General features: G+C 63.8%; 50 protein-coding genes, 1 tRNA gene and 1 pseudogene (2 of these 52 running past the window's edge). 33 read left to right on the plus strand and 19 right to left on the minus strand.

The window, feature by feature from the left end; all coding sequences use genetic code 11:
• The 3 genes from LB519_RS01075 to LB519_RS01085 form a co-directional block, all read left to right on the plus strand.
• Positions 1–169, plus strand: the final stretch of a protein-coding gene (locus LB519_RS01075) for a TetR family transcriptional regulator C-terminal domain-containing protein (RefSeq protein ID WP_032809890.1). It extends 479 nt beyond the left edge of the window; the window shows 169 of its 648 coding nt (coding positions 480–648); its start codon lies off the left edge, out of view; the stop codon is at positions 167–169.
• A complete protein-coding gene (locus LB519_RS01080; RefSeq protein ID WP_224618380.1) occupies positions 166–1,743 on the plus strand; it encodes a 5-guanidino-2-oxopentanoate decarboxylase in 1,578 nt (525 codons plus the stop codon). The genes LB519_RS01075 and LB519_RS01080 overlap by 4 nt, the downstream gene beginning before the upstream one ends.
• Before the next feature lie 169 nt (positions 1,744–1,912).
• Positions 1,913–2,620 carry an SDR family NAD(P)-dependent oxidoreductase gene (locus LB519_RS01085; RefSeq protein WP_063171055.1) on the plus strand — a complete coding sequence of 236 codons (708 nt, stop codon included), beginning with the start codon at positions 1,913–1,915 and terminating at the stop codon, positions 2,618–2,620.
• Between the two features lie 97 nt (positions 2,621–2,717).
• Here LB519_RS01085 and rpsA read toward each other — a convergent pair whose 3' ends face one another.
• The 3 genes from rpsA to aroA form a co-directional block, all read right to left on the minus strand.
• Positions 2,718–4,415 carry a 30S ribosomal protein S1 gene (gene rpsA, locus LB519_RS01090; protein WP_013528183.1) on the minus strand — a complete coding sequence of 566 codons (1,698 nt, stop codon included), beginning with the start codon at positions 4,413–4,415 and terminating at the stop codon, positions 2,718–2,720.
• Positions 4,416–4,630: 215 nt separating this feature from the next.
• Positions 4,631–5,275, minus strand: coding sequence for a (d)CMP kinase (cmk, locus tag LB519_RS01095; protein WP_013528182.1), 645 nt, complete (start codon positions 5,273–5,275; stop codon positions 4,631–4,633).
• 67 nt (positions 5,276–5,342) lie between these two features.
• Positions 5,343–6,701 carry a 3-phosphoshikimate 1-carboxyvinyltransferase gene (gene aroA, locus LB519_RS01100; RefSeq protein ID WP_013528181.1) on the minus strand — a complete coding sequence of 453 codons (1,359 nt, stop codon included), beginning with the start codon at positions 6,699–6,701 and terminating at the stop codon, positions 5,343–5,345.
• 206 nt (positions 6,702–6,907) lie between these two features.
• Between aroA and LB519_RS01105 the strand changes: the two genes are divergently transcribed.
• The gene (locus tag LB519_RS01105; protein ID WP_013528180.1) at positions 6,908–7,297 is read left to right on the plus strand and encodes a TIGR02300 family protein; all 390 of its coding nucleotides are present in this window, start codon (positions 6,908–6,910) and stop codon (positions 7,295–7,297) included.
• Between the two features lie 172 nt (positions 7,298–7,469).
• Positions 7,470–7,545 (plus strand) — tRNA-Ala (locus LB519_RS01110).
• Positions 7,546–7,737: 192 nt separating this feature from the next.
• On the opposite strand, the gene dgoD is transcribed toward LB519_RS01110, so the two are convergent.
• Positions 7,738–8,886, minus strand: coding sequence for a galactonate dehydratase (gene dgoD / locus LB519_RS01115; RefSeq protein WP_224618382.1), 1,149 nt, complete (start codon positions 8,884–8,886; stop codon positions 7,738–7,740).
• A gap of 8 nt (positions 8,887–8,894) precedes the next feature.
• Complete coding sequence (locus LB519_RS01120) at positions 8,895–9,584, minus strand: FadR/GntR family transcriptional regulator (RefSeq protein WP_050596413.1); 690 nt, start codon at positions 9,582–9,584, stop codon at positions 8,895–8,897.
• Positions 9,585–9,841: 257 nt separating this feature from the next.
• On the opposite strand from LB519_RS01120, the gene LB519_RS01125 reads away from it, so the two are divergent.
• From LB519_RS01125 to LB519_RS01155, 7 genes are all read left to right on the plus strand, one after another.
• Positions 9,842–10,831, plus strand: a complete 990-nt coding sequence (locus LB519_RS01125) for an arabinose ABC transporter substrate-binding protein (protein ID WP_024501894.1) — start codon at positions 9,842–9,844, stop codon at positions 10,829–10,831.
• A gap of 70 nt (positions 10,832–10,901) precedes the next feature.
• Positions 10,902–12,413: an L-arabinose ABC transporter ATP-binding protein AraG gene (gene araG, locus LB519_RS01130; protein ID WP_318011887.1), complete on the plus strand. Its 1,512-nt coding sequence runs from the start codon at positions 10,902–10,904 to the stop codon at positions 12,411–12,413.
• 11 nt (positions 12,414–12,424) lie between these two features.
• The gene (gene araH, locus LB519_RS01135) at positions 12,425–13,375 is read left to right on the plus strand and encodes an L-arabinose ABC transporter permease AraH (RefSeq protein WP_063169847.1); all 951 of its coding nucleotides are present in this window, start codon (positions 12,425–12,427) and stop codon (positions 13,373–13,375) included.
• 13 nt (positions 13,376–13,388) lie between these two features.
• Entirely contained in the window at positions 13,389–14,279 is an 891-nt protein-coding gene (locus tag LB519_RS01140) for an aldose 1-epimerase (protein WP_063169848.1), read from the plus strand.
• The gene (locus LB519_RS01145) at positions 14,272–15,051 is read left to right on the plus strand and encodes an SDR family oxidoreductase (protein ID WP_063169849.1); all 780 of its coding nucleotides are present in this window, start codon (positions 14,272–14,274) and stop codon (positions 15,049–15,051) included. The genes LB519_RS01140 and LB519_RS01145 overlap by 8 nt, the downstream gene beginning before the upstream one ends.
• A gap of 14 nt (positions 15,052–15,065) precedes the next feature.
• Positions 15,066–16,778, plus strand: a complete 1,713-nt coding sequence (locus tag LB519_RS01150; protein WP_063169850.1) for an IlvD/Edd family dehydratase — start codon at positions 15,066–15,068, stop codon at positions 16,776–16,778.
• An 11-nt stretch (positions 16,779–16,789) separates the two neighbouring features.
• Positions 16,790–17,695: a dihydrodipicolinate synthase family protein gene (locus LB519_RS01155; RefSeq protein ID WP_063169851.1), complete on the plus strand. Its 906-nt coding sequence runs from the start codon at positions 16,790–16,792 to the stop codon at positions 17,693–17,695.
• 14 nt (positions 17,696–17,709) lie between these two features.
• Here LB519_RS01155 and LB519_RS01160 read toward each other — a convergent pair whose 3' ends face one another.
• The 4 genes and pseudogenes from LB519_RS01160 to LB519_RS01175 form a co-directional block, all read right to left on the minus strand.
• Positions 17,710–18,456: an SDR family NAD(P)-dependent oxidoreductase gene (locus tag LB519_RS01160; RefSeq protein WP_013528170.1), complete on the minus strand. Its 747-nt coding sequence runs from the start codon at positions 18,454–18,456 to the stop codon at positions 17,710–17,712.
• 66 nt (positions 18,457–18,522) lie between these two features.
• A complete protein-coding gene (locus LB519_RS01165) occupies positions 18,523–20,034 on the minus strand; it encodes a UxaA family hydrolase (protein WP_063169852.1) in 1,512 nt (503 codons plus the stop codon).
• 192 nt (positions 20,035–20,226) lie between these two features.
• Positions 20,227–20,549: pseudogene (locus tag LB519_RS01170) on the minus strand (L-rhamnose mutarotase).
• 19 nt (positions 20,550–20,568) lie between these two features.
• Positions 20,569–21,243, minus strand: coding sequence for a GntR family transcriptional regulator (locus LB519_RS01175; protein WP_013528167.1), 675 nt, complete (start codon positions 21,241–21,243; stop codon positions 20,569–20,571).
• A gap of 324 nt (positions 21,244–21,567) precedes the next feature.
• On the opposite strand from LB519_RS01175, the gene LB519_RS01180 reads away from it, so the two are divergent.
• The 15 genes from LB519_RS01180 to LB519_RS01250 all read left to right on the plus strand — a co-directional run bounded on the left by LB519_RS01180 (position 21,568) and on the right by LB519_RS01250 (position 37,919).
• Positions 21,568–23,070 carry a sugar ABC transporter ATP-binding protein gene (locus LB519_RS01180; protein WP_224618384.1) on the plus strand — a complete coding sequence of 501 codons (1,503 nt, stop codon included), beginning with the start codon at positions 21,568–21,570 and terminating at the stop codon, positions 23,068–23,070.
• Positions 23,067–24,065, plus strand: a complete 999-nt coding sequence (locus LB519_RS01185) for an ABC transporter permease (RefSeq protein ID WP_224618385.1) — start codon at positions 23,067–23,069, stop codon at positions 24,063–24,065. Before LB519_RS01180 ends, LB519_RS01185 begins: the two co-directional genes overlap by 4 nt.
• Positions 24,065–25,060: an ABC transporter permease gene (locus LB519_RS01190; protein ID WP_063169855.1), complete on the plus strand. Its 996-nt coding sequence runs from the start codon at positions 24,065–24,067 to the stop codon at positions 25,058–25,060. The genes LB519_RS01185 and LB519_RS01190 overlap by 1 nt, the downstream gene beginning before the upstream one ends.
• A 14-nt stretch (positions 25,061–25,074) precedes the next feature.
• The gene (locus LB519_RS01195; RefSeq protein ID WP_013528163.1) at positions 25,075–26,013 is read left to right on the plus strand and encodes a sugar ABC transporter substrate-binding protein; all 939 of its coding nucleotides are present in this window, start codon (positions 25,075–25,077) and stop codon (positions 26,011–26,013) included.
• A gap of 241 nt (positions 26,014–26,254) precedes the next feature.
• On the plus strand, positions 26,255–27,427 hold the full coding sequence (ssuD, locus tag LB519_RS01200) for an FMNH2-dependent alkanesulfonate monooxygenase (RefSeq protein ID WP_224618387.1): 1,173 nt from the start codon (positions 26,255–26,257) through the stop codon (positions 27,425–27,427).
• Positions 27,424–28,884, plus strand: a complete 1,461-nt coding sequence (locus LB519_RS01205) for an FAD/NAD(P)-binding protein (RefSeq protein ID WP_224618388.1) — start codon at positions 27,424–27,426, stop codon at positions 28,882–28,884. Before ssuD ends, LB519_RS01205 begins: the two co-directional genes overlap by 4 nt.
• Positions 28,885–29,045: 161 nt before the next feature.
• Positions 29,046–30,146: a dimethylsulfone monooxygenase SfnG gene (gene sfnG / locus LB519_RS01210; RefSeq protein WP_013528160.1), complete on the plus strand. Its 1,101-nt coding sequence runs from the start codon at positions 29,046–29,048 to the stop codon at positions 30,144–30,146.
• A 112-nt stretch (positions 30,147–30,258) separates the two neighbouring features.
• Positions 30,259–31,191 (plus strand): ABC transporter ATP-binding protein, encoded by a 933-nt coding sequence (locus LB519_RS01215; RefSeq protein WP_224618390.1) that lies wholly within the window; start codon positions 30,259–30,261, stop codon positions 31,189–31,191.
• The gene (locus LB519_RS01220) at positions 31,188–32,087 is read left to right on the plus strand and encodes a branched-chain amino acid ABC transporter permease (RefSeq protein ID WP_224618392.1); all 900 of its coding nucleotides are present in this window, start codon (positions 31,188–31,190) and stop codon (positions 32,085–32,087) included. The genes LB519_RS01215 and LB519_RS01220 overlap by 4 nt, the downstream gene beginning before the upstream one ends.
• A 3-nt stretch (positions 32,088–32,090) precedes the next feature.
• Positions 32,091–33,131, plus strand: a complete 1,041-nt coding sequence (locus tag LB519_RS01225) for a branched-chain amino acid ABC transporter permease (protein WP_224618393.1) — start codon at positions 32,091–32,093, stop codon at positions 33,129–33,131.
• A 64-nt stretch (positions 33,132–33,195) separates the two neighbouring features.
• Entirely contained in the window at positions 33,196–34,533 is a 1,338-nt protein-coding gene (locus LB519_RS01230) for an ABC transporter substrate-binding protein (protein WP_224618396.1), read from the plus strand.
• Between the two features lie 79 nt (positions 34,534–34,612).
• Positions 34,613–35,419: an ABC transporter ATP-binding protein gene (locus tag LB519_RS01235; protein WP_024501876.1), complete on the plus strand. Its 807-nt coding sequence runs from the start codon at positions 34,613–34,615 to the stop codon at positions 35,417–35,419.
• A gap of 24 nt (positions 35,420–35,443) precedes the next feature.
• Positions 35,444–36,691 carry an SfnB family sulfur acquisition oxidoreductase gene (locus LB519_RS01240; RefSeq protein ID WP_063171069.1) on the plus strand — a complete coding sequence of 416 codons (1,248 nt, stop codon included), beginning with the start codon at positions 35,444–35,446 and terminating at the stop codon, positions 36,689–36,691.
• 63 nt (positions 36,692–36,754) lie between these two features.
• A complete protein-coding gene (gene msuE, locus LB519_RS01245) occupies positions 36,755–37,315 on the plus strand; it encodes an FMN reductase (protein ID WP_224618398.1) in 561 nt (186 codons plus the stop codon).
• A 118-nt stretch (positions 37,316–37,433) separates the two neighbouring features.
• The gene (locus LB519_RS01250) at positions 37,434–37,919 is read left to right on the plus strand and encodes a hypothetical protein (RefSeq protein ID WP_063171071.1); all 486 of its coding nucleotides are present in this window, start codon (positions 37,434–37,436) and stop codon (positions 37,917–37,919) included.
• A 14-nt stretch (positions 37,920–37,933) separates the two neighbouring features.
• On the opposite strand, the gene LB519_RS01255 is transcribed toward LB519_RS01250, so the two are convergent.
• The 6 genes from LB519_RS01255 to LB519_RS01280 form a co-directional block, all read right to left on the minus strand.
• Positions 37,934–38,473 carry a hypothetical protein gene (locus LB519_RS01255; RefSeq protein WP_063171072.1) on the minus strand — a complete coding sequence of 180 codons (540 nt, stop codon included), beginning with the start codon at positions 38,471–38,473 and terminating at the stop codon, positions 37,934–37,936.
• On the minus strand, positions 38,466–41,342 hold the full coding sequence (locus LB519_RS01260) for a sarcosine oxidase subunit alpha family protein (RefSeq protein WP_063171073.1): 2,877 nt from the start codon (positions 41,340–41,342) through the stop codon (positions 38,466–38,468). Before LB519_RS01260 ends, LB519_RS01255 begins: the two co-directional genes overlap by 8 nt.
• Entirely contained in the window at positions 41,339–41,605 is a 267-nt protein-coding gene (locus tag LB519_RS01265; protein WP_063171074.1) for a sarcosine oxidase subunit delta, read from the minus strand. Before LB519_RS01265 ends, LB519_RS01260 begins: the two co-directional genes overlap by 4 nt.
• 70 nt (positions 41,606–41,675) lie before the next feature.
• Complete coding sequence (locus LB519_RS01270) at positions 41,676–42,929, minus strand: sarcosine oxidase subunit beta (protein WP_224618400.1); 1,254 nt, start codon at positions 42,927–42,929, stop codon at positions 41,676–41,678.
• Between the two features lie 82 nt (positions 42,930–43,011).
• Complete coding sequence (locus LB519_RS01275; protein WP_224618402.1) at positions 43,012–45,423, minus strand: FAD-dependent oxidoreductase; 2,412 nt, start codon at positions 45,421–45,423, stop codon at positions 43,012–43,014.
• A 208-nt stretch (positions 45,424–45,631) separates the two neighbouring features.
• A complete protein-coding gene (locus LB519_RS01280) occupies positions 45,632–46,291 on the minus strand; it encodes a TetR/AcrR family transcriptional regulator (RefSeq protein ID WP_024501867.1) in 660 nt (219 codons plus the stop codon).
• 269 nt (positions 46,292–46,560) lie between these two features.
• On the opposite strand from LB519_RS01280, the gene LB519_RS01285 reads away from it, so the two are divergent.
• From LB519_RS01285 to LB519_RS01295, 3 genes are all read left to right on the plus strand, one after another.
• Complete coding sequence (locus LB519_RS01285) at positions 46,561–48,000, plus strand: aldehyde dehydrogenase family protein (protein ID WP_013528145.1); 1,440 nt, start codon at positions 46,561–46,563, stop codon at positions 47,998–48,000.
• A 91-nt stretch (positions 48,001–48,091) separates the two neighbouring features.
• A complete protein-coding gene (locus tag LB519_RS01290) occupies positions 48,092–48,667 on the plus strand; it encodes a DUF1349 domain-containing protein (RefSeq protein ID WP_063170443.1) in 576 nt (191 codons plus the stop codon).
• A gap of 216 nt (positions 48,668–48,883) precedes the next feature.
• A complete protein-coding gene (locus LB519_RS01295; RefSeq protein WP_224618404.1) occupies positions 48,884–49,858 on the plus strand; it encodes a hypothetical protein in 975 nt (324 codons plus the stop codon).
• A 185-nt stretch (positions 49,859–50,043) separates the two neighbouring features.
• Here LB519_RS01295 and LB519_RS01300 read toward each other — a convergent pair whose 3' ends face one another.
• The 4 genes from LB519_RS01300 to LB519_RS01315 all read right to left on the minus strand — a co-directional run bounded on the left by LB519_RS01300 (position 50,044) and on the right by LB519_RS01315 (position 54,820).
• Positions 50,044–51,576 carry a mercuric reductase gene (locus LB519_RS01300; protein ID WP_224618406.1) on the minus strand — a complete coding sequence of 511 codons (1,533 nt, stop codon included), beginning with the start codon at positions 51,574–51,576 and terminating at the stop codon, positions 50,044–50,046.
• Entirely contained in the window at positions 51,566–52,915 is a 1,350-nt protein-coding gene (locus LB519_RS01305) for a glucoamylase family protein (protein WP_013528141.1), read from the minus strand. The genes LB519_RS01300 and LB519_RS01305 overlap by 11 nt, the downstream gene beginning before the upstream one ends.
• Positions 52,916–53,058: 143 nt before the next feature.
• Entirely contained in the window at positions 53,059–53,811 is a 753-nt protein-coding gene (locus LB519_RS01310) for an SDR family NAD(P)-dependent oxidoreductase (protein ID WP_224618407.1), read from the minus strand.
• Positions 53,812–53,947: 136 nt separating this feature from the next.
• Positions 53,948–54,820 (minus strand): IclR family transcriptional regulator, encoded by an 873-nt coding sequence (locus LB519_RS01315; RefSeq protein WP_224618408.1) that lies wholly within the window; start codon positions 54,818–54,820, stop codon positions 53,948–53,950.
• Between the two features lie 123 nt (positions 54,821–54,943).
• Here LB519_RS01315 and LB519_RS01320 point away from each other — a divergent pair, with 123 nt between their 5' ends.
• The 3 genes in view from LB519_RS01320 to LB519_RS01330 are tightly spaced (at most 3 nt apart) and all read left to right on the plus strand, a layout consistent with a single transcriptional unit that may run on beyond the window.
• Positions 54,944–55,957, plus strand: a complete 1,014-nt coding sequence (locus tag LB519_RS01320) for an ABC transporter permease (protein WP_023811560.1) — start codon at positions 54,944–54,946, stop codon at positions 55,955–55,957.
• Positions 55,957–56,799, plus strand: a complete 843-nt coding sequence (locus tag LB519_RS01325; RefSeq protein ID WP_013528137.1) for an ABC transporter permease — start codon at positions 55,957–55,959, stop codon at positions 56,797–56,799. Before LB519_RS01320 ends, LB519_RS01325 begins: the two co-directional genes overlap by 1 nt.
• A 3-nt stretch (positions 56,800–56,802) precedes the next feature.
• Positions 56,803–57,671, plus strand: the 5' portion of a protein-coding gene (locus LB519_RS01330) for an ABC transporter ATP-binding protein (RefSeq protein ID WP_013528136.1). Its footprint extends 208 nt past the window's final position; only the first 869 of its 1,077 coding nucleotides appear in the window; the start codon lies at positions 56,803–56,805; its stop codon lies off the right edge, out of view.

Below are 57,671 nucleotides of genomic sequence, written 5' to 3' on the forward strand. Positions count from 1 at the left end.
AAGCCAATTGCGCCACCATGCCATCGCGATTAATGCGATCATCGACGGACTCTGGATCGAAGGCTGCCTGGCCGGCGAGATGTTCTCGCCCGGCGAATTGGCGGCGATCGGCATCAAGGCCGTCGAGGCCGAACTAGGCCTCGCGCCGGAAGGGGAGGAAAACCAATGACGACACTCGGCGAAGCGCTCATTTCGCTGCTCGAAGCCCATGGCGTCGACACGGTCTTCGGGATTCCCGGCGTCCACACGGTAGAACTCTACCGCGGGCTAGCGCGCTCCAAGATCCGCCACGTCACACCGCGTCACGAACAGGGCGCCGGCTTCATGGCCGATGGCTACGCACGCGCCAGCGGCAGACCGGGCGTCGCCTTCGTCATCACCGGACCGGGGCTGACCAACACCATCACCGCCATGGGGCAGGCACGCGCCGATTCGGTGCCGATGCTGGTGATCTCAGGCGTCAACGCCACGCCGACGCTGGGCAAGGGGCTGGGCCATCTGCACGAATTGCCGGATCAGCGCGGCATGATGGAGAAGGTGGCGCTGTTTTCGCAGCGCGTTACCGAGGCTGGCGAATTGCCCGGCGCGCTGGCGCAGGCCTTCGCTCTGTTTTCATCGGCCCGGCCCGGCCCGGTGCATATCGAGATCCCGACCGACGTCATGGTCAAGCCGGCGGATGGCATCGCTGCCATGCTGAGCAATGTGACGCCGCCCGTGCCGGAAGGTGTCGCAATTGCCAACGCGGCCAAACTCATCAGTGCAGCGCGCCGCCCGCTGATCCTGGTCGGCGGCGGCGCCAAACGCGCCGAAGCGCCACTGCGGCGTCTGGCCGAACGGCTGGGGGCGCCGGTCGTCCAGACCACCAATGCGCGCGGCCTGCTGCATGGTCATCCGCTTTGCGTGCCGGCCAGTCCCAGCCTGAAGACAGTACGGGCGCTGATGGCCGACGCCGACCTGGTCATTGCCGCCGGCACCGAATTCGGCTCGACCGACTATGACGGCTACAGCGATGGCGGCTTCGTCCTGCCCGCCAACCTGATCCGCATCGATATCGGCGCGGACCAGCTTGCCCGCCGCCCGGCGACGGTTTCGATCCAGGCCGATTGCGCCGAGGCGCTCGAAGCACTGCTTCTGGAAACCCGCCATGTCCGGGCAAGCGAGGGCGGATCGTCGCGCGCCGCTACTACACGCAAAGCAGCCTTTGCCGAGCTCAATCCGACACTGCAGGGGCAGGTGCGCGCCGTCGAGATGATCCGCGACGCTTTGCCGGGCGCGCTCATCGTCGGCGATTCGACGCAGCCGATCTATGCGGCCAACCTCTATTACGACCATGATCGGCCAGGCGGTTGGTTCAATGCCGCCACCGGCTTCGGCGCGCTTGGCTACGGCCCGCCGGCCGCAATTGGCGCGGCCCTTGCGATACCCGATGCGCCGGTCGTCTGCCTCACGGGTGACGGCGGCTTCCAGTTCACGCTGCCGGAACTGGGCGCCGCGCTCGACGCGCGGGTACCGGTCATCTTCGTCGTCTGGAACAACAGAGGCTACCGCGAGATCGAAACCTCGATGCTCGATGTCGGCGTCGAGCCGGTCGGCGTATCGCCGGCGCCGCCGGATTTCTGCAAGCTGGCCGAGGCTTATGGCATCGGCGCCGAACGGCTTGCCGATATCGACGCTCTCGCGGACGCGCTGAAGCGCGCCCGGGCCACCGGACTGCCGCGCGTCATCGAAATCACAGTTGACTGAAGCGCGGGTTTCCCGTCTTGGCGGGCCACGGCTGAAGTGTCGGACGCATGCAAAGACGCGACAACTGCCATGTCGAGATGTCAATTGAGTGATGGCGCAAAAGGCGCGACGCTTCGCGTCGGCGGCACAGAAACGACCTAACGACAAAAAAATGACAGGAGCGTCCAAGATGACGGAAACACTTGAAGGCAAGCATATCGTCGTGACTGGTGGGACCGGTGCACTCGGCGGTGCGGTTGTCGGCAAACTGCTGAGCGACGGCGCGATCTGCCATGTGCCCAATGCTCATGCCGCCGCCCCTACGCATTTCCCCTTTACCTCGCATGACCGTGTCCAGCTGGTGCACAACGTCGATCTCTCGGACCCCGCGAAGGTCGAAGCGTTCTATAGCCAGGTTCCGGGCCTTTGGGGCTCGATCCATCTGGCTGGCGGCTTCACCTCGGCGCCTGTTGAAAAGATCGAGTCGGCGTCCTTTGCCGAGATGATGGACACCAATGCGCGCACCGCCTTCCTGTGCTGCCGCGCCGCGATCCGCTCGATGCTGTCGTCGGACACGGCGGGCCGCATCGTCAACGTCACCGCGCGCGCCGGGCTCGATCCGCGGCGCGGCGCCGGCATGGTCGCTTACGCCGCCAGCAAGGCGGCGGTGGCAGCCATGACGGTGGCGATGGCCGAAGAGCTGAAGCACAAGGGCATCCTGGTCAATGCCGTGGCGCCGTCGACGCTAGATACGCCGGCAAACCGCGCCGATATGCCGGATGCCGATGTCACAAGATGGGTCAGCCTCGAAGCCGCCGCCGAGGCCATCGCCTATCTCGCCTCGCCGGCCAATCAGGCGATGAGCGGCACGCTGGTGCCGCTTTACGGCAGGGCGTAACTTTCCAACCTTTACCTAGGTCAAAGAAAAACCCCGCCGGATCGCTCCGGCGGGGTTTTGTTTTGGAGCCTGTGCGAAGGCTTCGCGGTGCGAAGACTTAGCTGCCCTGCTTCTTCAGCGCGGCACCCAGGATGTCGCCCAGCGAAGCGCCGGAGTCGGTCGAGCCGTACTGAGCGACCGCTTCCTTCTCTTCGGCGATTTCCAGCGCCTTGATCGAGACCTGCAGCTTGCGGGTCTTCTTGTCGAAGGCGATGACGCGGGCATCGACCTTCTGGCCGACGGTGAAGCGCTCGGGGCGCTGCTCGTCGCGGTCACGGCTCAGGTCGGAGCGCTTGATGAAGGTTTCGATGCCGCTGTCGACCAGCCGCACTTCCAGACCGCCATCCTTGACGCCGATGACTTCGCAGGTGACGACCGCGTTCTTGCGCAGTTCGCCTGAAGTCGCCGCTTCGCCGACCGTATCCTTGGCCAGCTGCTTGATGCCGAGCGAGATGCGCTCCTTGTCGATGTCGACGTCGAGCACCTGCGCCTTGACCATGTCGCCGCGATTGTACTCTTCGATGACCTGCTCGCCCGGACGGGTCCAGTCGAGGTCGGAAAGGTGCACCATGCCGTCCACGTCGCCTTCGAGGCCGATGAACAGGCCGAACTCGGTCTTGTTCTTGACCTCGCCCTCGACCTGGCTGCCGACCGGATGGCTAGAGGCGAAAGCCTGCCACGGATTCTCGAGCGTCTGCTTGAGGCCGAGCGAGATGCGGCGCTTGGCCGGATCGACTTCGAGCACCACCACGTCGACTTCCTGGGTCGTCGACAGGATCTTGCCGGGATGCACGTTCTTCTTCGTCCACGACATTTCCGAAACGTGGATGAGACCCTCGATGCCCGGCTCCAGCTCGACGAACGCGCCGTAGTCGGTGATGTTGGTGACGGTGCCCTTGATCTTCTTGCCGATCGGGAACTTGGTGCCGATCTCGGACCACGGATCGCTCTCGAGCTGCTTCATGCCGAGCGAGATACGGTGGGTTTCCTGGTTGATGCGGATGATCTGCACCTTGACCGTCTGACCGATGTTGAGGATTTCGGTCGGATGGTTGACGCGGCGCCATGCCATGTCGGTGACATGCAGCAGGCCGTCGATGCCGCCGAGGTCGACGAACGCACCGTAATCGGTGATGTTCTTGACGACGCCTTCGACAACCTGGCCTTCTTCGAGGTTCTGCACGATTTCCGAACGCTGTTCGGCGCGGCTCTCTTCGAGCACGGTACGGCGAGACACCACGATGTTGCCGCGGCGGCGATCCATCTTGAGGATCTCGAAGGGCTGCGGGTTGTGCATCAGCGGGGAGACGTCGCGGATCGGGCGGATATCGACCTGGCTGCGCGGCAGGAAGGCCACGGCGCCGTCGAGGTCGACCGTGAAGCCGCCCTTGACCTGGTTGAAGATAACACCTTCGACGCGCTCACCCTTGGTGAACTTCTCTTCGAGGCGGACCCAGCTCTCTTCGCGACGGGCCTTCTCACGGGAAAGCATTGCTTCGCCAAGCGCGTTTTCAATGCGCTCGACATAGACCTCGACGGTGTCACCAACCTTGAGGGTAGTGTCCTTGCCCTTGACGCCGAATTCCTTCAGCGGCACGCGGCCTTCGACCTTGAGGCCGACGTCGATGATGGCCATGTCCTTTTCGATCGCCGTGATCGTGCCCTTGACGACCTGGCCTTCGCCGGAGTGACCGGTGGTGAATGATTCTTCGAGCAGGCTCGCGAAATCATCGCGAGTGGGATTTGCAGCTGACATTGTTTCTCCTGGAGTGCCCCGCATCTGGAAGCGGGACGGGCGCCGTGGGTTAGCGTTGCGTTGGCCTGCCGGCGTTCCGGGCTACAAAAGCCCTGGGCCGCTCTTTAAGCGGCAATTCCGGCGCATGAAGAATGCTGGCAGGCTGGTTCGTGCCCGATATGGGTATTTTCTTCGCCTCCGACAACGGAAAGACGAGGGAAAAACCCGGATCAGGCCTAGTCTCTCTTGGCCAAGACGTCATCGATGATCGCCATGGCTGCAAGAAACGCGGCTTCTATAGCCATTTCGCTGGTATCAAGCAAGTGCGCGTCGGCGGCCGGCTTCAAAGGTGAGTCGGCACGGCCCATGTCGCGCTCGTCGCGGCGCATGATATCGGCGAGGATCTCGGTGAAATCGGCGGTCCCGCCGATGCTCTCGATCTCGGCCAGCCGGCGCTGTGCCCGCACCTCGGCGCTCGCCGTCACATAGAGTTTGATGTCGGCGTCGGGGCACACCACGGTGCCGATGTCGCGCCCATCGAGCACCGCACCCGGCGGCGTCTTGGCGAAGTCGCGCTGCTTTTCGACGAGGATGCGCCGCACGGTCGGGTACACCGCGACCTTGGAGGCCGCCTCGCCGACCGCATGCGCCGACAAGACCGTCCGGTCGAGCTTTGCCAAATCGACCTGGCGGGCAGCGGTTTCAGCCGCCGAGACATTGTCGAGCGGCAGCGCGTGCTGGATGAGCGCATAGGCCACGGCACGGTAGGTGAGGCCGGTGTCGAGCAGGTTGAGGCGGTAGTGGTCGGCCAGCCGGCGGGCGAGGGTGCCCTTGCCGGCGCCGGCGGGGCCGTCGATGGCGATGGTGAAGACGTGTGTCATTGGCAGACCGCCGAAAGGGTTGGGCGCTGGCCTGCCAACGTACCAAGGCTATTGGTTGCCACGACCGTCACCCGATCTCCGCGCCCAGCGCCGTCATCAGCCCCATGAACTCCGGAAAGCTGGTCGCGATCATGGCGGCGTCGTCAATGGTCACCGGCTTTTCCGTCGCCAGCCCCATGACCAGAAAGCTCATGGCGATGCGGTGATCGAGGTGGGTCTGCACGGTGGTGTCCTTGCCATTGGGATGGCCGCCAAGGCCTTTGCCGCCCGGTTTGCCGCGCACGGCAAGCGAAGCTTCGCCCTCGGTGCAGTCGACGCCGTTGAGCGTCAGCCCGTTGGCGACGGCCGACAGCCGGTCGGATTCCTTCACCCGCAACTCCTCCAGCCCCTGCATCAGCGTTTCGCCCTCGGCGAAGCTCGCAGCGACCGCCAGCACCGGATACTCGTCGATCATCGACGGCGCCCGCTCGGGCGGCACGATGACGCCCTTGAGCTCGGAGTAACGTACCCGCAGGTCGGCGACATCCTCGCCGCCGGCATTGCGCGGGTTGAGGATGTCGATGTTGCCGCCCATCTCCTGCAGCGTCAAAAGCAGGCCGGTGCGGGTCGGGTTCATCAGTACGTTTTCGATCGTGATGTCCGAACCCGGCACGATCAGGGCGGCCACCAGCGGGAAGCCGGCTGAGGACGGGTCGCCCGGCACGGCGATGGTCTGGCCGGTCAGCTTGCCCTGGCCTTCGATGAAGATGTGGCGCACGCCACGCTCGTCGGTTTCGACCGACAGATTGGCGCCAAACCCCTTCAGCATCTTTTCGGTGTGGTCGCGTGTCATCACCGGCTCGATCACCGTGGTGATGCCGGGTGTGTTGAGGCCGGCGAGCAGCACTGCGGACTTCACCTGCGCCGAGGCCATCGGCACGCGATAGGTGATCGGTGCGGCATGCTTGGGTCCATGCAGTGTGATCGGCATGCGGTCGCCCGGCGTCGCCTTCAGCACCTGCACGCCCATCTGGCGCAAGGGTTCCAGCACACGGCCCATCGGCCGGCCCGACAGCGAGGCATCGCCGATGAAGGTGGTCTCCATGTCATAGGTGCCGACAAGGCCCATGGTCAGCCGCGAGCCGGTGCCGGCATTGCCGAAATCGAGCGGGCCTTCCGGCTGCAGCAGCGCGCCGTTGCCGGTGCCGCGGATCACCCACTCGTCGCCGTTCTTCTCGATATGCGCGCCCATTGCCTTCATGGCGGCACCCGTGCGCATCACGTCCTCGCCTTCGAGCAGGCCGGTGATGCGGGTCTCGCCGGAGGCGAGGCCGCCGAACATGAAGGAACGGTGCGAGATCGACTTGTCGCCCGGCACGCGCGCGATGCCGGAAAGGGCTGGGGATTGGCGGGCGGTGGCCGGCTTGGGGGCGGCGGCGTGAGACATGGAATTTCCCTGGACGGAATGCCGGCGGGCCGGCGCTTTTCATTTGTTGCGGCGGTCTCGTACCACGGTGGGCCGAAATGGTCATCCCCATGGTCGTCACTTCACGCGAGGCCTTTCAATGCATGGTTTTGTGACGCCGGCTTTTCGCTTTGACAGCGCTGCAAACTGTGGTTAAGGGGACCACTCTTTTATTGACGAGGCTTGCCGTGGCAAAAACCGAACTTGGCACAAAACGTATCGACCCGGAGACGGGCCGAAAATTCTACGACCTGAACAAGGACCCGATCGTCTCGCCCTACACCGGCAAGACCTATCCGCGTTCCTATTTCGAGGAAGGCAAGATTGCCGCTCTCGAGGAGGAAGAGGAAGTGGCCGAGAAGGAAGTGGACGCCGAGGAAGAAGAAGGCGTTGAGGTCGTCTCGCTCGAAGAGGCTGATGAGGACGTCAAGGGCGACGACCTGCCGGATCTTGGCGACGACGAGGACGACGTTGATCTCGGCGACGACGAAGATGACACCTTCCTCGCCGACGAAGAGGAAGAAGATGACGACGTTGCCGACATGATCGGCGTCGGCGACGACGACGACGAGGTCTGATCGGCCTTGAAAGCGGGCGTTTGCGGGCTTTCGAGGACTGTGAAGAAAAAGCGACTCTCGAAGGCTTGATATCTGAGAAGGGCGGGGTTAGAAGCCGCCTGCACTAACGGCGCGGTCTCCAACCCGCGCCGGATCTCTTCGCCGGAAACGGCGCCGGTTGACTGCCGGAAGTGGGGCCATAGCTCAGTTGGGAGAGCGCTTGAATGGCATTCAAGAGGTCGTCGGTTCGATCCCGATTGGCTCCACCAAACAGTCCCTCTGCAATTCGCAGCCGATGAATGTGCCGCACTGCGGTCATCTGCGTTTGATGGTCAATTCGGCAACGCCGCTGAAAGCCCCTCGATCAAACCGAACGAACGAGCCATTTCTCGAGAGCAACTGCTCGCCGGACAAAGTCTTCATTATTCCTGGAGTGCTTGGAGTCTGAAAGCCAGCCCGGATCACCACTCGGCGAAGGAACCGTCCTTGTGGCGCCAGATCGGGTTGCGCCAGCGGTGGCCTTCCCTGGCACGTTCCTTGACATAATCCTCGTCGATCTCGACACCCAGTCCCGGGCCGTCGGGGATGGCGACATAACCATCCTCGTAGCGGAAGACATCCTTGTTGGCGGCATAGTCGAGCAGGTCGTTGGCGGCATTGTAGTGGATGCCGAGGCTCTGCTCCTGGATGAAGCAGTTGTAGCTGACCGCGTCGAGCTGCAGGCACGCGGCAAGCGCGATCGGCCCGAGCGGGCAATGCGGCGCGACCGCGACATCATAGGCTTCCGCCATCGCCGCGATCTTGCGGCATTCTGTGATGCCGCCGGCATGCGACAGGTCGGGCTGGATGATGTCGACGACGCCTTCCTCGAACACGGACTTGAAGTCCCAGCGGCTATAGAGCCGCTCGCCGAGCGCGATCGGTGTCGAGCCAAGCGCGGCGATCTCCTTCAGCGCCTCGCGGTTTTCGCTGAGCACCGGCTCCTCGATGAACATCAGCCTATAGGGTTCGAGTTCCTTGACGAGCGCACGCGCCATCGGCCGGTGCACGCGGCCATGAAAATCGACAGCGATGCCGATGTTGGGCCCGACGGCCTCGCGCACCATGGCGACGCGTTCGACAGCGGCGTCGATCTTGTCATGGCTGTCGACGATCTGCAGTTCTTCGGTACCGTTCATCTTGAGCGCCAGGAAACCGCGCGCCACCATTTCCCTGGCGCCGGCAGCGACCTCCGCCGGGCGGTCGCCGCCGATCCAGGAATAGACCTTGATCGAGTCGCGCAGCTTGCCGCCGAGCAGTTCGTGCACGGGCACGCCGAGCGCCTTGCCCTTGATGTCCCACAGTGCCTGGTCGATCCCGGCAATGGCGCTCATCAGGATCGGGCCGCCGCGGTAGAAACCGCCGCGGTGCATCACCGTCCAGTGATCCTCGATCAGCCGGGGATCCTTGCCGATGAGATAATCGCCAAGCTCCTTGACCGCCGCCTCGACGGTCAGCGCCCGGCCTTCAACGACCGGCTCGCCCCAGCCGATCACGCCGGCATCGGTTTCGATCTTCAGGAACAGCCAGCGCGGCGGAACGATGTAGGTGGTGAGCGAGATGATTTTCATGCGCAGTCTCAGTTGCTTTTGAGTTTCTTGGCGCTGACGAGGTCGCGCGCCGCGAGGTCGAGGATCTTGTTTGCCGCCCCACGCGCGGCATCGGCATTGCGCATACGCAGCGCCTCGACCACCTCGCGGTGCGCCGCCACGGCCTCCATGCGCCGGTCGAGCGAAATCACCGCCGTCGCCTCCAGCGAGAATTTCAGCCCGGTGTCGATGAGATTGCCGATCTGGCGAAAGATCGGGTTGTGGCTCGCGGCATAGACGATCTGGTGGAAAGCGATGTCGCTGCGCGAGAAGGCGGCGAGATCCTCGCCGGCGCCGGCCATGCCGCGCCAGGTGGCTTCGAGATCGGCGATCTCCTGCAGCGTCGCGCGCGTGGCGGCGAGTTCGGCAACCAGCGGCTCGATGGCCCGGCGAGTCTCAAGAATGGCGTCGAAGAGCTTGTCGTCCAGTGCATGCGGCGCGTGCCAGGCCAGCACCTGCGGGTCGATGATGTTCCAGTCGTCCTCGTTGCAGACGATCGTGCCGACGCGTGGCCGCGACAGCACCAGCCCTTTTGCCGCCAACACTTTCAGGGCCTCACGGATGACGGTGCGGCTGACGCTGTATTCGACGCCGAGCTCGTTTTCGGTCGGCAGTGAGGAGCCGGCCGGATAGCGCCCGGAAAAGATGTCCGAGGCAATCGCCTTGGTCACGTCGGGCATGACGCGCGGGCGGCGAGTGGCTGTGTCGCCTTGCGGTTTCTTCAAAGTCCCGGTCACCTCAGCCCTCCTCCAAGGCGGCGAACCGCTGGTTTCGCACAACCGGTCCGGCCTTAACGGATGCGGATCAATTGCGCCAGCGATCGCTGGTCAGAGCATGTACATTAATTATCATACCAGATCAATTGACGAGTATGATAAAAGCGATTAGAGACTCCGGCATCCGGGCTGAGCGCCCGGTCTATCGCTGGGAGGTAATCATGCGACTTTTGAAGACCGCGCTCGTCGCGGGCGCGCTTGCCGTGCTGTCCGTCACGACCATCGCTGCATATGCTCAGGACACCAAGATCGGCTTCATCGTCAAACAGCCCGAGGAGCCGTGGTTCCAGGACGAATGGAAGTTTGCTGACCAGGCCGCCAAGGAAAAGGGCTTTACCCTGGTCAAGATCGGCGCCGAAGACGGTGAGAAGCTGATGTCGGCCATCGACAATCTCGGCGCCCAGGGCGCGCAGGGTTTCATCGTCTGCACGCCCGACGTGAAGCTCGGCCCCGGCATCGTCGCCAAGGCCGCCGCCAACAATCTCAAGCTGATGACTGTCGATGACCGCCTGGTCGGCGCCGACGGCAAGGCGCTGGAAGACGTGCCGCATATGGGCATCTCGGCAACCAAGATCGGCGAGGCGGTTGGCCAGGCGATCGTCGACGAGATGAAGGCGCGCGGCTGGAAGGCCGACGAGGTCGGCGCCATCCGCGTCTCTTACGACCAACTGCCGACCGCGGTCGACCGCGTCGAAGGCGCCATCTCGGTGCTCAAGGCAAACGGCTTCAAGGCCGAGAACATTTTTGACGCCCCTCAGGCCAAGACCGATACGGAAGCTGCCCTCAATGCGGCGACCGTCGTGCTCAACGCCCATGCCGAGATCAAGAAGTGGGTTTCTTTCGGCCTCAACGACGAAGCGGTGCTGGGTGCGGTGCGTGCCTCCGAAAGCGTCGGCATCCCCGCTGATAGCGTGATCGGCGTTGGCATTGGCGGCGCGGATTCGGCGATCAACGAGTTCAAGAAGCCGACGGCCACCGGCTTCGTCGGCACCGTGATCATCTCGCCGAAGCGTCATGGCTACGAAACGGCGCTCAACATGTATGACTGGGTTGCCAGCAACAAGGAGCCGGAGAAGTTGATCCTGACTTCCGGTGCACTCGCCAAGCGCGACGACTACCAGAAGGTCCGCCAGGGCCTCGGCATCGAATAATCCTCCCTGTACAAACAGGCGGCGGCTCATCCCGCCGCCTGTTTGCCATTCCATAAGAGGATCGCTGCCCGTGTCCTTTCTCGACTTCTCGCACATCACCAAGACCTATCCGGGCGTCAAGGCGCTGTCGGACATCTCGTTCGGCGTCGACAAAGGCGCCGTGCATGGGCTGATGGGCGAGAACGGCGCCGGCAAATCCACCCTGATCAAGATACTGTCCGGCGACCAGCATGCCGATCAGGGCGAGATCCGCATCGACGGCAGGGTTCAGGCCTATACGTCGACCCGGGATGCCTTCGACAATGGCGTCATCGTCATTCATCAGGAACTGCAGCTGGTTCCTGAACTCACCGTTGCCGAAAATCTCAGCCTCGGTCGTTTCCCTGCCAACGCCGGCATCATCGCCGGCCGCCGGATGCTGGACGACGTCGGCGCCAAGCTGAAATCGGCCGGCATCGACATCGACATGCGCCGCAAGGTCAAGACGCTGTCCATCGGCGAACGCCAGATGGTCGAGATCGCCAAGGCGATCATGCTCGACGCACGCGTTATCGCGCTGGACGAACCGACCTCGTCGCTGTCCTCGCGCGAAAGCGAAATCCTGTTTGCCCTGATCGACCGCCTGCGCGGCGAGGGCAAGGTCATCATCTACGTCTCGCACAGGCTCGACGAAGTGTTCCGGCTCTGCGACAGCCTGACCGTGCTGCGCGACGGCAAGCTGGCGGCGCACCATGCGTCGCTGAAAGGCGTCACCCGCGACCAGGTCGTCGCCGAAATGGTCGGCCGCGAGATTTCGGATATCTGGGGTTTTCGCGCACGAAAAACGGGCGATGTCCGCCTGAAGGTCGACGCTCTCAGCGGCCCCAAACTGAAGACGCCGGCCAGTTTCGAGGCGAGGGCAGGCGAGATCGTCGGCTTCTTCGGCCTGATCGGCGCCGGGCGCTCGGAACTGATGCGTCTGGTCTATGGCGCCGATCCGCGCTCGGGCGGCACCATCACCGTCGATGGCAAGCTGGTCCCTGCCACCGATCCGCGTGGTACGATCCGGGCCGGCATCGTGCTGTGTTCGGAGGATCGCAAGCATGACGGCATCATCCAGGGCCGCTCGGTCGAGGAGAACATCAACATCTCGTCGCGGCGCCATCACACGCGCTTCGGCGTGTTGAACCGCGCCAGCGAGATCGCCACCGCCGAAACCTTCATCAAGAAGCTCAAGGTGCGCACGCCGTCGCGCAAGCAGGACATCATCAACCTCTCCGGCGGCAACCAGCAGAAGGTCATTCTTGGCCGCTGGCTGTCCGAACAAGGGGTGCGGGTTCTCATTGTCGACGAGCCGACGCGCGGCATCGACGTCGGTGCCAAATCGGAAATCTATGAACTGCTCTACCAGCTTGCGCAGGACGGCATGGCGATCGTTGTCGTCTCGTCCGAACTGCCGGAGGTGATGGGCATCTGCGATCGCATTCTGGTGATGTGCGGCGGCCGCGTCAGCGCCGAGCTCACCCGCGACCAGTTCGCCGAAAGGGCGATCCTGGCCGCCGCTCTCCCCGATCAGAAAACCCCCGACGCGATCGCATCTTGAGGACTTTTGGCATGACCGACCAGTTGAAAAAAATCCTGCTCGGCGAACAGGGCCTCGTCGTCATCTTTGTCGTCGCCTTCGCGCTGGTCTCGGCTCTGGTGCCGAATTTCCTCACCGACCGCAATATGCTCGGCCTGCTGCAGTCGGTGGTCACCGTCGGTATCGTCGCCTGCACCATGATGTTCTGCCTTGCCGCACGCGACTTCGACCTGTCGGTCGGCTCCATCGTCGCCTTTGCCGGCATGGTCGCTGTGATGGCGTCGAATTACACCGGCTCGATCCTGCTTGGCCTCTTGGCGGCAATTGCCAGCGGCGCCTTCGTCGGCTTCATCAATGGCGTCGTCATCGCCAAATTCCGCATCAACGCGCTGATCACGACGCTGGCCACCATGCAGATCGTGCGCGGGTTTGCGCTGATTGCGTCCGACGGCCGCGCCGTCGGCATCAACAGCCCGGATTTCTACCAGCTCGCGCTGTCCAAACTGCTCGGCATTCCGACGCCGGTCTGGGTGCTCGCCATCCTGTTTTTCATCTTCGGCTTCGTCCTCAACCGCACCGTCTTCGGCAAGAACACATTGGCCATCGGCGGCAATCCGGAGGCTTCGCGCCTTGCCGGCGTCAATGTCGACCGGACGCGCATCTGGATTTTTGCGCTGCAAGGCGTCGTCTGCGGCATCGCCGGCATCCTGCTGGCGTCGCGCATCACCTCGGGCCAGCCCAACGCGGCGGTCGGACTGGAACTCTCGGTCATCTCGGCCTGCGTGCTCGGCGGCGTCTCGCTTGCCGGCGGCCGCGCCACCATGTCGGGCGTCATCGTCGGCGTGCTGATCATGGGCATCGCCGAGAACGCCATGAACCTGCTCAACATCCCGGCCTTTTACCAGTACATCGTGCGCGGCGTTATTTTGCTGCTGGCCGTGCTGCTCGACAATCTGCGCTCGTCGGCTTTGGGCCGGCGTTGACTCGGGGCAGGGCATGTCGGCTGGAATACTACTGGAAAGCAATCGGCTGTGCGTCGAGATCAGCCCCTCTGGCAGCGCAATCGTCAACGGCCATACGGCCGACGGGGTGCCATTCCTGCGTCCCTACCAAGGCGAGGCCGAGTTCGACGTTGTGCACTGCGCTTGCTTTCCGATGGTGCCGATCGGCAATCGCGTCGAGGGCAATGCGTTTTCCTGCGGCGGTCAAAACTTCACGCTGGCGCCCAACACGACTGATCCTTTCTATATTCACGGTGACGGCTGGCAGGCGAACTGGAAGGTCGAGGAGCATCGCGTCGACCGCCTCCATTTGGCCTTCGATCATCCGCGCGGCGTCGACTCGCCCTATGTCTACCATGCGCGACAGTCGTTCCGGCTCGCCGGCGCGCGGCTGGAACTCCGGCTTGCCGTCGAAAATACCGGCGTCATTCCACTGCCATTCGGCCTCGGTTTCCATCCATTCTTTCCGCGCACGCCGCGGACGACCTTGTTTGCGCCGGCCGAAACCTGGTGGACAGAGCGCGACGGGCACCTTCCAGCGTCCAGGAGCGCCATTGCCGCCGATGTCGATTTCTCAACGCCGCGCCATTTGCCCGACCGTTGGCTGAACAATGGCTTCGAAGGGTGGAGCGGCATCGCGCGCATCATCTGGCCGGAGCACTGTCTGGGGATCGACATCGAGGCGGACGCGGAGCTCGACCGCTACATGCTCTTTGCGCCGGACACGGACCGAAGCTTCTTCTGCCTGGAGCCGATGAGCCATACCCCAAATGCGTTGAAGCATTTCGATGCCGACCCAATGGGGATCAAGGTACTTTCCCCCGGCGAGGTTCTCAGAGCAAGATTCGCAATGACCGTCTTCGACTGGAGCGACAACCATGGCTGAGCGCCTTTCCGGCAAACGCATCTTCCTGACCGGCGCCGCGCAAGGCATCGGGCTGGCGATCGCCGAGGCCTGCCTTGCCGAAGGCGCAAGACTGTTCCTGGTCGACCGCGACGGCGCACTGCTGGACAAGACCGTCGCGGGCCTCGCCGTGCCGCGCGGCCATGTCGGGCATGCGGCAGCCGACATCAGCGACGGTGCCGCAATTGCCGCTGCCGTCAGCCAAGCGGCCGCCGAGATCGGCCCCATCAACGCGCTGATCAACAATGCCGGGATCAATGTGTTCTCGACGCCGCTCGAGGCGACCGAGGAGGAATGGAACCGCAACTTCGACGTCAACGTCAAGGGCGCTTGGAATTGCAGCAAGGCGGTGTTGCCGGGCATGATCGCGAGCGGCGGCGGCGCCATCCTCAACATCGCCTCGACGCACAGCTTCACCATCATCCCACACACCTTTCCCTATCCGGTCGCCAAGCACGCGCTGCTCGGCCTGACCAAATCGCTGGCGCTCGAATATGCGGCGCAAGGGGTGCGCGTGAACGCGCTGGCGCCCGGCTATGTCGAAACCCAGAAGGCGATTGACTACTGGAACAGCTTTGCCGATCCGGCCACAGCACGCGCCAACACCATGGCGCTACATCCTGGCGGCCGCATCGCCACGGCGCGCGAGATTGCGCTGGCTGCGGTGTTCATGATTTCCGACGAGTGCCCGTTCATGAATGCGGCCACGCTCGTCGTAGATGGTGGGCTGAGCCAGCTCCAGCATCCAGCCTGAATTCCGGGAAAACCATGACCAAGAGACGATCGCAGCACTGGTTCGGCGGGCAGGGCAAGGACGCCTTCATTCACCGCAGCTGGATGAAGAACAACGGCCTGCCCGACGATGCCTTCGACGGCCGCCCGGTGATCGGCATCTGCAACACCTTCTCCGAATTCACGCCTTGCCACGTGCATTTCCGTGGCCTGATCGAGCACATCAAGGCGGGCGTGCTGGAAGCCGGCGGCCTGCCGCTGGAATTCCCGGTCTTCTCCTGCGGCGAATCCAATCTGCGCCCGACGGCGATGCTGTTCCGCAATCTCGCCTCGATGGATGTCGAGGAAGCGATCCGCGGCAATCCGATGGACGGTGTCGTGCTGATGGCAGGCTGCGACAAGACCACCCCGTCGCTGGTCATGGGCGCGGCCTCCTGCGACCTGCCGTCGATCGTCATTTCCGGCGGGCCGATGCTCAATGGCCGTTTCCAGGGCCGCGAGATAGGTTCCGGCACCGATGTCTGGAAATTCTCCGAGGATGTCCGCGCCGGCGTGATGAGCGAGCAGGATTTCGCTAATGCCGAGAGTGCCATGTCACGCTCGCCGGGTCATTGCATGACCATGGGCACGGCCTCGACCATGGCCTCGATGGTCGAAGCGCTCGGCCTGGCGCTGCCGGGCAACGCTGCCTATCCGGCGGTCGACGCGCGCCGCAGCCGCATCGCCCGCATGACGGGGCGGCGCATCGTCGAGATGGTCAATGAGAATCTCCGCCCGTCCGCCATCCTCAAGAAAGAAGCTTTCGCCAACGCCATCCGTGTCAATGGTGCCATCGGCGGCTCGACCAATGCGGTCGTGCATCTGCTGGCGATTGCCGGCCGCGTCGGCACCGAACTGACACTGGACGATTGGGATCGATATGGCCGCGATGTACCGACCATCCTCGACCTGATGCCGTCAGGCCGCTTCCTGATGGAGGACTTCTGCTACGCAGGCGGCATTCCGGCGGTCATGAAGGAGATCGGCGATCTGCTCGATCTCGACGTGCTGACCGTCACCGGCAAGACCGTGCGCGACAACATCCGTGACGCTAAAAACTACAATCCCGAGGTGATCCGCCCGCGCGACAAGGCGCTTACTCCCAATGGCGGTATCGCGGTGCTGCGTGGCAATCTGGCGCCCGACGGCGCCATCATCAAGCCGTCAGCCGCGTCACCGGCCCTGATGAAGCATCGCGGCCGCGCCGTCGTCTTCGAGGACATCGACGACTACAAGGCGCGCGTCGACGATCCCGCGCTCGACGTCGACGAAGCGTCGATCATGGTGCTGAAGAATTGCGGCCCCAAGGGCTATCCGGGGATGGCCGAGGTCGGCAACATGGCGCTGCCCCGGAAGCTGCTGAAGCAGGGTGTCCGCGACATGATCCGCATCTCCGATGCCCGCATGTCCGGCACCGCCTTCGGCACCGTCGTGCTGCATGCCGCACCCGAAGCCGCCATCGGCGGCCCGCTGGCGCTGGTCAGGAGCGGCGACTTCATCGAGCTCGACGTCGAAGCAAGGAAGCTGCATCTCGACGTGTCGGCACAGGAGCTGGCGCGGCGTCGTGAATCCTGGCTACCGCCCGTCCCGGCGATGCGCGGCGGCTATCAGGGCCTCTATGTCGACCGTGTCCTGCAGGCGGACCGCGGCGCCGATCTCGACTTTCTCGTCGGATGCCGTGGCCACGCCATTCCACGCGAAAGCCATTGAGGCCGACCAGCATGCCCAATTTCCGGCCTGACGATTTCCACGCCATTCACGCCATTCTCTACGCGCTCTTTGACGCGAACGAACAACTGGACCGCGCGGCGATGCGTCGGCAGGTCGAGATCTGCCTGGCGACGGGCGTGCACGGCATGGCGGCGCTCGGCCTGGCGACGGAAGTCGCCAAGCTGACCGAGGCCGAGCGCCGGACGATCATGGACTGGACGGCGGAAGATACGGCTGGAAAAGTGCCGCTTGCCTTCACCATCTTCGGCGCTTCGGTGGCTGAGCAGGTGGCACAGCTTCGCCATGCTGAAAGCGTGGGAGCGGATTGGGTGATCCTGCAGCCGCCGCCGGTCGGATCCTATGGTGCGCTGGAATACACCAGGTTCTTCGGCCGCGTCGCCGAGGCAACCGACCTGCCGGTGGCGATCCAGAACGCGCCGGCGTTTTTCGGGCGCGGCCTGTCATCGGACGAGATCCGCGAACTTGTCACGCTTCATCCCAACATAAGGCTGATCAAGGGCGAAGGCCCTGTCACCGACATTGCCGGATTGATCGAACGCACCGAAGGCCGGATACCCGTTTTCAACGGACGCGGCGGCCTTGAACTGATCGACAATTTCCGCATCGGTTGCCGCGGCATGATCCTGGCGCCTGATGGCATCGACCTCGCCGTGCGCGCCTACAATGCGTTTCGGATCGGTGACGAAGCGACGGCCGAGGCCGAGTACGCAAGAATGCTGCCGGCAGCGGTCTTCGTCATGCAGGGCATCGAGAACCTGATCTGCTACGGCAAGCGGCTGTTCGGCGCCCGCGCAGGCATCCCGATACACGACCGGGCTCCGGCGATGCGGCCCAACGAGACCGGCGTGGCGATGGTGGCGCGCTTTGCGGCTGGCCTCGGTCGGTTGCCTGGCTGAACGGCAACTGCCCTTCAATAGGTCGTCCGCCCACCCGACAGGTCGAACGTGGAGGCGGTCGTGAAACTGTTCTCCTTGGAGACGAGCCAGGCGACCATCGCCGCGGCTTCGTCGACCTCCAGCAGGCGGCCGCGCGGAATGCGCGAGCGCATATATTCGATGTGCTCCGGCGTCAGCTGTTCGAGGATGCGCGTCTGTGCCGTGGCCGGCGAGATGCAGTTCACGGCGATGTCGTACTGCGCCAGTTCCTTGCCGAGCGACTTGGTCAAGCCGATGACCGCCGCCTTCGAGGCTGAATAGGCGGAGGCGTTGGGGTTGCCCTCCTTGCCGGCGACCGAAGCGATGTTGACGATCCGTCCGTAATTGCGCTCCTTCATTCCGGGAACCACGGCGCGATTGACGTAGAACGTACCGTTTACGTTGACGTCGATGACCTTCTTCCACGTCTCGATGTCGTAGACGTCGAGCGGGGCGGCAGGGCCGGCAATTCCGGCGGAATTGACCAGAATGGAAATCTTGCCGGCCAGATCTTCGGTCCTGGCGCGCGCCGCGTCCACCGACGTCCAATCGGCGACGTCCACGATCTCTGTCGTGGCAGCGTTGCCGAGTTCCTTCTTGGCGGTTTCGAGGCGGGCCTCATCGAGATCCCACAAGCTGACCGTCGCGCCGGAAGCGACGAAACGCCTGGCCATCGCGAAGCCGAGGCCTTGGGCGCCACCGGTGACCACAGCGTGCTGGCCGTCAAGATCGATCCTGTTCATGTCGAGCGGTTCTTTCCGTTTGAGCTACTTCCGGGATAAAGGCCGGCCTGTGCAGGCCGGCGATCGCTACATGGTCGCGCCAAGGCTCCATGGCACGAACTCGTTGTCGCCATAGCCGAGCGCTTCCGACCTGGTGCGCCCGCCGGAAGCGACGCGCAGGATCTCGGCAAAGATCTCCTCGCCCTTCTCGGCCAGCGAGACGCCGTCCAGTATGTCTCCGCAATTGATATCCATGTCCTCGCGCATCTGCTCGAAGATGAAGCTGTTGGAGGCAAGCTTGATCGAGGGCGTCGGCTTGCAGCCGAAGGCCGAACCGCGGCCGGTGGTGAAGCACAATATGTTGGCGCCGCCGGCGACCTGCCCGGTGGCCGAGACCGGGTCGTAGCCGGGCGTATCCATGAAGACGAGGCCGCGCTCGTTGATCGGCTCGGCATATTCCAGCACCGCCCGCAGATTGGTGGTGCCGCCCTTGGCGGAAGCGCCGAGCGATTTCTCCAGGATGGTCGTCAACCCACCCAGCTTGTTGCCGGGCGAAGGGTTGTTGTTCATCTCCATGTCGTGCCTGGCGGTATAATCCTCCCACCAGCGGATGCGTTCGATCAGCTTTTCGCCCACCGCGCGGCTCTCGGCGCGCAAGGCGAGGAGATGTTCGGCGCCATAGATCTCGGGCGTCTCCGAGAGCACCGCCGTACCGCCTTGCCCGACAAGCAGGTCCACCGCAGCACCTAGTGCCGGATTGGCGCTGATGCCGGAGTAACCGTCCGATCCGCCGCATTGCAGCGCAAGCACCAGTTCGGAGGCTGGTTGCGGCGTCCTTTCGGCGGCGTTCACCGTAGGCAGCATGTCGACGATCGCCTTCACGCCAGCCTCGACCGTCTTTCGCGTACCGCCGGTTTCCTGGATGGTCATCGTGCGGAAAATCGTGCTCTCCTTGATGTTGTACGACTGCATCCAGCGTGGGATCTGGAACGCTTCGCAGCCGAGTCCGACCATCAGCACGCCGCCGATATTGGGGTTCGTGGCAAAGCCCCATTGCGTCCTTTTCAACAGGTCGTAAGCGGGACCCTTGGTGTCGATGCCGCAGCCAGTGCCGTGGACGAGTGCGATGATACCGTCGACATTGGGATAGTCGCGCAGGATGCCAGACCGGTTGACCTCGTCGGTGATGAACCGGGCGACGCTGGCAGAGCAGTTCACCGAGGTCAGGACGGCAATGAAGTTGCGCGTGCCCACCTTGCCGCTCGGCCGGCGGTAACCCATGAAAGTAGCGCGCTCGGCCTCGGCAACGATCTCGGTTTGCCTGGTATTCGTGCCGAAGACGTAGTCGCGTTCGAAATTTCGCAGATACACATTGTGCTCGTGAACCCAGTCGCCGGCGACGATTGGTTCCCGCGCAAAACCGATGGTCTGGCCGTATTTCACGATCGGCTGGTCCGAGCCGATGTCGCGCAAGGCCATTTTGTGCCCGCGCGGTATGCGTGCCCTGGCAGCCACGTCACCGGCTTTTTCGCCGATCTTCAACGGATCGACCGCCAGAAGAATGTTGTCGGCCCCCGAAAGCTTGATGAACCGCGCCATGACCCCATACTCTGAAAAAGTTCTCCGCGACAGGAGGTCGAGAGACAAGAAATGATTTGGAATACTAATATAATAGAATGTCAGAGGTCAAGGAGGTCAAGGCCGGAGACTGGATGAGGTCGTCATGAAAGACGGACCGGTCGCCACGTCGTTGGGGCATATCCGGGAAGCGACTGCCCGATAACGTTCTGGTCAATCGAGATGGAAGACCTCTCCCATGGCCGCCCACCATTCGCCGTCGGCGCGCGTCGGCAGCGGCGTCTGCATGGGGTCGCACAGTTCCCACCATTTGCGCATGGCCGGCGACTCGCTCATCCGCGCTGCATCCCTGGCGAAGTCGCTGCCGTGATACTCCCAGCAGGCGAACAGAAGGTTCTCCGGTTCGCGCAGGAAGATCGAATAGTTGCGGATGTTGGCGCGGCTGATGACGTCGAGCACTTCGGGCCAGACGGCGGCGTGGACGCGCTTGCGATCGCCTCGGCTTTCACGCCGATACAAAGTCCCATTCTTTGCATGCTGGTTGCTCGCGGGGCTTCAGCCGAGAAGGTCGGCGGCGACTTCGAGCGTGTTGCGGAACGACGTCTCGAGATGATGTTCCATGGCCCGTGCCGCACCCTCGGCGTCGTGGCGCTTCAGCGCGTCGAAAATGGCCTCGTGCTGCTCGATCGTCTGTTCGCCATAACCCGGTCTTGGGATAGCGAGATAGCGCCCGCGATCCATCTGTGCCTTCGAGATGTCGACGGCTCTCCAGATCATCGGCAGGCCGCAGATCTCGGCTATGGTGCGGTGGAAGACATCGTCGAGTTGTATCGCGGTGGCATATCTGCCGCGGGATATGGCAAGCCGATGCGCCGCCATGTTGTCTTCCAGCAATTCGCTGGCTGCCGCCGTGAACTTGGCGGCCGCGCGTCGGGCGCTTTCCATCTCCAGTGCCCGCCGGATGACATAGGCTTCTTCCAGGTCGGCCCGGCTGATCGGAGCAACATAGGTGCCGGTCTGCGCCAGGATCTTGACCAGGCCCTCGTCGCTGATGCGCTTGACCGCTTCGCGAACGGGGGTGCGAGACACCCCCAGGGCCTCCGCGATGGCGACCTCGTTGATGACCTCTCCCGGCTTCAACTGCCCGACGACGATCAGGTTGCGGATCTTGTGGTAGATCTGATCGCGGAGCGGAAGAGCCCGATTGAGCGTCGAAGGATCCAGGTCCATTGCAAATCCGTGTCTTCGTTCACCAGAAATGGCCAGATAATACTAGAATGTCAATTGGAACGCATCCAATACAAGCGTGGGGGTCGGTGACGCACAACGTCATGACGACCCGCCGGAATCCAGCTTGCCAGAACTGTTATATTAGTGCAATAGTGAGGATGAACGATGGAAAATTCAGTCCGGGACTGAGGCCTGGATCTTCAACAGCGCAGGCCATTCAAGCTTGTTCGAAGAAGCCCGAACTGCGTTTGCAGCGCTATTATACTAACATATCGAAGGCCGATGTAGCGCACCGGCCGGCCGCCAGGAGGAACCTAGCCAGATATGACCGTCGCCGCCGATTGCGCCTTGGATATGCGAGGCATCAGCAAGAACTTTCCAGGCGTGAAGGCTCTGTCCAACGTCAATTTTGCCGTGAAATTCGGCACCGTTCATGCGGTCGTGGGTGAGAACGGCGCCGGCAAATCGACGCTCATGAAGATCCTCAACGGATCCTACGCGCCCACCAGCGGCACGATCAAAGTCGGTGGCGCCGAGGTGCGCATGCGCCGGCCCGCCGACGCCCAGGCGCTCGGCATCCGCATGGTGCACCAGGAAATCAATCTGGTCCCCGACCTGACCGTCGCCGAGAACGTCTATCTCGGCCGCATGCCCGGCAAATGGACCTTTCTGCGCAAGCGCGAGATGGTCAGGGCGGCGGCTGCCGTCCTCGACGAGCTCGGAGCGGCCATCAATCCGCGTGAACGGCTCGGCAACCTTTCTATCAGCCAGCAGCAGCTCGTCGAGATCGCCAAGGCCTATGCGGCGCAGCCGAGGATCATCGTGCTGGACGAGCCGACATCCAGCCTCAGCGAGCATGAGACGGCGGCGCTGTTCCGGATCCTGCGCAAGATGCGCGATGACGGCATCGCCATCGTCTACATCAGCCATCGGCTGAAGGAGGTGCTCGAAATCGCCGATGAGGTGACGGTGCTGCGCGATGGCTCAATGATCGAGACGCGTCCGATCAAGGGCATAAAGGCTGCCGATATGATCAGGCTGATGGTCGGTCGCGAAGTTAGCAATGTCTTCCCGAAAAGTCCGGCCGCGATCGGCAAGTCCGTGTTGCGCGTGGAGCATATCAGCGACGGACAGCGCTTCCGCGATGTCAGCTTCGATGTGCGCGCCGGCGAGATACTGGGCTTGACCGGCTTGGTGGGCGCTGGTCGCACCGAGGTTGCCCGCGCAATCTTCGGCCTGTCGCGGCTTGTCGAGGGCACGGTCAGCGTCAACGGACGCGAGGTCTCGATCAACTCGCCATCCCAGGCGGTCAGGGCAGGCATTGCCTATGTTCCGGAAGATCGCAAGGGCGATGGCGTCGTGCCTGGAATGTCGGTCCGGGAAAACATCAGCCTGCCCATCCTGCGCCGCCTGACCCGTTTCGGACGCATCAGCCGCAGCGCCGATCGCGCGCTTGCCCGGGATTCGGTCAAGCAGTTTTCGATTTCACCGCCCGACGGCGAACGGCGCATCAGCCTTCTGTCGGGCGGCAACCAGCAGAAGGCGGTCATCGCCAAATGGCTTGCCGCCAAACCTTCGGCCTTGATCCTCGACGAGCCGACGCGGGGCGTCGACGTCGGCGCCAAGGCCGAGATCCACCACATCATCGGCCAACTCGTCGCCGGCGGCATGGCGGTCGTGATGATCTCGTCGGAACTGCCCGAAATCCTCGGAGTCTGCGACCGCGTGGTGGTGATGCGCGATGGCTATGCCTCCGAGCCTCTCTTGCGCAGCGAATTGAGCGAGGAGCGCATCATGGCGCTGGCCACCGGGGAGGAAATGGCTTGAGCGAAGCGGCCATGGAGATCGGTGGCGTGAACCGCAACGACCGCTTTACGCGTGGCAGCAGGCTCGTCGATGTCCTGTCGAAGGCGGGGCTCGCCTTCGCCATCGTCGCCGTGATGCTCTACGGCTCCCTCGTCAGCCCCGCCTTCTTCACGTCAGGCAATTTGCTCAACGTCCTGACCTCGATGTCTATCGTTGGCATCGTCGTCGTCGGCATGACCTTCGTGCTCGTGGTCGGCGGCCTGGCCGACCTGTCGGTGCCGGCCACCATCGCCTGCGGCGCCATCCTGTCGCTCGGGCTGCAGCCGATGATCGGGCCGCTGCCGGCGTTCCTGCTGGCGGTGGGTCTCGCGGGCCTCATAGGCCTGCTCAACGGGGGCCTGGTCGGATATGTCGGCATCAATCCCATCATTGCCACGCTCGGCGTTGGCACGATCGGACTGGGCATCGTCCAGGCGGCTGTCGGCGGGGTCATCGTCTATGGCAGCAATCCCGCCTCAGCCGAATTCGCCAAGGGCCGGCTGTTCGGCATTCCGGTCGTGGTGTTGATCTTCCTGGTCATCGCCCTTGTCGGCCATTTCGTCCTGTCCCGCTCCTTCTGGGGCAGATGGACGCTCGCCGCCGGCGGCAATTACAGCGCCGCCGAGGCTAGTGCGGTTCCGGTGCGGGCCGTGAAGGCTGGCGCCTTCGTGATCACCGCACTGGCTTCCGGCATCAGCGGCGGCCTGCTCGGGCTGACGCTGCAGAGCGCGCGGCCGCTCATCGGCGGCGGCTACGAATTCAGCGCCATCACGGCGGTGGTGGTCGGCGGCGTGTCGATCGTCGGCGGCTTCGGATCGGTGCCGCGGGCCATTGCCGGCCTCATCTTCGTGCAACTGCTGACCAACGTCATGGTGCTCGACGGTGTGCGCACGCCAATCCAGGGTTTCGTGCTCGGCATCCTGATCGTCGGTGCCGTCGGCATGGATGCGGCGCTACGCAAGCGGGGCGTGGCGTGATGCGTTTTCTTTCGCTTGTCTCGCAGCATCGCGTCGTCATCATTCTCGGCCTGACGCTCGTCATTTCCGCGCTGTTGGTTCCTGGCTACCTTTCGGCATCGACCCTCGGCCTCGGTCTCGACCGGGCGGCGACGATCGGCCTGATCGCGGTCGGCCTGACGGTGCTTTTGATATCGGGCCAGATCGACCTCTCCGGTGGCGCGGTGTTTGCCCTGGCCGGCATCGTATCGGTCATCCTGCAGCGAGAGATCGGCATCCTGCCTGCCGCGATCGCCGGCATCCTGGTCGGTACCCTGGCAGGCGCCATCAACGGCATGCTGGTCGTCGGCCTGAAGGTGAATTCGCTCGTGCTGACGCTCGCGACGATGCTGATCTTCCGCTCACTCGCGCACTGGATCACCAACAGCCAGCCTGTGACTGGAACCGACATCATGCTCTCCCTGGCGCTGGCCAAGATCTATCTCGATGTCTTCACCCTCCGCAGCGTGCTGTTCATCGCCCTGATCGTGCTGCTGCATTTCTGGCTGACGCGCACCATACCTGGGCGCAACGTCTTTGCGGTGGGGTCCAACCCGGCGGCTGCCAAGGAAAGCGGTATCGCCTCGGACCGTATCGTCTTTCTCGGCTTTGTCTTTGCCGGCACGCTTGCCGGCCTGGCGGGGGTTCTCCAGAGCCTCGTCACCAACACCGGCTCGCCTGTCTTCGGCTCGGAACTGACGGTCGCCGTCATTGCCGCGGTCGTTGTCGGCGGGACTCGTCTCGAAGGCGGCAAGGGATCCGCGCTCGGCACGCTCGGCGGCGTGCTGACGATCGGCTCGCTGACCATCGCGATGGAGTTCCAGTCCGTTCCCGCATACGTCCAGCAGGTCGTGTCCGGGCTTATCCTGATCCTGCTCGTCGTGCTCGATCGGGCCGTTACCACCAAGGGGAGGGCTCCGGGCACGCGCCCGGCGCTCGTTCGCGACAATCCAATCACTCAAGGAGGAACCACATGATTGGGAGGAAACGCATGATTGGCAAGAAAAGCATGCTTCACGTCGCCGCCATGGCGGCTGTGCTGGCATCGACGGGCTGGGCCAGCGCCAAGACGGTCTGCTACGTGACGGCAGCGGATTCGCATGCCTACGCGACGCCGGCCAACAAGGCGCTTCAGGCGCGCGCTGCGGAACTCGGCATCGAGATCCTGAGCCTCAGCCAGGATTTTGATGTCCAGAAAGGCACCGAGCAGCTCAACACCTGCGTTGCGCGCAAGGTCGACGGCATCATCCTGTGGCCGCTCGACCCGCAGGCATACATACCGGGGCTGGCGCGCGCGCAGCAGGCGAACATTCCGGCGATCCTCATCAATTCGCCGATGAGCGACGATGCCAAGCCGTTCATCAAGTCGTTCACCGGGCCTGATGTCTACGAGGAAGGCAAGCTGGCGGCGGACTCGCTGAGCAAGGCGCTGGGCGGCAAGGGCTCCGTCGTCATCATCGCCGGCCAGGCCGGCAACGGCACCACGATCGGCCGCGTCAGCGGCTTTACCGACCGTCTCAAGGAAACCAATGCCGAGATCAACGTGCTCGACACGGTCAACGCCGACTTCGACCAGCAAAAGGCGCTGGTGGTGAGCCGCGATCTGATCACACGCTTCGGCGACCAGATCAGCGGTGTCTACGCCAATGACGACACGATGGCCCGCGGCTTCATCGACGCATGGAAAGAGGCGAACCCCTCCAAGGCCGCACCGCCGATCGTCGGCATCAATGGCCAGAAGGATGCGTTCGAATCGATCCGCACCAATGAGATGTACTCGACCATCGTCCAGTCGCCCGTCGAGGATGGCCGCCTGGCGATCAACACGATGGCCGAGATCATCGAGGGCAAGGAGGTCAAGGACCGGCTGCCGATCCCGCTGACAGTCGTCACCAAGGACAACGTCAACGCGGTCGAACCAGCGTTCTGATGCAGGAAGGCCGGCCCGCTGCACTCGGGTCGGCCTCGCCGCCGATTTCTTGGGGAGAGAAATTCCAATAGCGGCAACGGAATTGGAATAAACTAACTCTACAGAGTTTGTGGAATAAGCAATCTGCACTGGCGATCTGGTTTCCACCCGGACAGGACCACGCCATGCCTATCTTTTTGCGCTCGCCGTCAACCAAAGCAGGCATCTCCGGCCGCCTCCGTCAGGCGACGGGAGACAGGCCATGAGCAAGCACATTCCAGACCGTATCAAGGTGCTCTGGTTTCTGCCGACGCATGGCGACAGCCGCTATCTCGGCACGGCCGAGGGCGGCAGATCGGTCGATCTGCCCTATCTGACGCAAGTGGCGAAGGCGGCCGACACGCTCGGCTACTATGGCGTGCTGTTGCCGACCGGCCGCTCGTGCGAGGATTCCTGGGTGATCGCATCGGCTCTTGTGCCGATGACCGAACGCTTGCGTTTCCTTGTCGCCGTGCGGCCCGGTTTGCAGTCGCCGACGCTGGCCGCGCGCATGACTGCGACGCTGGACCGCATCTCCAATGGCCGCCTGCTGATCAACGTCGTCACCGGCGGCGATCCGCTGGAGAACAAGGGCGACGGCATTTTCCTGTCGCATGCCGAACGCTATGAGGTGACGCAGGAGTTCCTGCGCATATACAAGCGGGTGCTGAGCGGCGAGACGGTCGAGCATGACGGCAAGCATTTCCACATCGAGGACGGAAGGCTGCTGTTTCCGCCGGTGCAGACGCCTTACCCGCCGCTGTATTTCGGCGGTTCGTCCGACGCTGGGTCCGTGGTGGCGGCGCAGGAGATCGACAAATATTTAACCTGGGGCGAGCCGCCTGCCGATGTCGGGCGCAAGCTGGACAGCGTGCGTGAACTGGCGCAGAAGGCCGGCCGCAAGCTCTCCTTCGGCATTAGGCTGCATGTCATTGCCCGCGAGACGACCGAGCAGGCCTGGGCCGCTGCCGACAGGCTGATCAGCCGCCTCGACGACACGACGATCGCCTCGGCCCAAAAAGTCTTTGCGCGCATGGATTCGGTCGGGCAGGCGCGGATGAGCGCATTGCATGGCGGCGATCGTGCCAAGCTCGAGATCGCGCCCAATTTGTGGGCCGGCGTCGGCCTGGTGCGCGGCGGTGCCGGTACTGCCCTTGTCGGCGACCCCGACACGATCGCCGAGCGTATCGACGAGTACCGGCGCCTCGGCATCGATACCTTCATCCTGTCCGGCTATCCGCATCTGGAAGAAGCCTATCGCTTCGGCGAACTGGTGCTGCCGAAACTGCCGACCGACCATCCGGTAAAAGCCGCCGGCTCGTCCGTCAACACCGGTCCGTTCGGCGAGACCATCGCCGGCGACCACCGGCCGAAATCGCTCGCCAGCGCCTCGTGAACGCGCTCCCTCCGGCCCGCCGGTTGCGCGTCGCCATCCTTGGCGGCGGCTTTTCCGGCGCGGCGGTGGCCTGGCATCTGGCGCGGGCACCTCAATCGGAGTGCCTGTCGATTTCCGTCATCGAGCCGCGACCAGCGCTCGGCGGCGGCCTGGCCTATTCCAGCGAGGAACCGTCGCACCGGGTCAATGTCCCCGCAGTCAGGATGAGCATGGCTCCCGATGATCCGCAGCATTTTGCACGCTGGTTGGCTGGCAGCGGAGAACTCGAACACGACCCGGATGCCATCTGGAAGAACGGCGACGCTTTTCCGCGCCGTCGCGTGTTCGGCCGCTACGTCGCCGAGCATCTGGCGCCGTATCTCGGTTCCGGCCTTGTCCATCATGTCGAAGGTTCCGCCACACGCGTGACACGCGATGCCAGTGGCGCGGGCTGGACCGTGCACACCTCTGCCGGACCGGTCGTCGCCGATATCCTCGTCCTGGCAGCGACGCATCCGCGGCCCGGAATTCCCGACGCGCTGGCCTCGCTGACGGAAGCGCCAGATTTCGTCGCCGATCCGTACGCTTCCGCCGCGCTTTCAGGGATCGGGCCGGAGGCGTCGGTGCTGATCGTCGGCTCCGGGTTGACCTCGGCCGACATGGTCGCCGAACTCGACCGCCGTGGCCATCGCGGCCGTATCCTCGCGCTGTCGCGCCGCGGCCTGCGCTCGCGCGGCCACCCGGATATCAGGGGCGAGCCTTTTGGCGACTTTGCATCCGCGCCGGCCACGACGGCGCTCGGCCTGCTCAAGACCATTCGCGCGACGCTGGCGGCCGCGCGCGCCGCCAATGTCAACTGGCAGTCGGTCTTCGATCAGCTGCGCCTCCAGGGGCCGGTGCTGTGGGCCGCACTTGCGCCGCCGGAGCGGGCAAGGCTGGTGCGCCAGCTGCGCGTGTTCTGGGACGTGCATCGCTTCAGGATCGCGCCGCAGGTCGCCGCCGTGCTCGACCGGCGTCATGCCGCCGGTACAGTCGACACCATTGCCGCCAGGCTTGTCGCGTCGAACGACGAGGACGGCAGCCTGGCTGTCAGCTTTCAACGGCGCGGGCAGACCCGGATCGAGACGATGCGCTTCGCTGCCGTCATCAACACCACCGGTCCGGCCCATGGGCAGGCGCTGCAGCTGAACCCGGCGCTAAGCTCGCTGGCGGAAGCCGGCTTGATCAGGACGGACCAATATGGGCTTGGCATCGAGACAGGTCTCGACAGCCGCGCGATCGGCCGGGACGGCGCGGCGGTCGCGACACTCCTGGTCGCCGGCCCGCTGGCACGAGGGACTTTCGGCGAGCTCATGGGTCTGCCGGAAGTCGCCCGCCATGCCCAGACGGTCGCGGTTGAAATTGCCAAGCTGCTGGTAACGCTGCCGTCAGCGCAGGCCATCGGCCCCAATGCCGCGCACCGTCCACACGTGGGCTGACACCTGCGGGCCGGGTTCGGCAGCGAAAATTGGTATTTCCGTCCCAAGAGCGCCCCAAAAACGGAAAATCCTTCTTTGTATATATATTCTATAAACATAATAAATATCGGAGCCGGCGCGACCGGAGCGATCAACGACACGGCCTGAATGGGAGACAGTTCATGGCACATGCAGAAGCCGATCCGATCAAATTCGCCTATTGGGTGCCGAATGTTTCGGGCGGCCTGGTGATTTCCAACATCGAGCAGCGCACCAACCATTCTGCCGAGTACAATCGCAAGCTGGCGCAGATCGCCGAGAAGGCCGGCTTCGATTACGCGCTCAGCCAGATACGTTTCACCGCCGGCTACGGCGCCGACGAACAGCATGAATCGGTGGCGTTCAGCCATGATCTGCTGGCGGCGACCACGACGCTCAAGGTCATCGCGGCGATCCTGCCAGGACCATGGAACCCGGCGCTGGCGGCCAAGCAGATCGCCACCATCAGCTACCTGACCAACGGCCGCGTCGCGATCAACCTTGTCTCCGGCTGGTTCCGCGGCGAGTTCCATGCCATCGGCGAGCATTGGCTCGACCATGACGAGCGCTACCGCCGCTCGGAGGAATTCATCCGGGCGCTGCGCGGAATATGGACTGAAGACAGCTTCACCTTCCGTGGCGATTTCTACCGCTTCAATGAGTATTCGCTGAAGCCGAAACCGCCGCAAGTACCCGAAATCTTCCAGGGCGGCTCGTCGCGCGCCGCGCGCGACATGGCATCGCGCGTTTCGGACTGGTACTTCACCAACGGCAACACGCCGGCCGAGATCGCCAAGCAGGTCGATGATATCAGAGTCAAGGCGAAGGCCAATAACCATTCCGTCAAAGTTGGCGTCAACGCCTTCGCGGTCGTTCGCGAGACCGAGGACGAGGCCAGGGCGGTGCTCGCCGAAATCATCGCCGAGGCCAATCCCGACGCGGTCAATGCTTTTGGCCATGAGGTCAAGAATGCCGGCAAGGCCTCGCCGGAAGGTGAGGGCAATTGGGCGAAATCATCCTTCGACGATCTGGTCCAGTACAATGACGGCTTCCGCTCGAACCTGATCGGCACCCCCAGGCAGGTCGCTCAACGCGTCGTCGACCTGAAGCGCGCGGGTGCGGATCTCATCCTGCTCGGTTTCCTGCACTTCCAGGAAGAGGTCGAGTATTTCGGCAAGCATGTCATCCCGCTCGTTCGCGAACTGGAAGACGCCGAGGCGGCGGCGTCGCTGGCGGCGGAATAGTCACCCCATAGGCACGCCGGACACGCGCCGGCCTGCACACATGGAGCTTGCCCGGTGCGCTGATCCGTCGGGCGGCAATAGGTCTTTGCGCGCCTAATCGAGGACGATTGGAATGCCGTTGCCCAGTTATACGCTCGGAGTGATGGAGGCTTCCGCCTATGCACCGGAGGTCTTTGCGCGCGGCTTGCCGTCAGACCAGCGGCCGGAGCAGTCGTTCGAAGATGCCGCCAGGCCGGCAGAGTCCGTTGCCGCCGCCTCTCCGTTGCTTTCGCTTCAGGGCATCAGCCTGTCCTTTGGCGGCGTCGTGGCACTGGCCGATATCGACCTATCGGTCCGCCAAGGCGAGATCCGTGCCATCATCGGCCCGAACGGCGCCGGCAAGAGTTCGCTGATCAACGTCATCAGCGGCGTCTACCGGCCGGATAGCGGCCATGTCCAGCTCGACGGTACCTCCTATGCCCAGGTCCCGACGCAGCGGCTGGCCCATCTCGGCGTCGCCAGAACCTTCCAGAATCTCGCACTGTTCAAGGGCCTAAGCGTCCTCGACAATGTCGCCTCTGGCCTTGCCTACAAGGTTCGCTCCAACTTTGCCGGCCAGGTGCTCGGCATCGGCCGCTCGCGTGGCGAGCAGCGCGATTCACGCAGCCGTGCCGAACAGATCCTTGAATTCCTCCATCTCACCGCCATTCGCGACCGTCTTGTCGGCACCTTGCCTTACGGGCTGCAGAAGCGTGTCGAACTGGCCCGCGCGCTGGTGGCCGAGCCGCGCCTGCTTTTGCTCGACGAGCCGATGGCCGGCATGACAGCGAGCGAAAAGAGCGAGATGGCGTCTTTCGTCCGTGCCGCGCGCGATCGTTTCGCCACCACCGCGGTGTTGATCGAGCACGATGTCGGCGTCGTCATGGGTCTGTCCGATCGCATCGCCGTTCTCGACTACGGCCGCAAGATCGCCGACGCCACGCCCGATGAAGTCAGGAACGACCAACGCGTCATCGATGCCTATCTCGGCGTCGCCTCGGACAATGAGGACGGGGCAGGCATATGATCGCCGATTTCGACTACCAATTCTTCATCGAAGTGCTCGTCGGCGGCCTGCTCTCAGGCGTCATGTATTCGCTTGTCGCGATCGGCTTCGTGCTCATCTACAAGACCTCGGGCGTGCTCAATTTCGCGCAAGGCGCGATGCTGCTGTTTGCGGCACTCACCTTCGTCAGCCTCGTCGAGCGCGGTATTCCGTTCGCGCTGGCGCTGGCGGTCACCTTCGCCATCATGGTGGCGATGGGTGTCGCCATCGAGCGCACGGTGCTGCGGCCACTGACCAACAAGCCGCCGATCACACTGTTCATGGCGATGCTCGGCCTGTCCTACATCATCGAGGGCGCCGCCCAGCTGATCTGGGGCACGCAGGTCCATGGCCTCGATCTCGGCATCGAGGACGTGCCGCTGGAAATCGGCGGCGTGCTGATCAGCCAGTTCGACATTTTTGCCGCGGTGGTTGCCGCCGGCATGGTCCTCCTGCTGTCGCTGTTCTTCCGCTACACCCGCATCGGCCTCTCCTTCCGCGCCGTTGCCGATGATCAGTTCGCGGCCCTCGCGGTCGGCCTCAGGCTGCCCTTGATCTGGGCCACCGTGTGGGCTGCCGCCGGCCTTGTCGCCCTGGTGGCGGGACTGCTCTGGGGCGCACGCCTCGGCGTGCAGTTCTCGCTGTCGCTGGTGGTGCTGAAGGCGCTGCCGGTGCTGGTGCTCGGCGGCTTCGATTCCATCCTCGGCGCCATCGTCGGCGGGCTGCTGATCGGCGCCAGTGAGAAGCTCGCCGAGGTCTATATCGGCGATTATTTCGGCGGCGGCATCGAGAGCTGGTTTGCCTATGTCGTCGCGCTCGTCTTCCTGCTGATCCGCCCTTCCGGCCTGTTCGGCCAGAAGCTCGTTGAGAGGATCTGAACGATGACCGCGATAACAAGCGATTTCGTCGCCGCGCCGGTGCTGCCGAAATGGGTCGTACCGGTCCTGCTGCTCGCCTTCGCCTATGGTGTCGTGCCGCTGATCGGCTCAAGTTATCTGTTCGAGGCCATCCTGCTGCCGTTCCTGGCGCTCAGCCTCGCAGGCGTGGGCTTGAACATTCTCACCGGCTATGCCGGCCAGGTCTCGCTGGGCAGTGCCGCCTTCATGGCGGCGGGCGCCTTCGCCGCCTATAATTTCAACCTGCGCGTCGAGGGCCTGCCGCTGATCGGCAGCATCTTCCTGGCCGGCATCGTCGCCGCCGCGATCGGCATCGTTTTCGGCCTGCCCAGCCTGCGTCTGAAGGGTTTTTATCTCGCGGTCTCGACGCTCGCCGCGCAGTTCTTCGTGCAATGGGGGCTGACCAAGTTCAGCTGGTTCTCCAACAACTCGGCGTCAGGCGTCATCGACGCGCCGAGACTGTCGATCTCAGGTTTCGCGCTCGACGGCGCCATCGGTCGCTATCTCTTTGCACTGACCATCGTCACCGTCCTGACCTTCCTTGCCCATCGGCTGGTCTCGTCGCAGACCGGGCGCAACTTCATCGCCATCCGCGACAATGAAACCGCCGCCCGCATCATCGGCATCCCGGTGCTGAAGACCAAGCTGCTGGCCTTCGCCATCTCGTCCTTCATCATCGGCGTCGCAGGCGTCATCTGGGCCTTCGCCTACCTGAGGACCGTCGAGCCGGACGGCTTCGATCTCGACCGGTCGTTCCAGGTCCTGTTCATCATCATCATCGGTGGGCTGGCTTCGATCCGCGGCGCGTTTTTCGGCGCCGCCCTCATCGTGGTTTTCCCGCTCGCTCTGTCGCGCCTCGGCGGCTTCCTGCTCGGCGATCTCTTCGATTCGGGCGTGCTCGACATGAGCCAGCGCATCGTTCTGGGCGCGCTCATCATCCTGGTTCTGATCCTTGAGCCCGACGGGCTGGTGGCGCTGTGGGACAGGGTCCGAAGACGGCTCCTGTTCGCCTGGCAGTCGACCTGAGCTGACGCATCCGAAAATGAACAAGGGGCCGAACAAGACGGCCCATACCGGGAGTACCTCGACCATGACTTTCCTCAGCACAATCAAGGCGGCGGCGTTGTCCGCGGCGATGATCGTGTCGGTGGCCTTGCCCGCCGCGCACGCCGACGAACAATATTTCCCGCTGCAAAGCTATCGCGTCGGGCCTTACGCGGCCGGCGGCACCGGCTTCTTCGGCGGCTTCATCGACTATCTCAACCTCATCAACATCCGCGACGGCGGCGTCAACGGCGTCAAGCTGACCTGGGACGAATGCGAGACCCAGTACGAGGTCGAGCGCGGCGTCGAATGCTACGAGCGGCAGAAGAGCCATGCCGGCGCCGCCGCCTGGAACCCGCTCTCGGTCGGCATCGCCTATGCCATGATTGACCGCATCACCGCCGACAAGGTGCCGCTGATCACCGTCAACCACGGCCGCACCGATTCCACCGACGGGCGTGTCTTCCCCTACGTCTTCCCGCTGCTGCTCAATCCCTACAGCGAGACATCAGGCATCGTGAACTACATCGCCTCCAAGGAAGGCGGCATCGACAAGCTGAAGGGAAAGAAGATCGTCGTGCTCTATCACGGCTCGCCCTACGGCAAGGAGACCATCCCGATCTATGAGCTGCTGGCGCAGAAATACGGCTTCACCGTGCAGCAGATCGAGGTGCCGCATCCCGGCAACGAGCAGCAGTCGCAGTGGCTGACCATCCGCCGCGCCAAGCCGGATTTCGTCGTCCTGCGCGGCTGGGGTGTGATGAACCCGGTGGCGCTGAAGACGGCGGTCAAGGTCGGCTATCCCGTCGATCACATCGTCGGCAATGTCTGGTCGAATTCTGAAGAGGATGTCATCCCTGCCGGCGACGCCGCCAAGGGTTACACCGCCATCACCACGCAGGCTTCCGGCAACTCCTACCCGGTGGTTCAGGAGATCGTGAAGACGGTCTACGGCGCCGGCAAGGGTAACCTTGAAGACAAGGCGCGCATCGGCTCGGTCTACCACAATCTCGGCATCGTCAACGGCATCCTCAATGTCGAGGCGATCCGGGTCGCGCAGGAGAAGTTCGGCCACCGCACGCTGACCGGCGACGAGGTCCGCTGGGGCTTCGAGCATCTCAAGCTTGATCCGGCCAAGGTCGAGGCGCTCGGCGCCAAGGACCTGTTCCACTCGATCAATGTCAGCTGGGACAACCATGAAGGCGAAGGCTACGTGACCTTCCAGCAGTGGGACGGCAAGAAGTGGAACGTCGTCTCCGACTGGATCGCGCCGGACTGGGCGCTTCTGCGGCCAATCATCGAGAAGTCCGCCGAGGCCTACGCCGCCGAGAAGGGCATCAAGCTGCGCACCGCCGACGATGCCAATGCTGTGACCACCAACTGATCAGTCAGTGCCGGGCGTCGCGGACCAAGTTTCCGTGGCGCCCGACCTGTTCGGTTTTCGAACCGCGAAAGAACAGCCTATGCCGAACGATGACGTCATTCTTGCTGTGGACACGGTCCATGCCACCTACAACCACGCCATCACGGCGCTGCATGGCGTCAGTTTCGAGCTCAGGCGCGGCCAGATACTGGCATTGCTCGGTGCCAATGGCGCTGGCAAGACCACGACGCTGAAGGCCGTCTCCAACCTGCTGCCGGCCGAACGCGGCCAGGTCAATGCCGGCACCATCCGCTATGACGGCTCGGATGTCTCGCGCCGCAAACCGGGTGATCTGGTGCGCGCCGGGCTGGTTCAGGTGCTGGAAGGCCGCCACTGCTTCAAAAGCCTCACCGTCGAGGAGAATCTGATCGCCGGCGGCATCGGCCGCAGCGGCAGCCGCGCCGAGATCAACGGGGATCTCGAACGGATCTACGGCTATTTCCCGAGGCTTCGGGAAAAACGCCGGACATTGTCCGGCCTGACCTCCGGCGGCGAACAGCAGATGACCGCCATCGGCAGGGCGCTGATGTCGCGGCCGCGGCTGCTCGTCCTGGACGAACCGTCGATGGGGCTCGCGCCAATCATCGTCCAGGACATCTTCCAGAGCTTGAAAAAACTCAACCGCGAGACTGGCCTATCCATCCTGGTCGCCGAGCAGAACTCCGCAGTGGCGCTGCGATATGCCGACCATGCCACGGTGCTGGAGAACGGCGTTTCCGTTCTCGCCGGCGCGGCCCCCGAGCTTCGCCAGCGCGAGGACATCAGGGCCTTCTATCTCGGTCAATCGAACCCCGGGCAACAGGCGTCACCCGCCACCAAGCCCGCCCATCTCCACGCCGTTGCCTGAATCGAAATCCCAAGGAGCAGTGAAATGACCGTTTCGACCGTCAAGACCGACAAGGCTTCCGCCGCCGTGCCGCCAGTCGCAAGGCCGACCGCCCCGGCGCACATCATCAAGGACGACGCCGAGGCGATTGCGGTTGCCCATGCGCTCGCCGCCGAATTCGTCAAGGACTCCTCCCGGCGCGACCGTGAACGGATCTGGCCGGTCGCCGAACTCGATGCCTTTTCGCAAAGCGGCCTGTGGTCGATCAATGTACCCAAGGCATTCGGTGGGCCGGAGGTGTCCTATGCGACGCTGGCGAAGGTGATCGAGATCATCTCGGCGGCGGATTCCTCGATCGGCCAGGTTGCGCAGAACCATCTCGGCGTCGTCGCTGCCATCCGCACCGTCTCTGACGCGGACCAGCAGAAGCTGCTGTTCGCCGAAGCGCTGAAGGGCACCCGGTTCGGCAACGCCTTTTCCGAGTTCGGCTCCAAGCGCGCCGCCGATTTCGAGACCCGCTTCACCGATGCCGGCGATCATGTGGTCGTCAACGGCCGGAAATTCTATTCGTCTGGCGCGCTGCTCGCCCATCTGGTGCCGATCGTGGCGCTCGATGACGAGGGCCGCGCCTGGTATGCGATCGCCGACCGCGGCGCACCCGGCCTGACCGTCATCGACGACTGGTCGAGCTTCGGCCAGCGCACGACCCTGTCCGGCACCGTCATCATCGACAACGTCAAGGTGCCGAAGACGCATCTGGTACCCGGCTACAAGGGCTACGACAAACCGACCGCCGACGGCGCCATCTTCCAGATCATCCAGGTGGCCGTGGACACCGGCATCGCCCAGGCGGCGATCGACGAGACGGTCGATTTCGTCAGGACCAAAAGCCGCGCCTGGATCGACAGCGGCGTCGACAACGCCTGGGACGATCCCTACACCATTCAGGCCATCGGCGACCTGACGCTGCGCCTGCACGCGGCGCAGGCGCTGCTCGAAAAGGCCGGTCATGCAATCGACCGGGCAGTGGCCGAGCCGACAGCCGAGACGGTGGCGCACGCCCAGATCGTCACTGCCGAGGCAAAAATCCTGTCGACAGAGATCGCCATCGCCGCCACCAACAAGCTGTTCGAACTGGCAGGGACCCGCTCAACCCTGGCCGAGCACAATCTCGACCGGCATTGGCGCAACGCTCGCACGCACACGCTGCACGATCCGGTGCGCTGGAAGTACTCGATCCTCGGCAAATATTTCCTCAACGGCGAAAACCCGCCGCTGCACGCTTGGAGCTGATTTCCACCGGCGGGCTGGCGGCCCGCCACGTCAAACCTTCGACCATTCAAGAGGCCCACTGCCATGTCAAACCCAACAGTCGTCGGCTTTTCCGGCAACATCACCAGGCCGTCAAAGACGCGCGCCTTCGTCGATCTGGTCGCCAGGGACATCGCCGCCAGCCACGGCCTATCGGCGAGCACCTATGATATCGAGGATCTCGGGCCGTCGCTGGGAACGGCGAAATGGGCCCGCGATCTCGACGGCCAGGCGCACGCGATCCTGGAACAAATCCTCGCCGCCGACGTGCTTGTCGTGGGCTCGCCGACCTACAAGGGCAGCTATACCGGCCTGTTCAAGCATTTCTTCGATCTGATCGATCCGGCGGCATTGCGGGGAAAGCCCATCGTGCTGACGGCGACCGGCGGTGGCGAGCGCCATGCCTTGATCGTCGAGCATCAGCTGCGGCCGCTGTTCGGCTTCTTCGAGGCCTTTGCGCTGCCCACCGCCGTCTACGCCACCGACAAGGATTTCACCGACGGCGTGCCGCGCTCCGAGGCGATCCTTAAGCGTGCGGCGCAGGCGGTCGACGAGGTCGGCTTTGTGCTGGCCAATCGTTCGGCAGGCCGGATCGCCGCTGAATAGCCTGTCGTCAGCCAGATTGAACTGAACGAAATCCGTGAGGGCAGCGCCCCCGCTTACGCGCAATTTACGACCGACCGCTAAAACCGTTCCTGTCTGATTCGTCTGGGACAGGAACGTCATGAGCAAAGCCCTCACATCCTTCGCATTGGTCGCCGTGCTGACCGCCTTGCTCATGGCGTTGAGCCTGGCTGTCGCCAGGCACGGCTATCCCTATGGCGCGATCGGCGTCAGGCGCCTTGACGGCATTGCCGACGCCGGCGTGTTCATCCCGATTGCCGCCGTCTATTTCTTCAGCGCGATGCTGATGATGATCCTGCCGATAAGGGCGGCCGGTATCGTCCTGACCCATGCCGCCGATGCCCTTTTCTGGACCGTGATCGCACTGTTTGCGACCATCGTCGGCTGTATGGTCGCCAGATGGGCGTTCGGGCAGGGCAGCGCCGTGTGGACATTGCTGAACTGGCGGTTCCTGTTTGCCGCGGCGATCGTCGGTTGTCACTTTGTCATGAACGAGCTGCGCCGCAACGTGCTGCTGCGCAGCCTGTTCTTCGCCGTCTTTGCCGCCGCGACGCTGGCCTGCCTGTTCTGGTCGTTCACACTCTGACCAGCCGTAACCGGCTACTTCGCTGATCCTGCGGCGATGTTGCCGGCGGCAATTTCCATCCATGTCCAGAGATAGGCGGCAAGACCGCGATCGACATGGATGCGCAGCTTGGCGTCATGGCGATAGACGACGGCGCTGATGTCGGCGAAGGAGAGCGCTGCACTGGCGCTCGCTTGGCTGGGATCGAGCGTCGTTCCACGCGCGATGAAAGCGTCGAGCGCCGTGCCCTCGGCCTCGAACATTTGCAACCCGGCGCTGATCGCCGTCACCGCGAACCCGTCTGTGTGCCAGCCCGAGGCGATGGCAAGCGGGCTGTTCGAGACGACCAGCAGCCGGTCGCGCGCCAGTCGTGCCGCATAGCGGTCACCTTGTGCGGTGCCAAAGGCTCCGACACCAGTGCGGTCCACGCCAGATACTCGCGCCCATGCGTCGAGATCGCCGCTGACCAGCAACTGGGAGAGGTCGAGGACTGCTCGTATCGCAAGGCCCGGCGTGGCGATGACCGCGCCCTGCCAGTCCGGTGCAACGGACCATTTTTCCGCGAGATCACGCATGCAGCCGGTCTCCTGCCGGGTCGAAGGCGCAAGGGGCGGTAATTGTCGCCTTGCTGATCTTGCCGAGATGCTGGATGTCGATCGTCTCGCCGTGCCGCGTCGCGCCGCGCTCTATCAGCCCAAGCGCAACCGGGCGGCCAAGCGTCGGGCTCTGGTAGCTCGAGGTGACAAAGCCCTGGCTGTGCAATCTCCCGTCGATCCGTTTGATGCCATGCGCGCCGGTCGGCAGCGGTGCTTCGCCTTGCGGCACTGCCAGCCCGACAAGCTGCATGCGATTGTCACGCGACGCCTCCTCGGTGAACAATGAGCGGCGGCCGACGAACTCGGTCTTGCGTTTGGCCCGCGGACCGTGGACGCCGAGATCATGCGGCAATGTGGTGCCGTCGGTGTCCTTGCCGATGACGATAAAACCCTTTTCGGCACGCAGGATCATCAGCGCCTCCAGGCCGATGACGATGGCGTCGAGCGCCTGGCCGGCCTCGCGCAGATGCGCCCATAGCGGCTCGGCGTGGTCGGCCCGGATCGAAATCTCGTAGCTCCTGTCGCCGGTGAAACTGACGCGGGCGATGCGGACTTCGTCGCCGGCATAAGTGCCATGACCGATCGCCATATGCGGCAGGTCGGCATCGTCGAGCGAGAGGCCAAGATGCAGCTTTTCCAGCAGCTTGCGGGCATTTGGCCCCGAAACGGTCAGTGTCGCCATGTCCGGTGTGGCGTTGTGGATGTAAACGGCGCTGCGGCCAAAACGGTCCTGGCGCCATTCCTCCAGCCGCGCATGGACGGCGGCGACATGCGAGGACGAGCACGACACGATGAAGCGATGCTCGTCCAGCCGCACCAGCACGCCGTCGTCGAAGACCACGCCGTTCTCAGACAGCATGAAGCCATAGCGGCAGCGGCCCGGTTTCAGTGTTGACATGGTGTTGTAGTAGAGGAAATCGACGAACGCCGTCGCCTGCGGCCCGATCACCTCGATCTTGCCGAGCGTCGAACCATCGAACAGCGCGACCGACTGGCGCGCACGTCGCGCCTCGTCCGCGATCGAACGTTCCGCGTCCGCGTTGCCGCCATAGTGGGCAGGCCGCAGCCAGCCGCCATATTCCTGGAAGACAGCGCCGCTGGCGCGATGGACGTTTTCGAGCGGCAGTCGCCGTACCGGCGCCATCAATTCACCGACGCGCGCGCCGGCAAAGCTTGCCAGCGGCACCGGCGTGAACGGCGGCCGGTAGGTGGTGGTGCCGACCTCCGGCACCGTGCGGCCGGTAATCCCTGCCATCAGCGCCAGCCCGGGCAGGTTGGAGGTCTTGCCCTGGTCGGTCGCCATGCCGAGCGTGGTGTAGCGCTTCAGATGTTCGACCGAGACGAAGTTTTCGCGTGCGGCCAGCTCGACGTCCTTCACCGTCACGTCGTTCTGGTAGTCGATCCAGATGCGGCCTTTCGAGCCCGGCATCGGCCAGGCCGGGAGAATGCCGTCCGTCGCCTCCGGCCCGGTGCTGCGTGGTGTTGCCGCGTTCTCCTTGCCGGCGAATGCCTTTTCCACGCCGGCAAACACCTCCGACAAGGAGACCGCGCCGGCTGCGGCGCCGACCACGGCGATACCGCCGACCGGTTCGCCCGGCAGGAAGGCCGCGCGCGCATCGCTCCAGGCGAGCTTGCCCCTGGCCTGGCCGAAGAGATGGATGGTCGGCGTCCACCCGCCGGAGACCACAACGCAATCGGCATCGAACCTCGTGCCGTCGTCGAGCGTCACGCCGTCGACGCGCAGCTTGCCGCTGGCGGATGCGAGAGAACGCCCCTTGATCAGCCGGACATTGGCCGCCGCCGCAGGCGCGCCGTCACGCCGGATATCGACAAGCCTGACTTCGGCGCCAACCTCGGCAAGCGCCCCCGCCACCTCATAGGCGCTGTCATTGTTGGTGGCGACGATGATGCGGCGGCCGACCAGCACAGCGTGGCGCCGGAGATAGGCGAACGCCGCATCCGCCGACATGATGCCCGGCAGATCGTTGTTGGCGAAAGGCAGCGGCCGCTCGATGGCGCCGGTCGCCAGCACGATCTGGCGCGGCCTGACCCGCCACAGCGTATCCGGCCGGCCGTCGAGATGACGCTGGTTCAGCCCGACCAGATTGTGGTCGTAAATGCCGAAGGCGGTGGTCGAAGGCAGGATGAGGTGACCGCCAGCGGCAAGCCCGGCAATCGTCTCCTTGACCCATACGGCCGCCGGCTTGCCGTCGATCTCCGCGGCACGATGGCCGAGCGATCCGCCGGGACTCTGCTGGTCGTCGACCAGTGTGACGGTCAGGCCAGCACCGGACGCCAGCCCTGCCGCCGCCAGCCCGGCCGGTCCCGCGCCTACAACCAGCACATCGCAATGATGGTTGATCTGGTCGGCCTTGCCGGGCGAGGTCCAGTCGGCGTCGACTGTGCCCAATCCCGCCATGGCGCGGATGCGCGGCTCGAACCTGTGCCAGTCCGGCCACATGAAGGTCTTGTAGTAGAACGCCGCTGGAATGAAGCGCGCGAAACGGTCGAGGAAGGCGTTGCGGTCGGCCAGCGCGCTGGGCGTGGCGTTGACGCTTTTCGCCACCAGTCCGTCCCGGGCCGGCTCGGTCGTGGCGCGGGTGTTCGGCGTTGCCCGCGTGCCGCCGATATCGACCAGCGCATTTGGCTCCTCGACGCCGGCGCCCCATATGCCGCGCGGCCGGTGGTATTTGAAGCTGCGGCCGACGACCGCGACGTCACCCGCCAGCAGCGCCGAGGCGATGGTGTCACCGGCAAAGCCTTGCACGATGGTTCCGTCGAAGCTGAAGCGGATCGGGCGCGAGCGGTCGATGGCGCTGCCGCCGGTGGCAAGACGTGAGGCGGTCACGCGACGTGCTCCCCGCCGAGTGCGGCCGAGGACAGCACCTTGTGGGTGACGGTGTCGCGCTCCATAACGAAGAACTCGCCGCAGTTCATGTGAACCCAGATCTCGCGCGCCGCGCCTTTCGGATTGGTGCGCAGATAGAGATAGTTTGCCCAGCGATCGATCGGCACATCGGCGCCATCCGGCCTGATGTTGCCGGCATCGCCGCCATAGTGGAATTCGGTTTCGTCGCGCGGACCACAGAATGGGCAAGGAAAGAGCTGCATAAAATCCTCAATCTTCGTCTTTATGCATGTCGTTCTCCCAAAACCGCTGCGCACTTTTGGGCGACATGCATCAGTGCGCGATGCCGGAGCCGGCCGCTTCGTCGATCAGCCGCCCGCTGGCGAAGCGATCAAGGTCGAATGGACGGCTGATGTGGTTGTGTTCGCCAGTCGCCAGCAGGTTCGCCAGCAGCGTGCCGCCTGCGGGAATGGCCTTGAAGCCGCCCGTGCCCCAGCCGCAATTGAGGAACAGGCCGGGCAGCGGCGAGGGGCCGATGATCGGCGAGGAGTCCGGCACGACATCGACGATCCCAGCCCATTGCCGCATCAGCTTGAGCTGGCCGAAGATCGGGAACATCTCCAAAAGGCCGGCGATCACCCCCTCCAGCGTCGGCAGATTGCCGCGTTGCGCATAGGAAGGAATGCGGTCGAGCCCGCCGCCGATGACGATCTCGCCCTTGTCCGACTGGCTGACATAGACGCCGCAGCCGGGCGACAGCACCACCGTGTCGAGGATCGGCTTGACCGGTTCGGACACGCAGGCCTGCAGCGCATAGGAATTGATCGGCAGGCGGAAGCCGGCCTTGGCCGCCAGCACCGAAGAATGCCCGGCCACCGCCATGCCGATACGCTCGGCACGGATCGCGCCACGCGAGGTCTGGACGCCACGGAAGCGGCCGCCCTCGATGATGAAATCGGTGATCTCGCAGTTCTGGATGATGTCGACGCCGAGTCGGCTTGCGGCCCGCGCATAGCCCCAGGCGACCGCATCATGGCGTGCCGTTCCGGCCCTGCCTTGCCAGATACCGCCGAACACCGGGAAGCGTGCGTCCGGTGAAAAATTGTAGATCGGCGCCACCCGGCGCACATCGTCAGGCGAAAACAGCTCTGCATCGATGCCGTTGATCTGCATGGCGTTGACGGTGCGGGCGCCGATCTCCATCTCGCCGGTCGAGTGGCAGAGATTGACCATGCCGCGTTGCGACAGCATGACGTTGTAGTTGAGCTCTTTCGACAATCCCTCATAGAGCCGGTGCGCCAGCCCGTATAGCTCGACGCTCTCCGGATAATAGTAGTTGGAGCGCACCACGGTGGTGTTGCGGCCGGTGTTGCCGCCGCCGATCCAGCCTTTTTCCAGCACCGCTACCCTGGTGATGTTGTGATTCTTGGCCAGGTAATAGGCCGTTGCCAGCCCATGGCCGCCGCCACCGATGACGATCGCATCATAGGACAGTTTCGGCTCGGGCGAGCGCCACGCCGGTTGCCAGCCGGTTTGGCCGGCCAGGCCCTCCTTGAACAGCGAAAAGGCGGAATAGCGTGTGGTCATGACGTGCCGGACAGGCCTGATTTTCGGAAAGAAACGTGGATCATCGCATGGTCTTCCGCACCGACGTCACCGGTTCGATCGGTCATGCCCGCATCGCCTTGCCCAGCGGATCGTATGGCGACGAGGCGATGACGCGCGCACCTCTTTCGACGCCGACGATGTGGGTTGTCAACTGCGTATCGATATCAGCCACCTCGCGCTCGACCAGCGCCATGGCGAGGCTCTTGCCGACCGTATGGCCGTAGCCGCCCGAGGTGACGAAGCCAGCAAGCTTGCCTCTATACCAGACCGGCTCGTAACCGCTGGCATCGGCGTCCGCCGCGTCGATTTCGAGCGTCACCAGCGTGCGCCTCGATGAAGCCTTCAGCTCCTTCCGGGCCGCCTCGCGGCCGATGAAATCGCCCTTGTCGAAAGCGATCCAGCGGTCCATCCCGGTCTCATCGGGCGTATAGTCCTGCGTGAACTCGCGCGACCAGATACCAAAGCTCTTTTCGAGCCGCAGCGAATTGACCGCGCCGAAGCCGTATTCGGTGACGCCCAGATCGCTGCCTGCGGCAAGCAGCGCGCGGCGCAGGCCTGCGTGCTCATTGGCCTGGCAATGGATCTCGTAGCCGAGTTCGCCGATGACCGAGAGCCGCCCGACTTTGGCCCGCACCAGCCCGACATCCAATGTCTTGCAGGCTAGAAAGCCAAAGGCCTCGTGCGAAACGTCCTGATGTGTGAGGCGCTCAAGCAACATTCGCGCATTGGGACCAGCCAGCGAGAAACCGACGACCGCGTCTGAAATGTCGCGGACGGTGACGCCGTCGCTCATATGCTGCTCGAACCAGCGCATATGCCACTGGCGCAGATAGTAGGATCCCATGATCCACCAGGAGCCATCGCCCCAGTTGAAGACGGTGAGGTCACCCTTGAGCTTGCCGTTTTCGCCGAGCATAGGCGCGAGCTTGGCGCGACCCGGCTTGGGCAGCGCACAGGCAAGCAGCCGGTCGAGCCAAGCTTCCGCCTGCGGCCCGGCGATTTCGTAGCGCGAGAAGGCAGTGATATCGAGCAGACCGACGCCCTCGCGCACCTTGCGGCATTCCTGTGCGACGATGTCGAAGGCGTTGGAGCGCTTCAGCGTCGGTGTCTCGACGAAGCCATGCGGCGCGAAATAGAGCGGCACTTCCATGCCCCATGAATTGCCCCAGCGCGCGCCGGCGGCATCCATCGCGTCATGCGCGCCGGCTGTCTTCAAGGGCCGCCCCGCCGGCAACTGCTCGTTGGGATAGCTCATGACAAAGCGGCGCGAATAGAACTGCCCGGTGGTCTGCCTGATGTATTCGCGGTTGGAGGCGAAATCGCCATAGCGGGCGATGTCCATGCCGTAGACATCGGCTTCCGGCTCGCCATGGATCATCCATTCGGCAAGCGACTTGCCGACCCCGCCGCCTTGCAGGAAACCGGCCATGACGCCGCACGCCACCCAGTAGTTGGGAACCCCGCGCACCGGGCCGACCAGCGGATTGCCGTCCGGCGAGAAGGTGAAGGCGCCGTTCACCCAGCGCTTGATGCCGGCATTCTCCAGGCAGGGGTATCGGCTGAAGCCGAGGGCCAACTCGTCGGCGATGCGGTCGGTGTCTTCCTGGATCAGTTCAATGCCGTAATCCCACGGCGCCCCATCCATGTTCCAGTGCTTGTGGTTGATCTCGTAGATGCCGAGCAGCAGGCCTTTCTGTTCCTGGCGCATGTAGGTGAAGCCTTCGAGATCGACGATCAGCGGCAATTCCTTGTCCAGCGCCTGGATTTCGGGCAGCGCCTCGGTGACGAGATAATGGTGCTCCATCGGCGACACCGGCAGGTCGATGCCGGCCATCCGGCCGACCTGCTTGGCCCACAGCCCGCCGGCATTGACGACGTGTTCGGCAATCACCGTGCCCTTCTCGGTGACTACGTCCCAGCCGCCGTCCGCGCGGCGGTTGAGTGCCAGCACGCGGTTGTGCTCGATGATATCGGCGCCGCGCAGCCTGGCTGCCTTGGCATAGGCGTGCACGACGCCCGAGGGATCGATATGGCCTTCGCGCGCGGCATAGAGTCCACCCAGCATGCCGTCGGTGTTGAGGATCGGGCAGCGCTGCTTGATCTCATCGACTCCGACCAGGTGGACATCGTCGATGCCCATGGTCTGGAAGATGCGGTAGGAAGTCTTGAGCCATTCCCAGCGCTCCGGCGCCGAGGCGACCGAAATACCGCCGGTCATGTGCATGCCGATGCTCTGGCCCGATTCCTTCTCGACCTCGGAGAGCAGGTCGATCGTGTAGGCCTGCAGGGCGGCGATGTTGGGATCGGCGTTCAGCGCATGGAACCCGCCGGCCGCATGCCAACTCGACCCTGCGGTCAGCACCTCGCGTTCGATCAGCGCGACGTCGCTCCAGCCGAACTTCGCCAGGTGATAGAGCACCGAGGCTCCAACCACTCCGCCGCCGATGACGATCGCCCGATATTGGGATTTCATCCTGTCGCACTCCACCCAGCCAGTGTGGCGTACCCTATCGGTATTGTACATATGTGTCTAGAGCTTGGCGGATAGCGGAATGAGCGCCCCATGACGCCGCTCTGCGCCGATACGGCAGAGGGCTCCTCTGCTGCTGTCGGCAGCAACCGTGCTTGCTATTGGGCCGATGCGCGAAGCGAAATCGTCAGGCCGCGGCGGCCGGGCCGTACTATCGGTTGCGCGAAAGCGTCTTCTCGACATAGCGCGAGAAGTCCTCGACATCCTCCGCCGGAGGCTCCTGGCCGGTGAAGCTGCGCAGATAACCGGCGACGTGAGGCAGGCGGCTGCTCATCGGCTCGTTGAGCTCAAGCGAGTAATAGCCGATCTGCATGAAATACAGCACGCGGGCCCGCACGAAGGCATCCTCCTCGTCGTAGCCGTGACGCATGAACATGTCGCGTATGGCGTTGACACGCTCCTCGTCGGCCTCGTCTAACGCGCGCCTGATGGCGGGCGAGCGACGGGCCCAGGCCCTGATCGCGAAATCCAGCTGGGGGTCGAACAGCCTTTCGTCCACCCAGCATTCGAAAATGCTCATCACCCCGCGTATGACGGTGGCGGAAGGCCGCCTGGCGCGTTCCACGATGAATTTGGTATTCGTCTGCCGCCAGTAATCCAGCAACTGGTCGAGCAGATCCTGCCGGCTCTTGAAATACCAGTAGAAGCTGGAGCGCGACACATCGAGCTTCTGGCCAAGCGTCAGCACGCGGACGCGTTCGACTCCGTCAGAGATCAACGTTTCAAGCGCAAGCTTCAGCCAGTCTTCGCGAGTGGCCTTGATGTTGCCGGTGGCGCCGGCGCGCTGAATCGTCGTTTCGAGAGCTGCCATCGACACGACGCATGACATGCTGCCTCAGGCAAATCAAGGCTATGGACATAAGTGTACAGGATGAATCGGCCCAAGCCGATTGATGCACGATGGAGGTTGGCTGCATCGAGGCTCGATGGGGAATCGTCGTCGCCCGCCATCCGCGCGGCGCAGGCACGGGGATTTTTGTCGCGGCTGGCGGTTCACTGTTTGCTTTCCCGCGAGGCAATTGTCTGGCAAATACCAGTTCAGACAGATGCCCGCGCGGCCAACAAGCAGGAACACACGATATGACGCTGTTTCGAAAGAACCTCATCGATGGCGAGTGGGTCGGCGATGCCGGTTCGCGCAACATCAACCCCTCGGATACCGGCGACGTCGTCGGCGACTATGCCTCGGCGGGTGTCGAACAGGCCCAGCAGGCGATCGCCGCGGCCAAGGCAGCGTTCCCGGCTTGGTCCCGCTCCGGTCCGCTGGCGCGTCACGCGGTGTTGAAAAAGGCCTCCGACGAGATTCTGGCGCGCAAGGACGAGATCGGCCGCAACCTGGCGCGAGAGGAAGGCAAGACGCTGGCCGAAGGCATCGGCGAGACAATTCGCGCCGCCCAGATATTCGACTTCTTTGCCGGCGAAACGTTGCGTTTGACCGGAGAGGTCGTGCCGAGCGTGCGGCCGGGCGTCGGCGTCGAGATGACGCGCGAGGCGGTCGGCGTGGTCGGCATCATCACGCCGTGGAATTTTCCGATCGCTATTCCGGCCTGGAAGATCGCCCCGGCGCTGACACACGGCAACACCGTCGTCTTCAAGCCGGCGGAACTGGTTCCCGAGAGCGCCTGGACCATCGTCGACATCCTGCATCGCGCCGGCCTGCCGAAGGGCGTGCTCAATCTCGTCATGGGCAAGGGCTCGGTCGTCGGTCAGGCGATGCTCGACAGTCCCGATGTCAACGCCATCAGCTTCACCGGCTCGGTCGGCACCGGCAAGCGCGTCGCTGCGGCAAGCATCGAACACATGCGCAAGTTCCAGCTTGAAATGGGCGGCAAGAACCCGCTGGTCGTGCTCGACGATGCCGACCTCGCGATCGCCGTCGATTGCGCGCTCAACGGTGCCTTCTTCTCGACCGGCCAGCGCTGCACCGCCTCGTCCAGGCTGATTGTGGCTGACGGCATTCACGACCGCTTCGTCGACGCCCTCAAGGATCGCATGAGCAAACTGGTCATCGGCGATGCGCTCGACGCGCAGACCCAGATCGGTCCTGTCGTCGACGCGACGCAGCTGAAGCAGGACGAGGACTATATCGCCATCGGCGTCAGGGAAGGTGCCACGCTCGCCTTCGGTGGCGAGCGGCTCGACCGCAAGACGCCGGGCTTCTACCTGCAGCCGGCGTTGCTGACCGAGGCGACCAACGCCATGCGCAGTTCGCGCGAGGAGATTTTCGGGCCTGTCGCCAGCGTCATTCGCGTCAAGGACTATGACGAGGCGCTTTCCGTTGCCAACGACACGCCCTTCGGCTTGACCTCCGGCATCTGCACCTCGAGCCTCAAGCATGCCACGCACTTCAAGCGCAATTCGGAGGCCGGCATGGTGATGGTCAACCTGCCGACGGCGGGTGTCGATTTCCATGTTCCCTTCGGCGGCCGCAAGGGTTCGAGCTATGGGCCGCGCGAGCAGGGCCACTATGCGGCGGAGTTCTACACCACGGTGAAGACGGCCTATACATTCGCGGGCTGATCGGCCGTCGACCGATCAGCCGGGCTGATCGGTCACTGCCGACCACGCCGGCAACCCCGCCATGAACATCTGGATTGGAGCGGCGCGAAGGATGACAGTGCAGGACCTGACCTGGCTTAACCCGCCGCCGCACCATTCTATCGACGGCGACAGCGTTCGTGTGCGCACCGGCAAGGAGACCGATTTCTGGCGCGAGACCTTCTACGGTTTCTGGCGCGACAATGGCCACTTCCTGCACCGGCCCGTCGAAGGCGATTTCACCGCCGAGGTCACCGTCAAAGGCGACTACGAGGTGCTTTATGATCAGGCGGGGCTGATGGTGCGGCTCAGCGAAACCCATTGGATCAAGGCCGGTATCGAGTACACCGACGGCCTTGCCTATTTCTCCGTCGTGGTCACCAACGACACGTCAGACTGGTCGCTGGTCGCCATTCATGCCGGTCCGGGCGGCGTCAGGATCCGGCTGACCCGTCACGCCGAAACGATCCGTGTCCAGTATCTCGATGCTTCCGACGGCCACTGGAAGCCTGTGCGGCTCGCCTACTTTCCGATCTCCAGGACGGTCGATGTCGGCATGATGTGCTGTTCGCCGCAACGCGAGGGCTTCGAGGTCACATTCTCCGGCTTTTCGGTGGGGCCGCCGATATCGCGGGAATTGCACGATTGAGACGTGCGGCCTGCGCCGACCGCAAGCCCTTCGACCTTTGTCATAATCAAGTCTGTAGATCGCCGCCTGCCTCGCCGGCGGCTGCGCCTGTCGTAAGTTGGGTTCTCCGGAGCCGGAATGGGTATTGCGGGGAAACTTTTGGCCTATGTTCCGCTCAAGGCGAATATGTCGGGCAGCACGTTGCAACGGTATTGGCATCCGCGCTAGGAGTTGCCCATGGGCAGGTTGCGAAGGGCAGTCAAAAGAGCCGTCTATTCCAGGGCGCTGAGATTTCTTGGCGTTCCGCCCGTGCTGTGGTCGCAGGGGATCGGACATTTCTGCGATTTCGCCGGGCCGCGCTGGTATCGCAACGCGTCAACCGCATCGACACAGAGCGAGGCATTTTTCCGCCAGCATTACAGCGGCGCACATGGCATCGTCTGGCTGCGTCTGAGCACCTTGTCCAGGGATGCGCAAACCTGTGATCTCGACACGTTCGTCAGGATCGTGTTGCCAACGATCACGGCACCGTTCACGCTGCTGACGACCGATGGCGATGCTTCGGTGCCGTCGGATCTGGCGAAGGACACCGTCGACCAGCTTCTCGCCAACCCCTTCCTGGTCTCCTGGTACAGCCAGAATTGTGACGGCACTCACCCCAGGGTCAAGCCTTTCCCGATCGGGCTCGATCTTCACACGCCTCGGTCCTTCGCCACGCCGGAAGGGCTTGTGAAGCAACTGGAAATCATACGCGCCCGGCAGGATCATGTGGACCGCCGCCCGCCCAGACTGTTCTCTGATTTCAGCATCAGCAATGGCTCGAGACAGCGCCGGGAACTGCTTGATGCCCTGCGCGGATGTCCGCATATCGATTTCCTGACGAAACGCGTCTCGCAGCGCTCGATCTGGCAACTGTACTCGCAATACCCGCTTGTGCTGTCCACCGAAGGCAACGGCCTGGACTGCCATAGGACATGGGAGCTGTTCTATCTCGGCTGCATCGTCGTCACCAAGACCTCGCCGCTCGACCCGCTCTATCAGGGTCTGCCGGTCATTATCGTCGACGACTGGCATGAGGTCAGGGACCCCGATGCGCCAAGGCGCTGGATAGAGCAGGTTAAGCATCTGACCGAGCGCGACCATGTTTGGGGACGCTTGCATCCGCAAACCTATCTCGAGCCCATTCGGCAAGAACTTCTGCACGCACCCTGACAGGGCAGCCACGAAATTGGAGTCGCGGTCGGCAGGGCCCGCAGGATCCGCGGAAATATAGAGCCGGCTAACCTCTGGATGGCGTCGACGTTTGGCGGATATCCGAGATGGTCGACGAGGCTTTCGTCAAGCGCCGCATCGTCGCCGAATGTCCGACGCACCAGCTGCGGCAGGCTGCCGGAATGTCACCATCGCCTGGACCACGCCAACCAGCGGCCAGCCAGATGCTTCCATGATGAGGTGAGCCTTGTCCGCCGATAGGCGTCGCCGGCCATCTTTATGCCTAGCGCCTGCGTCGGGAAGGGATGGATGACGTCGGCCAGCGCACGCAATCCCATGCCCGATTTGATGGCCAGCGACACCGCATTGATCATCTCACCGGCATGGCTGGCGACGACCGTGGCGCCCAGGATGCGGTCGGACCCTTCCCTGACGTGGATTTTGACGAAACCCTCCTCCTCGCCGTCCATGACCGCCCGGTCGACATCGTGCATCAGCACCGTATAAGTCTTGACCGGGATGCCGTTCTGGCGCGCCTCCGCCGGATAGAGGCCGACATGGGCGATCTCCGGATCGGTGTAGGTGCACCACGGAATGACCAGCTCGCTCAGTTTCCTGCGTCCGAGAAACAGGGCATTGCGCACGACCATGCGAGCTGTGGCCTCGGCGGTGTGGGTGAATTTGTAGGCGAGGCAGACATCGCCCGCCGCATAGATGTGCGGATTTGTGGTGCGGAGATAATCGTCCACCTTGATACCGTCGGCATCGTATGCCACCCCGGCGTTTTCCAGGTCGAGGCCGTCGACATTGGGCGATCGGCCGATGCCGGTGATGATCTCGTCGACGGAAATCGTTGTCGTGATGTCGTCGCACACCAGATCGGCGAGCTTCTTGCCGCCTTCCGTTCGCACCGCTACCACCTCGGTGTTGAGGCGAACCTCGACACCTTCGCGCGCCAGCGCGTCCGAAAGGATCTGGGCGGCGTCGCGTTCCTCGCCGGGCAGGAACATCGGTTCCCGTTGCGCCAGGATGACCTTGGCACCGAGCAGGCAGAAGGCCTGCGCCGCCTCGCAGCCGAGCGGTCCGCCGCCAATGACCAGAAGCCGCTTCGGGCACTCCGTGAGCTCGAACATGGTCTCGTTGCTGAGATAGCCGGCCTCGGCAAGGCCTGGAATCGTCGGCAGCCTCGGGCGCGCGCCTGTCGCGATCAGCGCCTTCCTGAAACGCAAGGTTTGTCCGGCGACCGTGACAGCGTCCGGTCCGGAAAACAGCGCTTCGCCGAAATAAAGGTCGATGCCTTCGGAAACCAGCCTATCGGCGGCATCCGCGCGGCTGATCCGCTGCCGGATCTGCCGCATCCGCGTCATGGCGCGCGGAAAGTCGACGTGAAGACGGTCCGGCATGTCGCCGCCGAAATTCTCGGCATCGCGCATGTCGGCATAAAGCCTTGCGGTGCGGATGATCGACTTGGACGGGATGCAACCGACATTGACGCAAGTTCCGCCGATCAGATTGCGCTCGATGAGCGCGACCTTTGCGCCGAGGCCGGCCGCTTCGTAGGCGGCAGTCAGCCCAGCCGGCCCGGCACCGATGACGACGAGGTTGTAGGGACCGTCCGGCTGCGGGTTCTTCCAGTGCGGCGGATGGGCGCTCGCGATCAGACTGATGTCGTTGCTGTCGACGGGGAAGGCGGTGGTCCTGGTCCGGTCACGCGACATTGCCGCCACCTGACGCCGGGCTTGCCGGCTGAGACAGCCAGCCGCCATTGAATCCGGCCTTGTGCAGGCCGCGACGGATATGCTGATTGGACCGCATCAGCTTCCAGATCAGCCCTGACCGATGGTTCTCGATCATCATCACCACGATACCCTGATCCAGCCCATAGTGGCCTTCCGACACCCAGCCGTGCCTCCCGAATTTACGCCGGTTCGCCAATGTCGGATTGAAGCCGCTCGGCAGCCGGAAATTGTCGATCACCTCGGGGTAGCGATCACCGAGATGGCGCAGCGCCGCCAGGCAGATCTCCGGCGCGAAAGGCAGTGATGCCGGATAGGACCAAGGGGCGATCGTCCCGTCATCGGGCCCGAACGGAGCGCCGCGCGCGGCATAGCCGGAAAACCGCCGGCGCTGTCGCTCCACGCTGGTGCGGAAGCCGCCCGGCCCGTCGCCCGCCGAAAGTCCCCAAAGGTTCTCTTCATAGCCGTCATAGCCGTAAGGGTTGTGGCGCGCATAGTCGCGATGCAGATAGGTCGAGCGGCGGCTGTTTTCGAAATAGTCCGAGTTCTTCTCGCGCATGAAGGCGTCGCGGATGCCGGCGAAATCGATCCAGGCATGCGAGAACTGGTGCATGAACAATGGGCCGCCATACAGCACGTCGTAGCCGTAGATGTTTTCCCACTGATAGGTCGCCGTCCAGCCCTCGTAGCTGTTATCCGAGGTCGGACTGTCAGGCGAGGCCATCGACAGCACGTAGAGGATCGTCGCTTCGTTGTAGCCCTCCCAGCCATAGTGCAGAAAGCCGCTCTTTGGCTTCCAGCCTTGCCGCAGGGTCGGGCTTGAACCTTGTGCCCACCGCCAGTCGACGCGCCGGTAGAGCGCCTCGGCCAGTTGGCGGATTTCGGCTTCCTCGTCATCGTCACCGGAGAAATAAGCGCTCGCCACCAGCATGCCTGATATCAGCAACGCCGTATCCACCATCGACAGTTCGCAGCGCCAGACGCGCAGGCCGGTCCGCATATCGAGGAAATGGTAGTAAAAACCCTTATGGCCGGTGACGTCGTCGCTATTGCCTTGCCGGCTGGTCGAGAAGAAACGCAGCGCGGCCAGCGTCAGCTTCGCGGCGGCATCGCGCGTCATCCAACCGCGCTCGACGCCGATCGGATAGCTGGACAGCGCGAAGCCGACGACAGCGATGCTGGCCGGCGAATTTGGCCGCGATGTGTCGGCGACCAGTCCGTTTTCGGGGTTCACGTTATCGAGGAAGTAATCGAAGGCGGCGCGCTGATAGCGGTCCAGAAGCTCATCGTCGGACAGTGCGGCAGATTCGGCTCTAAGCAAAAGTAGCAAACTCCCGCCTGACGGCTGCATTCCGTGTCATGGTTCCCGCTACCTTGTCGCGACTTGTCGATTCGAGGCGTCCAACTATACGCCCGCATGCTCCATCCGTTGCACCGTCACGTGGAATTGAGATTCGTTCTGCCTCAGTAGGTGGCGCGGCCGCCGGAAACGTCGAACACGGCGGCCGTCGTGAACGAACACTCTTCCGAGGCGATCCAGCAGATCAGCGCCGCCACCTCGTCGACCTCGCCAAAGCGCGCCATCGGTATCTTGGACAGCATGAAGTCGATGTGCTCCTGGCTCATCTGCTTGAAGATCGCGGTGCGCACGGCGGCTGGTGTGACGCAATTCACCGTCACCTTGGTCTTGGCCAGTTCCTTGCCGAGCGACTTGGTCAGGCCGATCACCGCGGCCTTGGACGTGCTGTAGGCGGAGGCGTTGGGATTGCCTTCCTTGCCGGCGATCGAGGCGATGTTGACGATGCGGCCATAGTTGCGCTCGAGCATATGCGGCACGAGCGCCTTGTTGCAGTAGAAGACGCCGTTGATGTTGATGTCGATGACCTTCTGCCAATCTTCCGCCGAATAGTTCCAGGTCGTCATGTTCGGCCCGGTGATCGCCGCGCTGGTGACCAGGATATCGACACCGCCAAGCGCTTCGAGCGTTGACCGGGCAGCGCGCTCCACGCCAGCGGCATCGGCAACGTCGATAGCGATGCCGTGAAGACTGGGGATGACGGCCTTGGCCTGTTCGATCTGGGCGGGATCGCGATCCCAGACCGAAACCCGTCCGCCTTCTTCGACAATCCTCTGCGCCACCGCCAGACCAATGCCCGATGCGCCACCGGTGATGACCGCCACCCGGTCGCTGAACCGTCCTGCAAAATTCATCGGCATCCGATCTCCCCCCGTCACCTGAACCCGATGGACTGACAACGCGAGCGCCATGCCATCGGCGGCGACTGTGCTGCCACCACCAGGCAAGTTCAAGCCGGCATGCAGCCCGATCGTCTGGACCAATCCCGTGCCGGGATTACACGGGAATTCCCTCGAGCTGGTCGCCCAGTGCTTTCACCATCGCCACCAGCGCCGGTCCGATCTCGGCATGCGCGCGGTCCTCGGTGATGATCTCGCCGATGCCGCCGCAGGTGATGGCAACCAGCGGCGAGCCGTCACGCGGGCGGAACGGCACGCCGACTGCATGGATGTAGCTGTGCCAGGCGCCGAACGACGTCACATAGCCCTGGCGTGCATATTGGGCGATCGCATCGTCGATCGCCACCGCGATCATCGCTGCCTTGTCCGGCTCCGCCTCCTGCAAAGCCCGTACAAGGCTGACGCGCTCCTCGGGTGAAAGGGCCGCCGCATAGGCCAGCCCCATCGATGTCTTCCAGATCGGCAGATAGGAGCCCGGGTTGAGCCGCAGCGTGACAAGGCTCTCCGACCGGCAATTGGCGAGATACACCATGTTGAGGCTGTCGCGCGTGCCGAGCGCCACCGCCGCCCCCGTCAAATCGGCCAGCGGCTGCATCAGCGGCCGGGCGACGTGCACGACGGCGCTTGAACTGAGCGCCGAATAGCCGAGCGCCACGGTAGCCGACCCCAGGCTGTAGCGGCCGAGATCCTTGTCGTACAGGAGGTAGCCGAGCGCGCTCAGCGTATAGGTGATGCGCGACACCGTGGCCTTGGGCAGGCCGGTGCGGGCAATGATGTCCTGGTTGCCGAGCGAGGCGTCGCCCGGCCGGAAGGCGCGCAGGATGCCGAGCCCGCGCACCAGCGACGACGAAAGCTGTGCGCCTTCGCCTTCAAGCTCCGTCTCGTCCCTGGTGGCTCGCTTGCGCACGCTGAGGTCTTTCTGGCGTCGTCGTCCGCCTGTCGGGCCGGTGACGTCGGCACTGTCGATCAAAAATGAAATTAAATTCCATTTATATTGACAGCGGCTTTCGCGGGCTGTCAATATGTTTCCGTCGATGGCATGTCCCAGCGCCTTGTGCCATCTTACGAAGCCCCTCCTTGTGAAGGTAGCCACGTGTCTCGCTATATTTTGCGCCGGCTTATCGCAATGCCGTTTCTGGTGCTCGGCATCGTCACCATCGCCTTCCTGATCACCACGGTGACCAAGGGGGATCCGCTGACCGCGATTGTCGCCGAACAGCAGATGAGCAACCCCGAAGTGGTGGCCGCCGCCAAGGCGCGTTGGGGTCTCGATCGTCCTTTGCCGGAACGCTATATGATATATCTTGGTAATCTGCTGAGCGGCGATCTTGGCACCTCGTTCATCACCAAGCGCAATGTCGGCACCGACATTCTCTACCGCTTGCCGGCAACGCTCGAACTGGTTTTCGCCGCGATGATCTTCGGCACCACGCTCGGCATCGTGCTTGGTGTGCTGGCCGCCTATTTCCGCAACAGCCTGATCGACCATGGCGCGCGGCTGTTCGCCTTGTTCGGCTCTTCGCTGCCGGTGTTCTGGTCGGGGCTCGGCCTGTTGTTCATCTTCTCCGTCATGCTGAACTGGCTGCCGGGGCCGGGCAGGGTCGATGCCCGCTTGGCATTGCCGCCCGGCATCACCGGCTTCCTGACCATCGATTCGCTTCTGGCTGGCGACTGGACCGTCTTCAAGGACGCGCTCTGGCACCTGCTTCTGCCGGCCTTCGTCCTCGGCTGGACGGTTTCGGGCACCATATCGCGGCTGGTGCGCGCCAACATGCTTGATGTGATGAGCCGCGAGTTCGTGCTCACCGCGCGCGCCAAGGGGGCGAGCGAATTCCGCGTCGTCATCGTCCACGCGTTGCGCAACACCATGGTGCCGACCCTGACCGTCATCGGCTATTCCTTCGCCTATCTGATCACCGGCGCGGTGCTGACCGAAACCATCTTCTCCTGGCCGGGCATGGGATCCTATGCCGTGGAGGCAGCGCGTGCGCTCGACTTCCCGGCGATCATCGGCGTCACCATCGTCGGCGGCCTTGCCTTCCTGGTCACCAACCTTATCACCGACATACTCTATGTCGTGGCCAATCCGCGCGTGAGGTTGAGCTGATGGCGGTCGTCGTCACCAAGTCCCGCTCCTCGACGGTTCCCGAATGGCTGACCGCGCCATTGGTCATCGGCACGGTCGTCATCCTGTTCTGGCTGTTCATGACCGTATTCGCCAACCTGGTCGTGCAGTTCGATCCGCTCGAAATGGTCGCACGCCGGCTTCAGGCGCCAAGCTGGGCGCATTGGCTGGGTACCGACGCACTCGGCCGCGATGTGCTGGCCCGCACTCTGCACGGGGCCGCGCATTCGCTGCCGATCGCGGTTCTGGTCGTCGTCTCTGCAGTGATCATAGGCTCGCTGCTCGGCGCCATTTCCGGCTTCGTCGGCGGATTGACCGGCGCGGCGATCATGCGGCTTGTCGACGTCACTCTGTCCTTTCCGCCGATGCTGCTGGCCATGGCCGTCGCGGCGTCGCTCGGACCAGGCCTCGGCAATGCCGCCATAGCCATGGTGCTCGTCTGGTGGCCCGTCTACGCCCGGCTGATGCGGGCGCAGGTATTGGAAGTGAAGGAGCGCGAGCATGTCGAGGCGGCAATCGCCGCCGGCGCCAGGCCGCGGCGCGTGCTGTTCACGCACATATTGCCGCTTTGCTGGACCCCGGTGCTGATCAGCGCGACAATGGATTTGGGCCAGGTCGTGCTGCTTGCCGCGTCGCTCAGCTTCATCGGCCTCGGCGCCACGCCGCCGACACCCGAATGGGGCTCGATGATCTCCGATGGCGCCGTTCATTTCTATCAATGGTGGATCGCCTTCGGTCCCGGCGTCGCCATCCTCACCATCGTGCTCGGCTTTAACTTCATAGGCGACGGCTTGCGCGACATTCTCGATCCAAGGTCGGACTAGGCGATGAGCGCACAGATTTCCTCAGCGCCACCGGGCGCAGTCGACAAGGTGGGCGAGCGCGAGCCGCTGCTGTCCATACGCGGTCTGCGGGTCGGGTTCCGCAAGGCCGGCAGTCAGTTCGAAGCGGTTCGCGGGATCGACCTCGACGTCGCCAAGGGCGAAGTGGTCGGCATTGTCGGTGAGTCCGGCTCGGGCAAGTCCGTCGGCATGCTCGCCGCGCTCGGCCTCACGTCAAAGAACGCGGTGGTCACCGGCTCGGTCCGCTTCAACGGCGACGAACTGGTCGGCAAACCGGCGCGCGAGATGCGCAAGATCAGGGGCGCGCGCATCGCCATGATTTTTCAGGACCCGCTGTCCTCGCTCAATCCGGTGATGACCGTCGGCGCCCAGATTGCCGAGGCGGTCAGGCTGCATCATCGCGTGACACGCAAACAGGCGATGGCGCGCGCGGTCGAATTGCTCCATCTGGTGGCGATCCCGCAGCCGGAGCGCCGGGTCAACCAGTATCCGCATGAATTCTCCGGCGGCATGCGCCAACGCGCGGTTATCGCCATGGCCGTCGCCAACGATCCTGACCTGTTGATTGCCGACGAACCGACCACGGCGCTCGATGTCACGGTGCAGGCACAGATCCTGGCCGTGCTGCGCTCGCTGCAGGAACGGCTCGGCCTCGGCCTGGTGCTGATCACCCATGATCTCGGCGTCGTCGCCGGCCATGCCGACCGCGTCGCGGTCGTCTATTCCGGCCGTGTCGTCGAACAGGCAGGCGTATCCGAGCTGTTCGCCGATCCGCGCCATCCTTACACCCGTGGCCTGATCGCCTCGATCCCCAACCTCGAGGAAAGCCGCGAGCGGCTGTTCTCGATCGACGG

The organism is Mesorhizobium sp. AD1-1 (genome assembly GCF_020164655.1).
Classification (GTDB): domain Bacteria; phylum Pseudomonadota; class Alphaproteobacteria; order Rhizobiales; family Rhizobiaceae; genus Mesorhizobium; species Mesorhizobium ciceri.

Coding starts and splice junctions, on each gene's coding strand:
- LB519_RS01080 (WP_224618380.1), top strand. CDS start 166: ATGACGACACTCGGCGAAGCGCTCATTTCGCTGCTCGAAGCCCATGGC.
- LB519_RS01085 (WP_063171055.1), top strand. CDS start 1,913: ATGACGGAAACACTTGAAGGCAAGCATATCGTCGTGACTGGTGGGACC.
- rpsA (WP_013528183.1), bottom strand. CDS start 4,415: ATGTCAGCTGCAAATCCCACTCGCGATGATTTCGCGAGCCTGCTCGAA.
- cmk (WP_013528182.1), bottom strand. CDS start 5,275: ATGACACACGTCTTCACCATCGCCATCGACGGCCCCGCCGGCGCCGGC.
- aroA (WP_013528181.1), bottom strand. CDS start 6,701: ATGTCTCACGCCGCCGCCCCCAAGCCGGCCACCGCCCGCCAATCCCCA.
- dgoD (WP_224618382.1), bottom strand. CDS start 8,886: ATGAAAATCATCTCGCTCACCACCTACATCGTTCCGCCGCGCTGGCTG.
- LB519_RS01120 (WP_050596413.1), bottom strand. CDS start 9,584: ATGCCCGACGTGACCAAGGCGATTGCCTCGGACATCTTTTCCGGGCGC.
- LB519_RS01125 (WP_024501894.1), top strand. CDS start 9,842: ATGCGACTTTTGAAGACCGCGCTCGTCGCGGGCGCGCTTGCCGTGCTG.
- araH (WP_063169847.1), top strand. CDS start 12,425: ATGACCGACCAGTTGAAAAAAATCCTGCTCGGCGAACAGGGCCTCGTC.
- LB519_RS01140 (WP_063169848.1), top strand. CDS start 13,389: ATGTCGGCTGGAATACTACTGGAAAGCAATCGGCTGTGCGTCGAGATC.
- LB519_RS01145 (WP_063169849.1), top strand. CDS start 14,272: ATGGCTGAGCGCCTTTCCGGCAAACGCATCTTCCTGACCGGCGCCGCG.
- LB519_RS01150 (WP_063169850.1), top strand. CDS start 15,066: ATGACCAAGAGACGATCGCAGCACTGGTTCGGCGGGCAGGGCAAGGAC.
- LB519_RS01155 (WP_063169851.1), top strand. CDS start 16,790: ATGCCCAATTTCCGGCCTGACGATTTCCACGCCATTCACGCCATTCTC.
- LB519_RS01160 (WP_013528170.1), bottom strand. CDS start 18,456: ATGAACAGGATCGATCTTGACGGCCAGCACGCTGTGGTCACCGGTGGC.
- LB519_RS01165 (WP_063169852.1), bottom strand. CDS start 20,034: ATGGCGCGGTTCATCAAGCTTTCGGGGGCCGACAACATTCTTCTGGCG.
- LB519_RS01175 (WP_013528167.1), bottom strand. CDS start 21,243: ATGGACCTGGATCCTTCGACGCTCAATCGGGCTCTTCCGCTCCGCGAT.
- LB519_RS01180 (WP_224618384.1), top strand. CDS start 21,568: ATGACCGTCGCCGCCGATTGCGCCTTGGATATGCGAGGCATCAGCAAG.
- LB519_RS01190 (WP_063169855.1), top strand. CDS start 24,065: ATGCGTTTTCTTTCGCTTGTCTCGCAGCATCGCGTCGTCATCATTCTC.
- LB519_RS01195 (WP_013528163.1), top strand. CDS start 25,075: ATGATTGGCAAGAAAAGCATGCTTCACGTCGCCGCCATGGCGGCTGTG.
- ssuD (WP_224618387.1), top strand. CDS start 26,255: ATGAGCAAGCACATTCCAGACCGTATCAAGGTGCTCTGGTTTCTGCCG.
- sfnG (WP_013528160.1), top strand. CDS start 29,046: ATGGCACATGCAGAAGCCGATCCGATCAAATTCGCCTATTGGGTGCCG.
- LB519_RS01215 (WP_224618390.1), top strand. CDS start 30,259: ATGCCGTTGCCCAGTTATACGCTCGGAGTGATGGAGGCTTCCGCCTAT.
- LB519_RS01220 (WP_224618392.1), top strand. CDS start 31,188: ATGATCGCCGATTTCGACTACCAATTCTTCATCGAAGTGCTCGTCGGC.
- LB519_RS01225 (WP_224618393.1), top strand. CDS start 32,091: ATGACCGCGATAACAAGCGATTTCGTCGCCGCGCCGGTGCTGCCGAAA.
- LB519_RS01230 (WP_224618396.1), top strand. CDS start 33,196: ATGACTTTCCTCAGCACAATCAAGGCGGCGGCGTTGTCCGCGGCGATG.
- LB519_RS01235 (WP_024501876.1), top strand. CDS start 34,613: ATGCCGAACGATGACGTCATTCTTGCTGTGGACACGGTCCATGCCACC.
- LB519_RS01240 (WP_063171069.1), top strand. CDS start 35,444: ATGACCGTTTCGACCGTCAAGACCGACAAGGCTTCCGCCGCCGTGCCG.
- msuE (WP_224618398.1), top strand. CDS start 36,755: ATGTCAAACCCAACAGTCGTCGGCTTTTCCGGCAACATCACCAGGCCG.
- LB519_RS01250 (WP_063171071.1), top strand. CDS start 37,434: ATGAGCAAAGCCCTCACATCCTTCGCATTGGTCGCCGTGCTGACCGCC.
- LB519_RS01255 (WP_063171072.1), bottom strand. CDS start 38,473: ATGCGTGATCTCGCGGAAAAATGGTCCGTTGCACCGGACTGGCAGGGC.
- LB519_RS01265 (WP_063171074.1), bottom strand. CDS start 41,605: ATGCAGCTCTTTCCTTGCCCATTCTGTGGTCCGCGCGACGAAACCGAA.
- LB519_RS01270 (WP_224618400.1), bottom strand. CDS start 42,929: ATGACCACACGCTATTCCGCCTTTTCGCTGTTCAAGGAGGGCCTGGCC.
- LB519_RS01275 (WP_224618402.1), bottom strand. CDS start 45,423: ATGAAATCCCAATATCGGGCGATCGTCATCGGCGGCGGAGTGGTTGGA.
- LB519_RS01280 (WP_024501867.1), bottom strand. CDS start 46,291: ATGGCAGCTCTCGAAACGACGATTCAGCGCGCCGGCGCCACCGGCAAC.
- LB519_RS01285 (WP_013528145.1), top strand. CDS start 46,561: ATGACGCTGTTTCGAAAGAACCTCATCGATGGCGAGTGGGTCGGCGAT.
- LB519_RS01290 (WP_063170443.1), top strand. CDS start 48,092: ATGACAGTGCAGGACCTGACCTGGCTTAACCCGCCGCCGCACCATTCT.
- LB519_RS01295 (WP_224618404.1), top strand. CDS start 48,884: ATGGGCAGGTTGCGAAGGGCAGTCAAAAGAGCCGTCTATTCCAGGGCG.
- LB519_RS01300 (WP_224618406.1), bottom strand. CDS start 51,576: ATGTCGCGTGACCGGACCAGGACCACCGCCTTCCCCGTCGACAGCAAC.
- LB519_RS01310 (WP_224618407.1), bottom strand. CDS start 53,811: ATGCCGATGAATTTTGCAGGACGGTTCAGCGACCGGGTGGCGGTCATC.
- LB519_RS01325 (WP_013528137.1), top strand. CDS start 55,957: ATGGCGGTCGTCGTCACCAAGTCCCGCTCCTCGACGGTTCCCGAATGG.